This window comes from Acinetobacter sp. GD03645, from assembly GCF_029845285.1.
In the GTDB taxonomy this organism is placed as follows: domain Bacteria; phylum Pseudomonadota; class Gammaproteobacteria; order Pseudomonadales; family Moraxellaceae; genus Acinetobacter; species Acinetobacter corruptisaponis.
On record NZ_JAOCLL010000018.1, the window covers coordinates 1 to 54,558 of the forward strand.

Sequence of the window (54,558 nt, forward strand, 5' to 3'; positions counted from 1 at the left end):
ATGAGTAATTATCCCGAATTGTCCTGGATTGCCGAGGCACGCAAACATATTGGCTTAAGAGAAAATACAAGCAAATTTGCGCATTCACCAACTATCTTAAGCTGGTTAAAAGCCTTAGGTGCCTGGTGGATGGATGATGAAACACCTTGGTGTGGCACTTTTGTTGCCCATTGTCTGCAAACGGCTGGAATTAAATTTCCAAAAGACTGGTACAGAGCATTAGCATATTTAAAGGGTGGCAATAGGCTCTTAAAACCCGCTTATGGCTGTATTGCAGTCAAAACCAGACAAGGCGGTGGACATGTTTGCTTTATTGTTGGTAAAGATAAAGCAACAGGAAAGCTTGTCTGTTTAGGTGGGAATCAGTCAAATATGGTTTGTTATGCTTTATACAACGAAAGCGATTTTGAAGCTTTTATGTGGTATGGACAGACTTCAAATCCAGCACAGCATCGTTATGACTTGCCGATTTTAAGTAATATAAAAGCAACTTGTGTGACTGAAGCATAATTGCAAACGCTCACTATCATCATTGATAGTGAGTATTTTCATCTACGCCTTTCTACCATAATTTATAAGTTTGTTTTATATTAATTTCTCATAACAAAATAAATAGGTTAATAAAATGACAACAGATGCAGATATTACCACTTGGTCAGGCCGTACTCAGGAAAGTAAGAATAAAGATTTTATAAATGTTGCTGATTATGGAGCCATTGGTGATGGCGTGTTGCATCCTCTATCAGAAAAATATAGTAATTTAGCTGCTGCGCAGATTGATTATCCTCAAGCAACTTCTTTGACAGATTCCATTGATTGGGCTGCATTTCAAAAGGCATTTAAAAATGATGTCAATGTCTATGCAAATCATGGTTTATTTATATTAAATAAACCATTGGTAGTGGGGAAACAATTACGAAGATTCATAGGGACAGGTCATGGGGCTTGGGATACTATTTTCCATAACCGTAAAAAAACATGGGATGGAACGAATTTAATTTTTACAGACTTGGCTAAACTAAATACCATTAAGGGAATTACCTCTCAAAACAAGTTTGGTGGCAGTCGCCCAGACAATGATGATCCAACCAAGATTTATAATTTAACTTCATTTATGCAAAAAGACGGTACAAATACCGCTAAACCATTCTCTGCTGCGATAAGCTTTGAATGGGCAGAGAACTCAGGTACTAATGCCCAAATTCTGGAAAGCTTTAGGTTGGTTCCTGCGAATGGTGAGAATTTTATTTCTGAATATGATAAACCAACAGATTCTCTAGGAGCAGATATTGATATTGGTATTTATCGGTTAAATACTGAATATAATCAGATTCGTAACTTCCAAGTAGTGGGTTATTGGCGTATTGCTGCTGTTGCAGATGTCCAAACTGGACAGGGTGTTGCAGGACGTGGTGAACGTAATACATTAGAAAATGGAACATTACAGGGCTTTTGTGGCTTACTGGAACGAGCTTCAGACCTACAACCAATCACGGCATATACGTCCAACTCTTTTACTATTCCATATTTTGATGAATGGTATTTTAACCCCACAGGTTCTTGTCAGTTAGGGGTGTTATCAGGTTACTACAACTGGACAGGTATAAATGTCAACCAATCAGTCGGTACAATTACATTTACTGGTGTGACACCTGAAATTACAACTAATATTATAGGTTTTCAATTTCGCTCTTTTTTTCGTGGGACTGGTAAGGCAGGAACACGTTATATTAATTTAATGGTACATGGCTTAAATCATAAGTCAGGCAAGACAGGAAAACAGTTAGGCTTCAGCGAGTTTACAAGGGCGCATGAGGTTAGCGGATGGCCTATTAGAGGTGTTGAATATTTTACTTTTAAGTCACAGATGGTGAGTAACGAGCCTCTAAGTGCTTTCTACGGAAACATGGCAGATGCACAATTTTATGGTTCACAGCACGAAAGTGGGAAAGTTCTTGCAACTCCATATACATCACAGCAAACATGGGCAGAATATCCCTGTTTTGATACTCGTGCAATTCGTATGTATTCATGGATTGCTAATGACAAGTCTATGTTTACTCCCCGCTCAAGTTACGATGATCAAGAGCTTTTCAGCATGTCTGACTTGTCTGGATATTTTAAAATCAATTTACCTGCTACTATGTCAACCCAAATAATCAAAAATAACTCGCAATCGATCTATTACTATAACAGTACGGCTGTATTGGGAGGCTGGAATACTTTAGGTAATTTTGAGATAAAACAAAACGTTGTATTTACTGATAATAGTAGCAAATTAATATTTACTGGTAATGCATACTTACAGGCCAATAGCACGAATAGCCTAACAATTTATGGTGGTTCAGGAACAGTTGCACCAGGTAGAGGAACAAATATCCAATCGTTAGGTTCATCGGCAGAATCTTGGCTTTCTGTTTATTCTAAAAAGTATATGCATACTTCACAAGTTGGAATTTTGTTTGGAGAGGGTGATCCAAATGGACAAATTTCTGCGTCAGTTGGAAGCATGTATTTACGGACGGACGGTGGTGCGGGAACAACATTGTATGTGAAAGAGACTGGAGTGGGGAGTATGGGGTGGGTGGCAAAATAGTTGAAATAGAAAAGCCTCTAGAGGCTTTTCTTGTTACCAAGATATTTGTATAAATTTCCCTGAAAGCTACCTTAAAAATAGATTGATAGAAAAATATGCTTTTAGAGCGATCAATCAGCGCTTCTTTCGTGGTTGCCTCTGTATTTCAATTGCTTCAGGTTGTAGGAACTCATCATAGCCAGAATCCTGATTAAGATCACTTCCCACCTCTTGGCTCACATCATCGTATGAATTCTGGTTAAACTCATCGTATAAGCATCTTGGCTAAAGTCATCAGATGGATGGGAAGTCTTGGTTCTCAATTGGTGCAGATTTATTACTTATAACCATGTCTCTTGATTAAGTTACAAAATCAAATGACCATAGTTTTTAAATGAGTTTGAGCTAAGTCCATTACCTCAAATAAAACCCAAGACATAAGATCAATACCCCAGGCAGCATACATAAAAAGCCCATCGCTTTAGCTTCTTGAGTATTTCTGATGTGTCTATGAAATATATGAGGACCAAAGATCATTCCGAAAATAGCCAAAATGAATCCAATAATTATTAAAAATGCTGACATCGCTTTTTTACTCGTTAAGATGCTTTCATATTAAAATTAGTTTTTTTATAGTCAATAATTCATCCCACCTAAAAAGATTTTTACTCAATTTATCCCAACTCACTCATAGATCGCTCACTATGTTCTATTACTCACAATCTAACTCTTTGGAATCTCTTTATCTTTCGGCTTTCTCACATCTTTGACAAATCGTTCTTCCATAGCGCCGTATTTCTTAAAATTCTTACGAGCTTGATACAGTGAAAGTACGTTTGCACCACCACCGTAGTTATGATCCTCTGCCTGTACAGGATCATCCTCCCAGAAACACACAGGACAGATGTCATAATCGCCGTTTGATGGCTCATCTCTTGTTAAATAGCCACAGCATAAGCATGGATAAGGCATTTTATTTCTCCAATATTTTTTCCACTTGCTGATTCATCACTTTGATTTGTTTTGCCTCATATATCTTTGCATTCTTATTTTCATCAGTTATCAAACATAGGGACTTTAAGCACATAGTGGTAAGGAATAACTTTTCTTTTATTGTTACACCATCAACTTCTACTTGGGGATAGATACCTAAATCACCATTAGGTTGATCACGACCAACATAACTTTGGGTCAAGATGAATCTTTCCTTTGCGACTTCTTTTCCTCTATTTATGAGGTCCTGACCGACTTGAAGGCCTTTAATCATCGCTAGAAGAAGTACAAGCAATATGGAGTAGTGCACGAAAAAAGAAAAATCGAAATCAAAGTTTTGTGAAGTTGACTTAGACTCATCATCTTCAAAGATACTTTTTTTAATTTGTGGTTGAGTTAAATTTAATTTGGTAAGTAATCCAGTTGTTGTAACTTCAACTTCTTTATCTTTCTTATAAATAAGCTTGCCACACATTATGAAAAATTGGGCAATTTTTTGCCATATAAGTTTAAGAATACTAGGAGTTCTTTTTCTTAAAAATTCTTTTGTTTTAACTCTAATATTTAACTTTCTCAGTGGACTGCTCCCAGTATCCTAGACATCGAAGTAGTCTCATTTTGAAACTGCCTCAAATGCTTCTGGGCTCATTCCGTCGAGATGCGAATGGCGCCTAATCCGATTGTAAAACATCTCGATGTAATCAAACACATCTGCACGCGCCATTTCTCGAGTTTTATAGATTCTCTTTTTAATTCTTTCCTTCTTTAAGCTGCTAAAAAAGGATTCTGCAACAGCATTGTCCCAACAGTTTCCTCTGCGACTCATACTGGGAATCAAGTTATGCTTTTGACAGAATTTATGCCAGTCTCCGCTGCTGTATTGTGAGCCTTGGTCTGAATGTATGATCACAGGTTCATTGGGTCTGCGTCGCCATACTGCCATAAGAAGTGCATCCAAAACGATATCCTTAGCAAGCGTAGGTTTCATTGACCAACCGATGACTTTCCTTGAATATAAATCGAGAACCACAGCCAGATATAACCAGCCTTGCCATGTGCGGATGTAAGTAATATCAGTCACCCAAGAGGTGTCTGGAGTATTTACGACAAACTGTCGATTTAAATGGTTGGGTGGCACAATCTGAGGACGGCCTCGACCATAGCTTTTATGTTTCTTATACCCTCGTACAGCTGTAATACCATTGTTTTTCATGATCTTCAGTACACGATTAGGACCACAGCCTTCACCTAATTCTTTAAGGTCTAAAGTAATTCGTCGGTAACCATAGATACCATAGCTAGCATCATAAGAAGAACGTATGAGCTGTAATAAACGCTTGTCTTCAAGGGTTCTACTTGATTCAGGTTCATGTAGCCAAGCGTAATAGCCAGCGCGAGCGATCTTTAATACCCGACACATCGTTTTAATCTTAAATTGATGGCTGTATTCAAGGATGAATTGATACTTCACTCGGGCAGGCTTGCAAAGTACCTTGCGGCCTTTTTTAAGATATCTCGTTCCTCTTCAGTCTGTTTAAGCTGACTTTTAAGGCGTAGGATTTCTTTCTTTGCTTCAAGCAGTTCATGTTCATCATGATTGTTGTGTAATGGATGTACAGCTTTAAGCCATTTATAAATACTGTGTTGTGATACACCTAAACGTTCTGCCACATCACTGACAGAATATCCACGTTCAGTAATCAATTTAACAGCTTCATCTTTAAATTCTGGGGTATAGCGTTGTCCACTCATAATGTTCTCTCCTATGCAAAAAGAATAGACGATATTTGTCTAGGAGAGTGGTGGCAGTCCACAGATAGTTAACCAAGTAATAAAGACTTAGAGAATAAATAATGATTAATAAATTAACTGTTAGCCCAATACCTCGAACAATCCAATAAAGCCATTGTTTCTTAGAAATAGAAGAGATATAAGAAAAAATAATTAATATAGCAACAAGAGGACACCATGCTTTATAACCTGTAAGCATGCCTTGAATAACGGTACTGGCCACTGGAATATCAAATGCATCTAGATTATGGTGATAAAAACTTAGATAGCCGATGTAATAGCAATATCCACACCAATATAGGAACATTGTAAAGATTGAAGTCAAAACAGCCCAATCAAAATTTATATTAATCTTCATAAAAATTATTTCTTTTTCGGACAATTCTTGCCACTTCCACCTGGTAAGCAATCACATGCTTTGCCATCTCCATCGCGGTCTAAGCTTTTCCATCCTGTTCGACCAGATTTTTTACGCTGTTCATACCAAGCTTGAGCTTCTTTTTGAGTTCCAAAGTCTGCACATTTCTTTGCATAGCTTTGAGAAGAAAGCAATCCTATTAAAATAAAAATTATATATTTCATAAATTTGTTTTGAGTGTAAATTTAAATAGATTGTAACAGCGGCTTATAAAATACTGCAAATCCCAAAAATTAAAAGAAGTTTTTAATTTAGTGTCATTTTTTACTATTAGTTGACAAATTAGGAGAATAGTCCGAAATTTTGGTTGACAAATCATCGTATTAGTCCTAAAAGGTGAAAAGAACAAATATGATTATGCTTTATTTCATTTGAGCAAGGATTTGCTGGATAATATAAGCGGGTAAACTATGAAGACTCAAAATGTCTAAAGTGAATAGAAAGGGTAAATTAGCCCAACAAAGTCTTGATCTATATGATCCATCAGTTCAGCAAGAACAGGGTGGCGATCTTGATTTTGTCTTGAAAATTCACGATGGTCATTTACAAGATTTAGAAATTTCTAGTGTTGCCAACTTACTTTCTGCCTTAGGTCAAATTGTAGGTATTAAACAAGCCAGTTTTAAAACCATTAAAGAAGGTTCTACTACGATTGCAGTTACTGTTCCGAATAACCTTAAAGCAACTGCGATCCTAAACTTAACCAAAGATACATCATCAATAAGTTTCATGCCATTGAGAATGTCAGTTTACAAATATGGATTGATGACTTTAGAGCAAAAAGTGCGCCGAATTGTTTTGCTTACGATGACCCGATAGCTGAGTGGCTTATAGCGCAATGAATATTCAAGAAAGAATTATATAATTTTAGTAGTAAATGAGACCAAGATCATGATTTTTTTAAAAAACTCTAACTTTATTGGAGTACATTCCAGACATGGAATCTCAAAACTCAATTTTGAAAAGAGGATGACGGTTCTAACAGGGTTTAATGGCGCTGGTAAATCTACAATTCTAAGTGGAATTTTTTTAACATTAGAGAATATTGGGCAAAGAGTACAACGTCCATTATTTTCTGCAAAAAAAGACTGGGGGATAGAATTAAATTTAGTTGATGATAGTTTTTATGATGAATATAAGAACAAAATTAATGGTATAAATTTAGCTGATACAAATTTAAAAATTAATGTTAAAAACTTGATAACGAAACCTTATCTTATAGAGGCTGTTCAAGCGGTATCTAAAAAAGTGGATGGTAAGGAAAAACTAGATCTTTATAGTTACTATAATTTTATAGAAAAAGAATTTGAAAAAGAAAGTGAAAATTTAAATATAACATCAAAGACTTTTCAACGTATTGAAAATTTTACAAATATTTATTCTGTTAGTCTTGAACCTGAAAAGAGTTTATTATATAGCATAGATAAATTTTTGAATTTATATACTAAAGATTTACAGAGTAATGGAGATAAGGTAACGGTTGCATTTTATAAGGATGAACAAATTTTTTATTCTAAATTTCTAGAAAATGGTAATGATTTAAGTGGTCTAGATGTTTTTTCTCAGAAAAATAATTTAGATAAATCTATATTTCTTCTTTTATCTGATTTTAGGGGGAGGGTTTTATCAAGTGATAAAATTTTATCTAAAAGTATTGCTGAGGAATTTGAATATAATAAAAGTAAGATATTAGACTATTCAAATGATGAGCTTAATGTTTTTTTTAAAGATTTAATTTCTAAAAAAAGATTTTCTATAGAAGCTCTTAATTTTGTCGATAAACTTAATTTGTTTTTTAAACAAGTTAATAAAACAGCATATTTGGAAGAAGATGGGCTAATTTCCTTTAAGGAGATAATTAAAAACAAAAAAGGAAATATTGAAAGGGTTGTCAAATGGTTTGATTGTTCAAAAGGAGAAAAAACCCTTATATGTTTGTTACTAATGGTTTTCTTATATAGAGATAAAAATACTATATATTTATTTGATGAACCTGATTTAGCTATGCATATAGAGTGGCAAAGAATTCTATTGCCTACTTTATTAGAAATTGCACCTAAATCACAATTTATAATATCAACACATTCTCCAGCATTAATACCTAAAGATGTCTCTCAGGTTGGGTTTATTAATGTTTCAAAGTTAAAAGAGAAAGTGGAGTATGAAAGTGAGTGATATTGCATTTGAAGAAAAAAGTGAATATTACGAAAATTTTGATTATTTTACAGATAATAAGGTTGTAAGAGTTTTGCTTGAAAATATTGTTGATGCTAGCTTATGGGGTGATGCTTTTCCTGACATTGAAAACGTGAAATTCGAATTTGCTACGGCAATTGATTTAGCTGATGAGTTAAATATTGTTGCGGCAGAGGGATGTAAGCAATTAGATAAAATTGGGCATTATCATTTAGGAAAGCATTTAATTATTTGTAAAGATAGTGATTATAAATATCTAGCTTTTCTAATGAAGAAAATTTTAAATCGAACAGTGGAAGATTATTTTTCCTCTACTTACATTTTTGAAACAAATGTTCACTCTAAAGAAAACTTAGAGTATTACTACGACTTTATAGCAGAACATTTTGCAAGAAAATTGTATATTCACCCAAGCAAATTGATCGATGAGGCACCTTGGTTAAATATGTTCTATAAGTCTTTTTCAGAAATACTTTATAAACCATTAATTAAAGCTGTGTATCATGATTGTGTTCTAAAAGAGAGCCTAGGTAAGCAGGATGCGTTAAATGAGCTATACAATAGTCTTCAATTAATGAACACAATCTCTACTCGTAATCTTGATGATTATGATATTAAATTTTTTAAAACTGTTGAATGGAATACATTTAAACAAAAAATGAATTCTTTTGAAGCTAAATTAGATTTACACTTCAAAAGTAATTCTAAATTAGTAGATATTGAAAAGATTTTATTAGAACTTCATGTTTATGGTATAAATTCTGAAAATATCTATCTTTTTTTTAAGGGGCATAATATTGAAAAATTATTTTTCCAGCAATTAAAAAACTATCTGATTAAATTATATGAAAAATTTAAACAAGATCAAATTTCTAGACTTTCTGGTCAAGCTGCTGAAGACAAACGTAAGCAATTGAGGAAGGAAAAGATAGACTTTAATATAAAATATGATAAGAGAGATCTAAATAGAATCGATCTATTTAAGTCTACAATTATAAAAATAAATAGTTTATATACAGCGTAAAAGCACCTCACGGTGCTTTTTAATCCCTAAAACTTTCAGTGTCCACACCAACTATTTAAAAATTCTAAAATCCCCCAAACAATACAACACCTTACCCCGAAATTCCACCCCACAACACCCCCAAGTTGAGGTATAGTTTAGGGCTGAGTTAGAGTTAAATTTGCTGGTTGGGGTGTTCTAATGGGGATTTTTGATGAAATCATGGCCAAAGAGAAAGACTATATTCAAATTATTGAAATAGTAGAAAAAATTGCTGAGATAGAGGGTTCTATATATAAGGCATTAATGACTTTAATGCACTTTAGAATTGATGAAAAAATACCTTGCTATCAGAAAAATGATTATTTTGAATTTGTTGATATCGATAATGATAATGTGAGTACTTTTAGTGCAAATGAGCTTCTATGGCATTTATTTCAAGAGTATATGAAAAATGGTGGCATTAATACAGAAATTAAAAAATTGTTAGATAGTGAGAAAGAAGAATTTAAAGAGTATTTTTGGCTAAAATCAGATTTATATGATCTTGAATTAATTAAAAAGTTAGGGGTATTAGAAGATTTTTCGGATAATCAAGATTTACTCGAAACTATTTCTTTTGATGATTTTGTAAAAGAAAGTGATGAAAATTTAAAGAAAATAGATGTACTTTATCCAACTATTAATTATGCAGAACCTCATTTACGCTCATTATATCTAGCAACTTTATTTTCTGAGATTGAAGCAGCTTGCCTTATATCTGGAGATGATCCTATAAAGATGAAAGCCTTAATTGATAGTGGTGATTTAAACTACAATTGGCATTATTCAGTCCATGCTCAAGTAGTTAAAACTATAGAACGAGCAATTTTGTCTAAAGGGCTGCAACTCGAGCATAATCTTATTACTCGCCAATCATTACAGCAGTTTCTTTTAAGTAACGGGCAGACTATTCAAGGATTTAATACTGATATTGCTTTGGGACTATTAGATCAAACAAGATACGGCAATCTAACAATAGGACATGCTTCACCTGAACACTATCAACAAAAAAATAAAGAACTATCAGAAAAAATTGAACAGTTGGAAAAAGCCTATCAGGAATTGAAATCCATACAATCTATTAACAGATCTAATTTAGATATCCCTGATGACTTAAAAGGATTGGAGTTAAAAAATCAATTAGCAAAAGATAGAAATGGTATGGCAAGAATTATTGCCAAACATCTTTGGTCACTTCCTGAACATCAACAAACACTACCAAAAGATATGGTTAAACACGTAACAGGAAGAATGGAGCATTTCTGTAAAGAAGATGAGATACCTAAAGACATTACAAGTATGAAAAAAATTATTGCCTTAGTTGTACCTGAACACTTAAAAAATAAAAAAGGTAGACCACCAAAGAAATCAATAACTTAAAATATAGTGAACATAGAATAAATATGGCGAACATAACATGCTAAATATGTTTAACATCAGTTGATCATATTTTTTTATATAAAAAACAATTCCATACTAACCCCATACTAATTTCGTATTGGGGTAAAGTATGAAAATTGATTATGGATTCTCATCCGTATTGCTCATAAGAAGTTCTAAGCCATTTTGTGATTTTAATAAATCATCTCTTTTGACAATCATAAAACCTAATCCATCCAATGCAAGACTATTAGCTAGGGCTGACATCAATTCCCCTGGAGAAGTGTCTTTCAATGAAGCTCTACTAAAAGACTCTTCTAATCTAGCCACCACATCAGCATTAATGGATCTACCTAAATTTGAAGCAGATTCAGTGATTTTATCTTTCAGCTCTTGAGGAAGGCGTACTTTTAACTGTGGGTCTTCTCTGCTCATAATGGGAAACCATAATAAATTAATCTTATTTTATAGATCACGTTGGTATTGACAATAGAACCACCGTGGTTTAAATTTAATTCAAATGAACCACCGTGGTTCTAAATTGGAGTAACAATGAAAAAAGTCAAAACAGTAGACGTAAAAGTTCGCCTCAACATTGAGCTACATCAAAAGTTAAAAGCGAAAGCACAGCTTGAAGAACGCTCAATGAATTATCTAATCAATAAAGCAGTTGAGTTGCTGGTAAACCAAAGTAAAGGGGTAAAACCATGAATGCATTAGTAAAACCATCAATACAAGTTGCAGATGTGCAAACGGCTGTAATTGAGTACCAGTCTGTTCCTGTGCTACTTAGCGAACAATTAGCAGCTTTCTATGGTTCAGATGTTAAAAATATCCAAAACAACTTTCTAAGAAATACTGGTCGTTTTGTTGAGGGTAAACACTATTTCAAATTGGAAGGTGCTGAATTAAAAGAGTTTAAGAACTTACCATCTTTAAGAGGGTTAGTTGATAAACGAGTTCCACATCTTACTTTGTGGACGGAAAAAGGTGCAGCACGACATGCAAAAATGCTTGAGACAGAGCAAGCTTGGAATGTGTTTGAGCAATTAGAAGAATGTTATTTTTCAGTCAAAGATAAAATTCAACCGCTCAATCCAGTAAATTTAAGCCGTTTACAATTAATTGAAATGGCGATGCAAGCTGAACAAGAGCGTTTGGAACTTGAACACAAAGTCGAAGTCATGCAGCCAACGATTGAAGCCTTTGATCGTATCGCCAAAGCAGACGGTAGTTTTTGCCTACGTGACACAGCAAATAACCTACAGATGCGTCAAAGTGATCTAATCAAATGGCTCCAGTTAAACGGCTGGATTTACAAACGTCCTGGTAATGCTGCATGGCATGGTTATAGCGATAAGCTACAGGCTGGTTATTTGGAACATAAAACCGAAGTGATTACTCGCCCTGATGGTTCAGAAAAAATTACAGAGCAGGTGAGAGTAACATCAAAAGGTTTAACTAAACTTTCTAAATTATTAGGAAACAACAATGATTAATTCAGGCAATAAAAAAGCCCTCGACTTTGGACGGAAAAGGGCTTTTGGATTGCTAACACAGGAGTATTAACTATGACTAGTATGGTACAAACAGAAGATAATATCAACTTTGAGGCTTTATTTAGCTTTGAGGTTATTAAACAGCACAATGACCAGAACCTGACTATCATGCGCCGTATTGCTTTAACACCCTTAACCCGTAGTTACGAGCAGCTTGTAAACTCGACCATGGAAAGTGAGCAAGGAGGCGAGGCTTTTTTGCAGGTTTTCCAGATTGCCAATGAATATATCCAGTATTTAAAAGACACTCTGGAATTGGCAGAGGTATCAGTAAATCGCCTTGCTATTGTTGGTCAAACTTGCCTACAACAAATGGAGAATGAGTAATGAACACAGCCGTCCATGATCATATCCTTGTTTCCCAAAGCCATCTAAAACAGATGATTGAGCTAATTCGTATGGCAAGTGATGTTACTGAGCAGCTTGATGTGATGTGTAAAATCATTGAAGAAAAAGCTGACCAATACAGTGATATTAAGTGTCTGGCGCATGTGGCCCGATGTCATGCTGAAAACTGGGCAAACCTGTTTGATGTTGATCGGGAGTCGTTTGAGGATCAATATTTTCCGAAAAATTAATGTTAAGGAGCCTTGCGAAAGCAGGGCTTTTAAATAACTTTCAAAGAAGAAAATATCTTTCTTTTATGGTTTGAAAAATTTTACAATTTAATTTTACGCTAAATTCTGCATCATAAAAATATTTATACTATGTATATTTTTGATTTTTAAATAATTTTAATAATATTCAAACCATTGCAGCATTATACTTTTCTTCTAATTCTAAAGTTACTGATTTAACTTTTAGGGTAGGATGGCAGAAAATTGATCTTGATAGATGGGAAAAGCATATCTCTAAAAATGAGACATTTGTCCAGCCTAAAGGTAGGGGTTATTGGGGGAGCAATCAGTTTGGTCGCTGTAAATGGATGGAGTGACACACACCATTGCAAATCAACTATGGCGCACCATATGCGCTAGGGGAGCAAACAAATCAACCACAAACTCCAGAATATCGGAATGAAACAAGTAGTGGTATTCAGTCATCGGTGTTTGCGGAATATTATGGTCCCAAGGTGGGAGGTGATGATTTTGACCACGATGAAAAGCTTAATGGAATTGGGACAGGTATAACCCTTACCGCGCTGGATACTTTTAATACTACGCTAGGGGTTAATTTTCAGAAAAATTCAGAGTAGAAAAGTACAGAAATAAATGTGAAAGGCGGCTATAAATTCTATAATCAGAACAATACCTATGCAAATGCCACATTGGGTGTCGGTTACGCATGGTTCAAGGCAGATGATTATGATGTCAAGCTGCGTTACCTGACTTTACCTGTAGAATTTGAATTGGGGCATTATTTCCAGAAAGACATAGCAGGTTATATCGGGCTTGGTTATAAATGGTTATATATTGAAAACATGAAAGATGTATGCACAGGCTACTTCTGTTCCACAGAGGCTTCCGATGCCCTGGATATGGATGGCATCACTTATAAAGCTGGTGTTAGATATAATTTCTAGAAGTATTGTGAATTTTAATTTTAAAAGCTCATCTTATAGATGGGCTTTTTTCTTAACCTTAAGATAGATGCTAGGAACATGGTTCGGCTTAATAATCTAGCTGGTCTTATTATTTTTTGACTGATTGAATACCAGTAGTTCCTCATTCACTTCTAATAATGGTTCACCACTGTGAAGCCATTTACTGATCGTATCCAGAATATTTTCAGGATTTTTTCTATATTTTCGAATGACGCATTCCCAAATGTTACATACTCTCCAACCTTGATCCAGTAGAAGCTGTAAAGCCTTAGCATCATTTATTTGATTCTTGCATATTTTATTTTCCCAAAATTCAGTACGGGTAGTTGGTATCCTGAATAACTTGCAACCTGTGTGACCATGCCAGAAACAGCCATGAATAAAAATGACTGCCTTATATTTGGGTAATACGATATCTGGTTTTCCTGGCAGGTCTTTGCGGTGGATTCTGAAACGGAAACCTGCCGCATGCAGCAGACGACGAACCATGAGTTCAGGTTGAGTATCACGGCTTTTAATTTTTGACATTATTCTGCTACGGGTGGCACTATCCACATTATCGACCATTTAACAGCTCTTTTTAAAACCATTTAATAATCAAATTAACACCATATATTGTGTAAAGCAGTTAATGGATGTTATTTCTTATGTCATCACTGTGATGTTGTTTTAATAAACCTGATAATCTGGTAATGATGAGAAATCTTGACTGATGTAGAAAGCTAAGAATTATTGGCCGATATATTTTTATAACCTTAAACTTTACATAAAATATGTTTAACTCATTTGGTCTTAAACAAAAATTACTGAATCAAACAGTTAAAAAAAGAATAGCTTTTAATATTAGACATGAATGTTGATATTAGAGAATCACGAAATGACAAATAATCTTGAATATGAACACAACAACTTTACACAAGTTCCTAACCTGACTGTGGAAAGCCTCATCATTGACCGTTTTAGTCCTCAGTATTGGCGGATTGATGGTCCACAAACGATGTCTTTTGCCATTACAACCTATGGAAATGGCTTTGAGGCATGTTTTCGGTCACGTACCACAACAGACCTTGCGGGTATTAGCTGGGATTCCTATGATTCCAAAGACCACAAATATTTGGCCTATGAGACCAAGTATGACTACACAGGTGTGATCTGGGATTTTGATATTGAATTGTCAGCTTCCATGCCAGTCCTAAATAACGAGACTCTGACACCCACCTTAACAGTTCAATATCATGATAATGGTGAAGACAAGGTTGCTTATATTGTATTGTTTAATTATACCAACCAACCAGCCTCAAGATCAGCACATATCCATATTGATTGGGATAGCGTGAAAGCAGGATTTTCCGCAACAGAGCATTTTCCTGTAACCAATATTCATCGAATTTTCTTTTCAGGATTTACCACCAGCTACACAGGTTCTGCAACAGTTCCATTGGCACAAGCCGAGGATGGCTATATTCGTATCACCAATTCCACTATCACAGGGCCAAACGCAACACTCACCTTAAATCGGGTGGCTGTACCGCAGCATCCTTATGGTATCTGTACGAGCTATGACGACCATTATGACCTGAATCCCCAGCGTCTGGTGGATAATATGCAGGCCCTAGGCTATCACGGATTGATCAACCACTACTGTGGTATGTCCAAATATCCTGAAATATCATGGCGAAATGATCTGCATAAATGGCAGATTCCAGATGCCCTTGTGACAGGTGAAGATGTAGTGAATCCCTGTACCCGTAAATGGCATGAGCATTTTGCACAGGCACTACATCATGCAGATATGCAGCCCGTATTTGGCGTTAGCTTTGAAATGTATTCTCTAGGTGCAAACGAGTTTTGGGCGCAAAGGGACTGGAACAGCAATTTGGGTCGTACAGGCTATGAACCCCCAAGCTATTTCTTTAGTCTGTGTGACCAGAACGCGCTGGCATACCTGCATAAAGCATTTGTTGAGTTCGCCGATACCATGGTGGTTGGTGGCTGTGAGGTGAATATGCAGATTGGTGAGCCGTGGTGGTGGTATAATCAGGGTACAAATCTGCCTTGTGTTTATGATTTTCCCACCAAGCTGGCATTTAATGCGGATACAGGTTTATATGCACCAGATTTAGGAACCATCTATGACGCCATGAATAAGGTGGGAACACCTTATGATGAGTTTAAAATCTGGCTAAGAAACAGGCTGGGACAAACCTGTCGGGAGATCAGAACGGTGCTTAAGGCAAAATATCCTGATGCAAAGATCTGCCCATTGATCTTTTTCCCCACCATCCGAACACAGATCGAGACGCTTGCCAGCTATATCAATTATCCAAGTGAACATTATTCATATCCAAATTTTGACTATATGATGACTGAAGCCTATGACTGGCTTTTAGAGGCTAGGTTGGATCTGGCTCATCAGGCTGTTGCAGAAATCTCCACTCAGGAGCTGAACTATCCCGCAGACAAGGTGGCATATTTATCTGGATTTGTACCAGACTCATCCATTGCGCATCTTTATGGTTTTGATCCCAACAAACCTTATCGCACACCTATTTGGCAGCGTATTTTTGGTGATCTGAAAAATAATGATTCGCTGGGGCTGATGAAACAGTTGATCTGGGCATATCCGCAGGTGATGCAGGACTCAGTCACGATAGATATGGCACAGGCTCCAGATGGATTCTTTATGGAAAATACATTACATTTCCCAATTACTGACAATACGCCGTATCCACCAGAGATTTATCTATAGGGGAAAGAGGCTGAAAAAATTCGCTTTCACTGATTTTTCAGTATAGATTGCTTATCTGGGTTATATTGGATACAACGCTTTAAAGTGCAGTGTTATGAAAAACAAAATTTTATTTCTCAGCTTTCTTTTGTTCTTGTTGACTGGTTGTAACAAGCAGCCAGAAGTGAAAAATGAGAAAGCCCAAGAGAGTTTTGAAGCCGCGGATAACAAGATTTCCGAGTATCTAGATATTCTGGACAATCCTGACTCTCCAAAAGAGGAGCAGACACAGGTGCTGTGTAAGGACTATCCAAAACTGTATGAATCTAAATATGTACCCGCCTTGTTAAAGCTTGCACCGAAAGACTATACCAAGGAAAAACTAATGGCTGACCTAAAGGTCTCAACTGACTATTATGCGGATAAGCTGGGTATTAGCTGTAAGTAAGCCAGATAAAAATTGAAAAAAATAAAGCCCCAAATGGGGCTTTTCTTTGCGATAAATTTAGTATATTTAGATAATAATGAGAAATTATGTACATATTTAAGGATAAATATGAGTGAAAAACATGAATTAAAAGAAAGCACAACCAATACCTTTATAGGATGGGCGGTCATCATCTTAAGCTTTATTGCAGGAAGTGTGTTTATTTTAATTTTTGGTCAGGTAGAAAGCCAAAATGACAGTTATGACACTGTGTATGTGTGGTCTGGTGTTATGGTCGCGATTGGATTGGGAATAATATTGAACGGCTTGCTATTTGGTTATTTGATCTTAAAAGTCAGTAGCATTTTGCAATACCATGAACAAAGAAGCATAACAAATATTGCAGAATAGGTGCCATAGCCATACAAACAACAGGATATTCAGGTAATTCCAGCATGCTTAAATATTCCTAAACAGAGGGATGTTTTTATGTGGATTTTCATCATTACGATCATTGTTGGTATTGTCATCACCCTGTTGGCCAAAAAAAATCAACATAATCAAACCTTGTCCACCTCTGCATCCGAGAATGAATCCTTTGCTGATAATGTGCTGTATACGTTTGAAATTGTGGGTGAACAGGCCTATCAGGAAAACCTAAGAAAGATTGCTGGAGTAAAAAATAAACAATCTAAATTTATCGAGGTGATGGCAAGGGTATTTTCTGAACCATTGAACCAGTTTGACAAACATGCGATCAAGGTTGAAATTAATGGCTTAACTGTGGGGTATCTAAGCAAGGAGGATGCAAGGCAACTTGCTGGCAAGATAATTGATACAAATGTTGCTGCGGTTATCAATGGTGGCTGGCTTGATGAAGAAGATGAGGGGCGTTACGGTGTAAAGCTTGCAATCCAAAGTTTGGACGATTTGCAAGGTAACCTATAATGATTTTTTGCATTTTCAAACTTCAGTAGCCATATTTTATATTTAACGAAATAAAACACTTTTTACTTTTCATAACTCAATGTTGCTGTTTCATATCAGCTTAACTAAATAGATTATTTATTAATCATTTTTTGTTATTTAGTTGGAGCATAAAATGGACTCAATCAGCTTTTCCGAATCTGCCAAAGCCTGTATTTCCTGTTCGTTGACCTGTACAGCATGTGCAGACTTATGTCTCAGGGAAAATGATATCGACATGATGCGCGAATGTATCAAGAGATGTATTGAATGTTCAGAGATTTGTGCCTTATGTGCCAGGGCTAACCAGAGAAAATCATCTTTCAGTATGGAACTCTGTACGTTATGTGCAAAAATATGTGATGCCTGTGGTAAGGAATGTGCCCGACATCAAGCTGAGCATTGCCAGCAGTGTGCGCAGGCATGTCGTCAATGTGCAATTGAATGTCGAAAAATGGCCGCCTAAATATTTTAACCAGAGATATTAAAAACCGAATACATCGGTTAAAACAGGCGTATACTGAAAGACAACACCAGAACCAAACAGGACTAAAAGATGCTTGTTAAATTTGCAATTCGATTCATGGCTGTTTTGTTTTCAGTATTGGCTTTAGCCGCAATTGTTATTCACTTTTTCTTTTCGAGTGCCTTAACGACTGACTTATGGATTATTGTTGTTCCTGTTATTCTTGGTATCCCGATTCTGACCGCGGTGGTCGTTGCAAAAGATGAGGAACTTAGTGTTCATTGAATTGAGAATAAATCTTAATTTTACTTATTCATACTCAGTTCTATAATCTCATCATCGAAAGTAGATTCAATGTTTTGAGCTTTAAATAAAGCCTCCCATAAGGGGAGGCTTATTGATTTGGAAATGGGGTGAACGTTTCTCAGCCCTCATTCAGACTTGTAAGAGAAGTTGGATTTGCAGCCCCAGTATTCAGGTTTTGAAAGTCATGACCTGATGGTGCCTGATAAATTCTCAATCCAAACTCAGGAATAATCGCAATCAAGTGATCAAAAATATCAGATTGAATTGCTTCATAAGATGCCCATGCCGTTGTATTTGCAAATGCATAGATTTCCAAAGGTAAACCCTCACTGATCGGCTGCAACTGACGGACCAATAATGTCTGGTTTTGGGCAATACCCTGATGCTGTTTCAGATAAAACTCAACATATGCCCTGAATGTGCCGAGATTGGTTAAACGTCTTTGGTTGTAGCGGGACTGATTACTCAGGTGTTTGTTGAAATCCTCAATTTCAGATTGTTTGGCATCCAGATACTGATCCAATAACAAGAACTCTTTTAACTTTTGCTGCTCCTCATCACTCATAAAATGTACGCTGCTTTGATCAAGAAAAAGTGAACGCTTGATGCGACGGCAACCTGCATTACTCATACCACGCCAGTTTCTAAAGGTATCCGTCACCAGTTTATTGGTTGGAATGGTGGTAAATGTCTTATCAAAGTTCTGTACGGTCACGGTATGTAATGACATATCAATGACATCACCATCCGCATTTAAAGAGGGCATTTCAATCCAGTCACCAATCCGCACCATGTCATAAGAGGCGATCTGTACACTCGCCACCAAGGATAAAATGGTGTTCTGGAACACCAGCATCAGTACTGCCGCCATGGCCCCAAAGCCAGCGAGCAAGGTGAATACATCTTTTTTAAGGAAAGTACCCAGAATCATCAGACCACACACAACGAACAAAATAAGCTTAATCAACTGTAGATAACCCTTGATCGGCTTGTTCCGTGATTTTGGATTACGTTGATAAATCAGGTTAAAAATATTCAGGGCTTCACTGATGGTCAGTGCAATGGTGAGGAAAATGAATGCCTGGGCACCCATCTGAATAAACATGATCACTTTGGGTGAAAGATGAGGAATGGTGGTAATTCCATTCATAACCACAATGGCAGGCACAACATTGGCAAACCTGCGAATGATACTGTGCTGCGCAAAGATGGACTGATTGGTTGATTTTAGTTTGGTGACTAAATAGCGGATACCTCGAACAATCACTCTCTTGGCAATAAAGTTCGCTAATGCAGCAAAGAGAATGAGAACAATCAAGGCAAGCAGGGTTTCTAGCCAAGGGTAGTGGCTTAGTTCACTTCGAATATCGGCTATAAAATTTAAATAATCCAAACCTAAACACCTTAAAATTCTTGAAGTGGAATTTTAAGGTGTTAAATGCCGCTATGATAATTTGGTCACAGTTTATATACGATTCTTAAGAAATTTTAACATTTGTTAAAAATAAATTACCACATCAGGTCATCTGGAATCACATAGGCTGCGTATGGGTCTTCCTCATCCGTTGTTTGATCATTGGTCTGTGCATTATTATTTACAATGATAAAACCCTGCATTTTCTGGTCAATTTTCTCAGCCAATGCTTTAGGAAGATAGGCATAACTCTCCTGATCCTTTGCAATCACAAGCGAACCTGAAACCAGCGCATTATAAACCTGCTGTGAGATATAGACTTTCTTGATCTTACTGTCATCAATAAACTGGTAGACCGCATCACCGTCAGTTTGATTAACCTTATGTTGTTTAATCATCTGGATAATAGATGCCTTAAGGGCTTTTTCTTCCAATACACGCTGTTTTTCCAGATTGAGTGCCTGGTCTTTTGCCAGTTTCTCCTGATTGACACGGTCAATTTCCGCTTTTAATGCCGCATCATCATTCTGTCCCGTGCGCTGTTCATGCTGGGCTTGCTTGGTCAGTTTCTTTGCTTTTTTATTGTCAACTAAACCTGCTTTTAATAATTGCGCTTGCAGTGCATTTTTAACCATAATTCAATCCAGATTCGGGTGAGATGAAGAACGAAAATAAACGATCCAATACGTCATACTCATGACAAGGCTTAAACCTGCGGGTATGAGAAAGGTTTGTAATTTTAAATAAGGATAAAGCAAACTGGCAATCAGTCCACCCATTAAAAAACCAATAAAGATCAATAAATGTAAGGAAATACGGCGATTTTCAACTTTTAATCCACGGACCTTATATCCGAGTGTCAGGCCAATATCGGTTAAGACACCAGATAAATGCGTGGTACGGATAATTGCACCTTTATAATGGCTAACCATCGCATTCTGCATGCCCATTGCGACACATGCCCACAGCAGTCCATAACGTGGGAAAAACGGCAGCAGTAGCCAGGTCAGAAACAGGAAAATGGCAACCAAGCTAAGGGGAACGCCATAATGCCTGCCAAAGGTCACATGGCCATTGCCAAGAATCAGGCCGCTGTAAAAAGACCCAATCACAAAACAGAGGATGACAAGGCTTAGATAGATAAAATGCTCAGGCTGCCAGTCAAGCAGACTCATTGCAAGCATGCTGACATTGCCTGTCATATGTGAAACAGATTGGTGCAGAACCGTGAATAAACCCAGAACGTTCACCATCCCTGCATTTAATGCCAATAGGAAAGCACCAAATTGAATCCAGTTAGGTAAACGTTGTAAGGGCATAGCAAACTCAGGCTACTAATTTTGGCGGTTTCGGAAATCTACAGCAGCAGTAAACAAAACATCGGTTGATGAGTTCAGCGCGGTTTCAGTTGAGTCCTGCAACACACTAATAATCATACCAATTGCAACGACTTGCATCGCAACTTCTGATGATATACCAAATAAGCTACATGCAACAGGGATCAGTAACAGAGAACCCCCCGCAACACCTGAGGCGCCACATGCAGAGACTGCTGCAACAATAGATAAAATCAGCATCATGCTTAAATCAACATGGATACCCAGTGTATTTACGGCGGCGAGTGTGAGTACGGTAATGGTGACGGCTGCACCCGCCATATTGATGGTTGCGCCAAGTGGAATGGATACACTGGCAGTGGCTTCATTGATGCCCAAACGTTCAGCAAGATCCAGATTGACAGGAATATTGGCGGCTGAGCTACGGGTAAAGAATGCAGTAATCCCACTTTCTTTTAGGCATTTAAACACCAGTGGATAGGGATTTTCTTTCATGGTAATGGCAACAAGGATTGGATTGATGACCAATGCCACAAAGGCCATAGTTCCTATCAGAACCATCAACAAATGTGCATAGCTGGACAGGGTTGCCAAGCCTGCATCGGCAAAGGTGACTGCCACTAAGCCAAAAATACCCACAGGAGCAAAACCAATAACGGTATGGATAATTTTATTGACTGCATCAGCAACATCGGTCAAGACTTGCTTGGTTGAATCTGAACTATGGCGGAGGGCCAGTCCCAGACCAATTGCCCATGCCAGAATACCAATAAAGTTCGCTTCGCTAATGGCCTGAACTGGATTTGCAATAAAGCTTAAAAGCAGGTTTTTTAAAATATCGGTAAGGCTTCCAGGTGCCTGCAAGGTTGTCTCGGTTGCCAAATGCAGGAATAACTGGCTTGGAAATACGATGCTCGCAATTACGGCACTGAATGCGGCAAGCAACATCCCAACCACATACAGCACCAGTACAGGTTTTAAATTTGCGTTTTGTCCCACTTGGAAATTTGCGATTGAGGCAAGAACCAGAACAAACACTAAAATCGGTGCAACTGACTTTAATGCTTTAATAAACAATTCACCTAATAAACTTAGGTAGGGTGTAAAGCCAGGGAACAGCAATGCCACGCCAACCCCTAGAAAAATAGCGATAATAATTTTGCTGACTAAACTTAAGCGAGACAATACATTCAACATATAAAGGCCTTATAAACCAGTACACGGTTTAAGGTTAAACAAGCGCGGTATTCTATACCCAAGAACCGTGAATAATAAATTTTTTTTTTGCAACCTAATTACGCTAAAAATACTGTAAAAAATAACGCAATGTTTTTAAAAGTCTTTTATAGAAACCTAGCATATCTTTTTGTATGAAAAAAGACCCGAAATATAGACTATTTGTTCAGGATTTCAGGTGAAAGCGTTTGTACTGCCTGATAGTGGGATAAAAATATTTTTCCACTTAACATATTGATTAACCTAGATGAATTCAGCCGATCCATGACTGGGCTCTTTACTTCAGATAAATGTAGCTGAATTCCCAGTTGCAATAATTCCCCATTAAGGTCTTCCAGCATTTCCACGGCACTCAGGTCAATATTGCTGATGCTGGAACAGTTAATCACCACATGCTGTATCTGTGGATTATGGCTGAGTTCCGTGATGATATAGCCCTTTAGCATATGCGCATTGAGAAAGTTAAGGTTCTCATCAATACGGAAAGATGCGATGGTTTCTGCGGTAAGCACATCATAGCGGGATACATTCCTAAAATGCTGTGTTCCTTCAACCAGACCAATCACGGCAATATGTGGACGGCTAATCCGCCATAATAAAAGAATAAATGTAAGGATGATTCCAATCACAAGGCCTGTCGAAATATCAACACAGGTGACACCAAAGAATGTGGCCCACATGGCCAGGCCATCGGCTTTGGAATATTTCCAGGTTTCAAAAAAGGGTAGGAATGTGACCAGTTTCCAGATGGAAACAAAAATGGTGGCAGCCAAAATGGTCAAAGGCAGGTTTTGAAAAAAACTGGTGAAATAAAGGCTGACTGCAATCATCAATAATGAAGACATGACCCCAGACATAGGCGTTTTTGCACCTGCATCACTATTGACAACCGTACGGGACAAGCTTCCTGAAACCGCAAATCCTGTATTTATCCCTGCCGCAATATTGGCCAAACCTAGAGCGATCAGCTCCTGATTGCTATTGAGGTCATCACGCTTTTGCAATGCGGTGGCCTGCGCAATCGCCAGTGACTCAACAAAACTAATCATGGCAATCATAAATGCGCTGGGAAGCAGTTTCTGAACCAGATCAAAATTCCATGTCGGAAAATGGAAACTGGGTAGACCTGTCGGAATGATCCCAACAGTTTTCAGCCCATGTTGATCCAGACTGAATACATACACAACAATAATTGAGCTTAAAACCAATAACAGGGGAGTGGTCTTATTTAAGAAATCTGATCTCACCCATTTAGGTAGAAAAACCAGTATGGCGATTGCAGCCAAACTCACGCCCACACTTAGCAAACTGATTTGATGGTAGTTATTGACCAAACTTCCAACAAATTCTGGAATATTGTTGGTCTGTAATGGAATGTCGAGCAGAAACTTAAATTGTCCCAAAGCGATTAACAATGCAGATGCAATAATAAAGCTTTTGATAACGGGATGGCTAATGAGCTGGATCAGGAAGCCAAAACGGAACAGGCCTAAAATCAGTGAAATAATTCCGACCAGAATCGCCAGTAGACAGGCAGCCTCAATATAGGCGGTAGAGCCAATGGCAAAAAGAGGTTGAAGCGCTGAAAAAACCATCATTGAGATGATGGCAACAGGACCAATCGACAGTGTGGTGCTACTGCCTGTAAAGGCATAGATGATCATGGGTAGAATACTGGCATAGATACCCATCACTGGTGGAAGCCCTGCAAGCATGGCATAGGCCATTCCTTGGGGAACCAACATTGCAAGTACAATTAACGCAGCAACTACATCAGCCTTAAAGTGTGTAGGGTGATAAGTCTTTAGCCATTTCAGTGCAGGAAAGATGGACATATTCAGGTTGAACCGTTTTATGCATAAACAATTTATATTATATATAAATATATATTATTCATAAAAAAAGCTAAAGCGATTCAGTACCAATTGCTTATTTAAGCGAAAGGTTTATATATTTGGACAATAATTTTCGTATAGGGTCTTTAAAACAACTTGAAGCTTGGGATCACTAATTGAGTAAAAAATCTGTTTGCCTTCACGACGTGTCGTAACAACCTTACTTTTTCTGAGCATCATTAACTGTTGGGAAAGTGTCGGTTGGAAGATCTGGGTAAGCACTTCAATCTGGGAAACATTCAGTTCCTGCTTGGCCAAGTGGCACAAGATGATTAAACGATCCGTATTTGCCAGAGACTTCAGCACATTTACAATTGAGTCGGCAGACTCTCTCATTGCCTCGATCTCAAGATCCTTTTGCATATTACTCTCACGACATTACAACCGAACTTAGTATAAGGTGAGTAAATCAAAAAATTGAAGTAAAACTGAATAATTGCAATGGTTTTTAATGAAAATATATATAAGTAAAAGTGATATATTGTCTTGTTTTTGCAGATTGCACTATTTTTTATTAAAAAAACGAGGAATATATCACTTTCCATTTTATTTCATCTATTTTTAAAACATTGGGATAACTTTACAGAATGTGAGTAAACTCTATTATTTAATTTTACTAAACAATAGAATATGAATTTGTGGAATGATAAAGGTTAAAACACCAAAATATTTTCTAAAATCATGATTATATTTTGCTGTTTATCCTTGGTACAACAGAAAGGAAAAAAAGTAGGGGAGAATGCTTCAATTTTGGCAAAAAGAATAAATATAAAAAAAATTTAAAAAGTGATTGCGCTTTAGAGAAAAGCATATATAATTAGAGTTAAGACAGAACGATCTGTCTGCATAAAAAGGAACTGGAAAGTACGTTATGTACAACAGCCAGAGGGTAATAATTTTATTATTCTTTATAACTCAGACGCAAGCGTGAGCCAGAAAAATAATTATAAATCACGCTTTATTTTTTCTTATCCATTCTCAGTTTGTTACTTCAAATTAGTTTATCTTCCCCATTTCTGCTTTCAGAAATGAAGAAGATTCGTTTACTCAGGCAAGTTCTTTTTCAAAATTGATTAAATGCTCAACACGTGACCAGTATTCATCTATTTGCACTGAGTCCTTATTGACGTGTGCCTGAATGGTCATGCCATCCAGAATACTGACAATCAGCGTGGCAAGGTGGGTAGGGTTGGGAATGTCGAGATTAGACAACAGGTTCTGGACCAATGCTGTCAACCAGACTTTATATTGTGTCGCTGGCTTTAATGTAGACGGATAGATCTTAATTACTTCTTCCACTGCTTTCTGGAACATGCAACCATTAAAGTCATCAGTATGAAACCATGAATCGTACCATTTAAAAATCGCCCTGATTTGCGCTAAATGATCGGCTGGATCACATTTGGCCAAGGCTGTATTTAATGATGCCTGGAGGTCTGTATTACGCTGAAGTAGACATTCTTCAATAAGTTTTTCCTTGGATGGAAAATATTTATAAAAAGTCATCTTGGCTACGCCAGACTCACTGATGATTCGATCAACCCCGACCGAGTTATAACTATGCGAGTTAAAAAGTCTTAGTGCAGTGGTAATAATATCTTCTTTTTTTGACATACAAAGCCTCAAATTTGCTCATTGTCATTAGAGCATTGTTTGCATCCCGTTATGCAATTTTGGCAGCGATTTTACATGGTATTTTAAAAATATCATAGGGAAAAATAACATTATTTATTTAACTGGTTTTCTGGTTTTAATTTACTAAATATATGTTAAAAATAAAAACATGAATCTATAGGATTAATTAAAATAATAAATTTATATACTGTTGTAAATAAATGAAGTTGGCGCTTAGAATGGCTTTGATTTCTGAATCACTTCTGACATAAAAATGAAATATTGAAGAAAAATAATAATATAATTTTATTTATTGATAATTATTTTCATTTATGTGTCCGATATTGATAAATACTAAAAAGTCAGTTTTTAGAACTACCTAACTAACTGACTTTTAAAGTCTTATAAAATATTTTAACCTATTTGTCAGGCAGCCCTGCGATCAGGCTGGAAAAGTTTTGGTAAAGTGTTGATTTTTGAGTAGGGGTATAGACAGAACGTTTAATTACACCTTTATCTGTTTCAATGGATAAGTCAACATTGTTTGCATTTTTAAATTCATAAAGAAATAAACTTGGAATTACAAAAACATTTGATGAACGTTTTGGAATTAAACGATTAATATATTTTTGTTCAGTTTTTTCACTCGTACCATAGTTAAAAGATTTGCCATCAATCCAGAACGTTATCCCCTTCATGTCGTAATATTCATAGGTACTATTTAATACAACATCCAGCTTTAATTTATCTTTTTGCTGTTTGTCCCACTCCACAACCACATTGGGGCACAGTTCATTTGACTTACAGTTTAAAGAACCTGCGGTGGCAAGGTGATCTATAACGCCTGAGGTTGTAGCGTTGTTTTGCATACTGCTACAACCATTCATCATTACACAGAGACTAAGCAAACAGAGTGTTTTTTTCATATTTAATTCCCAGTTTTATAAAAAATTTTAATGATTAATGATGCTGTGCTGGACCAAGAAATTCAAATGGCTTTGTTATTTTAAATTGATCTGTCGCATCACCTGCAAAACTATTTTGCTGGTCTTTTCCAAGATCAAGCTTACGTGTCACACCATTCTTAAAATTGATTTTCTTTAAGTCAACCCAGAAAACATTGGGTGAAACCGCAGATTCAAAAAAATACAGTTGCTGCTTATGGTCAGCTACGGTTCTCCAGCGTGTGGAGGAAATATTGGGTTCCTCCGCAGTATTTAATCCATAAGGGACTGATGCATTTCGTATCACACTAAAAACAGAAGCAATCGCTTCCTTGGCGTTGTCATTTTTTGGTATTGCATTGATATAGAAAGAGGCACGTGCAAAACGGTCAGCGGCTCTATTGGTTCCAGGCAACATAACGGTTCCGCCAATCTGTTGCCAATAGCTGTTAAGGGCAAGCTGTTGGTCAAAAGTTGGGGAATTGGTCATGACCTGATATTTTTTATCATGGTGGATGACTTGTTTGCCATTAATATATTCAATGATTGCGCTATCGCCTGTTTTATCTGAAAGTGATAAATGTAAGGTCGCTAAACGTTGCTCACCTGGAACGCTATCTGTAATCAGATCAAAAGGTTCTTTTTCCAGTGCACTGACCGCTTCTGAAACAGTAGAGAAATTATCGAGGGCGTATTGTGCCCAGGCGGAAATACTGAGCTGTGGTTTATTGGATTGTTTGGTATCAGGATATTGGGATTCCACCAGCCATAGCACGTTTGCGACCAGACCTGCCTCATTCATTCCGTCAGTGGTAGAGATGTCATAGCCAGTGGCGATGACGCTACCATATTTGGCTTTCCATTTCAGCGATTTCGGTCCAGCATTGCTATCTCGGTTGACGCCACTTGGCATGATCCAGAGATTGGTCCCAACATCCACTTTCCAGTCCATGGAGCGGGCAGTAATAGTATGATCATTGTTGCCTAGATATACTGCGCGTGTACATGCCTGAACCGTTTGAAAAAATATCGTAGATGCAATGAATGAACAAAATAATGTTTTTTTGAACATTAAAATTCTCCGTTGTCATAAAAAATAGTTATAAAAGTGATCATGTTTTAATTTGTATATAAATGAGTTTATAAAATTTATTTTTTAATTCAAGGATTAAAATGTAGCCCTTTATAGAAAAACAGGTTTTGGGGGGGATGTTGGATTAATGAGGGCCTTTGATATTTTCCAGGCCCTCATTTTTAGTGAGTCATTGAATAGCTGTGATTTTCCAGTTTAATTGGGAGGTAACAGCATTAAAATGGCATCATTCAGCAAATGGGCAATATCTTCCAATATTTCAGTATCATTCAACTGTTTATCAAATATCAGGCTTTCACCATTAGCCAGTTGCTGTAATCGTTTCTCAAACGCTTTAGAAACATAAACAGGTTCGCCATTTGCCCAAAACTCTAATGATCCATTTTGCTGTCTGTAAAGTAGTTTCATCGCTGGTTCAAGCATCAGTGCATAGCCTGTATCCACGATTTCAATCAGGTCATTTGCCTCAATTTCTTCTGGTTCAGGAATATTGTCTGGATATTTGACTTCGCTCATATATGCCATAATCGCTGCATCAAATTCGGGTGCTTGATGGAGATAGTCTAATAACTGGCTTTTTAAATAGCTAAATTCTGTCTCGTTGATTTCACCAATTGCTGTTGTCTGTTGGCGGGGAATATCCAGCAATGGATTTTTCAGTAAGGTGTTTTCCGCAAACTGGTCACTGATTCGATCCATCATTTCCGCAAGGTTTGGCATACGGAAACCAAACGAAAAGGTCAGGCATTCATCTTCCGCAACACCGTAATGGGAAAGTCCAGGTGGTACATAAAGTAAATCGCCTGGCGCAAGAACTTCATCAAAATGAACATCCATTTCAGGCAATAATTTTAAGGGTTGATCTGCCACAAACTCGGTTGATTCATCACACATCTGACCCAACTGCCAGCGGCGATGACCATGTCCTTGCACCAGAAAAACATCATAAAAGTCAAAATGTTTGCCAACTGATCCGCCTTTGGGTGCATAGGACACCATAATGTCATCACGTCGCCATTGTGGAATAAAAGGAAACTTTTTCCATAGCTCTGCAATATCAAAAGAATAATGATCTATCGCCTGAACCAGCAGTGTCCATAAGTTTGGCAGTTTTTGAAAATCACTTTTGCTTAAGGGGGAGGATTTAACATGCCATTCATTTGGATTCTTGTTTTTTTGACGAATTAAACGTGCGCTGACATGCTCTTCTAGCGCCAGTTCCCTAACATCATCAGGTTCAATCAACCCAACAATTTCGGGCATTGCATTACGTACCAGCAGTGGTTTTTTTTGCCAGTATTCAGTTAAAAATTGTTCTGCGGTAATACCGCCGAATACCGTTAAAGGTTGTGACATGATGATGAAGCCGAAAATAAATCAATAACGTGTATTGTCCCTTGAGTTGAAAGGCGGTGCAAGCCTTGTATCACAGCCAATAAACCCTAATTTTGATCAATCAGTTCGGGATTCATTCACAGCTTCTTAAAAACACAGTATGCTAAAGCGGCTATAAGGAGTATCCATGTATCAAGTATTGGCAAGAAAATACCGTCCACGTAATTTCAATGAGTTAGTGGGGCAGAATCATGTTTCCCGTGCGTTGACCAGCGCATTGGAGCGTGGACGACTGCATCATGCTTATTTATTTACAGGGACACGTGGTGTGGGTAAAACCACAATTGCCCGTATTTTAGCCAAATGCCTGAACTGTGAAACGGGTGTAACCTCAACGCCGTGTGAAGTTTGTGCGACTTGTAAGGCAGTGAATGAAGGACGTTTCATTGATTTAATCGAGATTGATGCTGCGTCACGTACCAAGGTTGAAGATACCCGTGAGTTACTGGACAATGTCCCTTATGCACCAACCCAGGGTCGCTTCAAAGTCTACCTGATTGACGAAGTGCACATGCTTTCAACGCATTCATTTAATGCCTTGTTAAAAACGCTGGAAGAACCACCAGAGCATGTAAAGTTCTTGTTTGCAACCACCGATCCACAGAAATTGCCCATTACAGTGATTTCCCGTTGTTTGCAGTTTACCCTGCGTCCTTTGGCTGTTGATGAGATTACCACGCATCTAACCGCAATTTTAAATAAAGAACATATTGAAGCTGATCAGGATGCGATCTGGCAAATTGCTGAATCGGCACAGGGTTCATTACGTGATGCACTATCCTTAACGGATCAGGCCATTGCCTATGGTCAGGGAGCTGTACATCATCAAGATGTCAAAGACATGCTTGGCTTGATTGACCGAACCATTATTTATGAGCTGATTCTTGCCATTCACCACAATCAGCAAGCGCATGTCAGCCAGTTGTTGTTGCAGTTTAGGCAACAGGCTTTAGATGTTTCTCTGGTTCTGGATCAGTTGGTTTCAACCTTGCATGAGTTGGCATTGCTACAATATTTGCCTGATCTTGCCTTGAAATACAGTGAAGAAATCAATCGAAAAATTCTGCAATTGTCTAAACTGATTTCTGCTCAGGATTTGCAGCTTTACTATCAGATTGCATGTAAGGGAAGATCTGATCTGCAACTTGCAGTCACGCAAGAGCAAGGTTTTGAAATGTGCGTATTGCGTTTGCTCGCATTTAGACCGTTATCGACTGGTGAAGTTACTATTGTCGCTACAAGTCCACAAAATATTACTGTTTCTCATGCACAAGTCGTTTCAACTGAGCCAAGTCCAGCAGAAACTCAGCAATTGCAACAAGTTTCTATTGTTGAAGAACAGCTTGTCGTTCAGCAAGAAATCGTTAGTGTTGAACCTGAACCTGAACCTGAACCTGAACCTGAACCTGAACCTGAACCTATTATTCAGGATGAGAATGTTATGGTTTTTGATGCCGCGGATGGGCAACTGATTGGGTTGGATGTTTCAACTACCCAGCAAAATGCTCATTTCACAGAATCAGATGAGGTATTGATCTTTCCCGTAGAAGAACAAACTGAAGTTACACAAATCATCAATCAAGCACCTGAGCTAAACGTTAAGGCTGAACCTGAATTATTTGAAGAAACATTTATTGCTACGAAACAGCAAATTGAAAACCAATTTGCCATGCCTGTGGTTGATGTAGTTCAACAGGTTGAAACGATGCATTTGGCAGACCAAGCCAATCTCATGCCTCAAGATATTCTTAAACTTCGTGAACAGGTTTTGGAGGGTGAGTGGAATTTGGATAAATGGGAATATTGGTTTAGAAATAGTGAACTTTCGCCAGCTGTTCAGGAGTTGGCACAGCATGGCATTATGCAGGGGCATATTAATGGTTCATCTGTGTTTCATATTCCGCAGAAATATGAGGGCATGTTGTCACAATTAAGACAGGCATTGGAGGATGCACTTAAGTCAGAGTGGCCGAATACGCAGTTTAATGTGCAATATCAAGATATTGATTCGATAACACCTTTTACCATGCAGGTCATGCGTAAGGAAAAGGCGTTTCATCGGGCTGTTGAGTTGTTACAGCAGGAACCTACCATTAAAAGTTTAATTGAAACCTTTGATGGTGAGTTGCAGAATATTCAACTGAAGCTCTAATCAGTTGGAATAAAAGGGCTGATCTTTTAGTCCACTAATAAGTATTCAGTCAGTACGTCGCGCATAGTTTGTGGAATCGCGGTACTTTTCCGAGTTTCCCGATCTACAAACACATGCACAAAATGTCCTTGAGCCGCTGCTTGTGGTTGACCTTGTTTAAAAATTGCCAGCTCATAACGCAGTGAAGAGTTGCCAATCTTTCCAATGGCTACACCAACTTCAACCATTTCAGGAAAGGAGAGTTCCTGTAAGAAACTACAGGCTGAATCCACCACCAAACCAATGATCTCACTGTTGTGAATGTTAAATCCCGTTTTTTGGATCAGTAACGAATTGGCCGCGGTATCAAAGTAACTGTAGTAAGTGACATTATTGACATGGCCGTAAATGTCATTATCCGCCCATCGGGTCTGGATATTAAAAAAGAACTTAAACTGTTCGCGTGTTTTTAAAGTGGGTCTATTCATGCATAAATCGCCTGATAAATCTGTAAAGCATCTTGTTCGGTCATTTCTCTTGGATTGTTTTGCAACAGTCGGGTTTGCAGCATAGCATCCTTAGCCAACTGCGGTAATTTTGCCTCGGCAATATCCAGATCCTTTAGTTTTAGCGTTAGACCACTTTGATCCAGATGGTTTTGCATATGGTCAATGAATAAATCACACAGGCCATCGGTACAGCCTGTGCTGTGAGGGTCTAATAACTGCATTAACTCTGCATAGTGTTGTTTAGCTTTCGGCGCATTGAATTTTAGCACTTCAACCAGCACCAGTGCATTGGTATGCCCATGGGACAGATGGAAATGTCCACCGAGTGGATAGGCCAAGGCATGAACCGCACCGACAGGTGCATTGGCAAAAGCCTGACCTGCCAACATTGAACCGACCAGCATATTTTGCCGAGCTTCTAAGTCCGCACCATTTTTTAATACCTTGGCAAGGTTATGGTTGAGCAGTTGCAAGGCATTTTTTGCCAGCATATCGGCATAAAAGTTCTTCTTGATATTGGAGGTATAGGCTTCAATCGCATGTACCATCGCATCAATACCCGTTGCCGCCGTGATATGGGCGGGTAAACCTTGTGTGAATGTTGCATCCAGAATGGCAACGTCAGCATACAGGATAGGAGAGACCACCCCCATCTTGGTGGTTGCGCCAGTAGTGACAATTGAAATTGGGGTGACTTCTGAGCCTGTTCCAGCCGTTGTTGGAATCAGAATAAGGGGTAAACGAGGTGCCTTGGCCTGATTAACCCCATAAATTTCACCGAGATTTTGTTGTTGTTGGGGATGTGCAAGCAGGGCAATGATTTTGGCAACATCCATGGAACTACCGCCGCCAAAACCGATGATGATATCAATTTTTTCCTGTTTGGCGAAATCAACCGCTTCTAAAACAATATGTTCGGGTGGGTCAGCCTGAATATCGGAATAGATAATATACTCAAGTCCGATTTGATTAAAAATTTCCAGAATGGGTAAATGAAGCAGGTGCTGGATCATCCCTGCATCGGTCACCAAAAGTGCTTTTTGATAATCATGTTGTGACAAGATGGTTTTAAGTTCCTGTATTGAACCTAAACCTGCAATAATGTTGGGAACGGTCTGGAACTGAAACTGGTTCATACATACATCCTTATTTCTATCTTTGACAAATCATTGTCCATACCTGACCTATGTCGCAATCCTAGACAAAATGCCAACAAATTCTAATAAATACAACATTTTTATATAAGGCAACTATAGGTTTCACTGCCCAAATAAATTACCATAAGATGCTCTAAAAAGTGTAGTTTTGAGGTGATTATGCCATCCCCAATACCGTACAAGGTATTATGTGTCTGTTTAGGAAATATATGCCGTTCACCCACAGCGGAAGCAATTCTCAGACATTATTGTGATGCGCATGGTTTAAATGTATGGGTTGATTCGGCGGGTACGAGCAATTATCACCCAAACAAGGCACCCGATGCCCGAAGCCAGAAACATGCGCTACAGCGTGGCTATGATTTATCGGGCTTACGTGCCAGACAAATTCGTCTTGAGGATTTTATTGAGTTTGATCTGATTCTGGCGATGGATCATGAGAATTTTGATGATATTCAGTCACTCCTGTCGAAAGCGGTACGCCAGTTTGGTGCTGAACAGATTCGTGCCAAAATTGCATTGATGAGTGAGCATGATCCTCATTTTAACCAGCAGGCAGTTCCTGATCCCTACTATGGTGGGGCGGATGGCTTTGATCGTGTCCTGAATCAATGTGAATCAAGCAGTCAGGCATGGGTCGATATTCTTAAAAAGCAAATGCAGGCAGGGCAATAGGATTTCATTCAACATGCATGTACAACAACAGGTTCAACTCAAAAGTTTAAACACGCTCAATTTAAATGCCACTGTTTCGCATTATGTCCAGATCAATCAGCCTAATGATGTGGTTGAGGCATTGGCATTTGCTGAACAGCAGCAGCTCAATGTCATGATTTTATCGGGTGGAAGCAACCTGTTGTTGCCACAGCGCATTCAGGCACTGGCAATTCATTTAAATATTCAGGGCATTGAAGTCGTTGCTGAGGATGACCAAACCATCACAGTTAAAGTAGGTGCGGGACAGGTCTGGCATGATTTTGTTTTATACAGCACCCAGCAGAACTGGTTCGGTCTGCAAAATCTGGCTCTAATCCCAGGCTTGGTTGGGGCATCACCTGTTCAGAATATTGGTGCCTATGGTGTTGAGGTGGGTGAGTTTATTGAGTCGGTACAGGTGTATGACCGTGAACTGAAATGCTTTGACTCCATTTTAGTTCAGGATTGTCATTTTGCTTACCGTCATAGTATTTTTAAAAACTTTCCTGATCGTTACATCATCATTAGTGTAACCTTTAAGCTGTTAAAACATGCCAGTTTAAAACTGAGTTATGGGGATTTAAAGCAGGCGGTTGGAGATGAACAAACGGCTGAGAACCTGCAAAATCAGGTGATACAGATTCGTCAAAGTAAATTGCCTGATCCCAAAGCGTTTCCGAATGTGGGCAGTTTCTTTAAAAATCCCGTTCTGACTCATGCTGAATTTGAAAAACTTTCTCAACACTTTCCCAACATTCCGCATTATCCCCAAGCCAACGACAATGTTAAGGTGGCTGCTGGATGGTTGATTGATCAGGCGGGCTGGAAAGGCAGGCAACAGGGCTGTGTTGGCATGTTCCATAAACAGGCACTGGTTTTGGTCAATTATGCCGATGCAACGCTGGAAGATGTGAAAAATACCTATAGCGCTGTACAAAATGATGTAAAACAAAAGTTTAGTATTCAGCTTGAACCTGAACCTGTGTTATATAGTGAGCAAGGTTTGATTCAGCGCCATACTACATAAGGAGTGATATGGCTCAAGTACATTGGATGGTCAGTTTAGTGCGGATAGTCACCATACTATTTGTGCTATTGGGCTGCTTTGTGCTTTTTTTATATTCTCCGTTTTACTCACAGCTTGTGGTGAAAGGGCTAAATTATTTTGTACCTGTTGATGTCAATGAGGTGGCCGCTGAAAGCCAGAAGGCAGCGGCTTTAAGTGAGCATGAGAATCTGGAACCTGGTTCCAACTTATGGATTGCGCGTCAGGCTTATTTAAAACTGATGGAAAAAACTTTTCAGTCAGAAAAACCTGAAGATTTAAGGTTGATACAGGCACGCTATAAATTGCTGCAACAAACCATTATTGATGAACAGGAAAAAGAAGAGCAAAAAGAGAAGAAAAACAACATTCCATTGTTAAATCAAAAAGCAGAGCAGGATCAGGACAGTTCAGCAGTTGTGATCAGTTCTCCCACAGATTTCTTACAAGGCAATACACCTGATAATCAGGCGCTCATGGGCAAGTATCTGGCATTTTTAGAAACCTACCCTGTTGCATTGCCTGTGAATGAAGATGAAAAGGATGAGACCAATAAAGATCTGGTCGAGTTGAAAAAAAATAAGGATGGGGATATTGAGCCTAAAAATACCTCACAGCCTTATGCGATTGTTGTGCTCGGTGGCGGATTGACCCTTGCTGAAAATGGTAAAGATATTGTGGTGAACAACTACACACGCTTACGTCTGGAAAAGACCTTGAGTGTGGAGAAAAAGTATAACCTGCCGATTGTGTTAAGTGGTGTGGAAGCACCTTATATGCAGGCATGGTTAAAGAAGCGTGGGATTGAGGCAAAGCTGCTTGAGAATAGAAGCATGAATACCTGTGAAAATTCCAGATTCAGCTCTTTGCTGTTGCAAAAGAAAGGCGGTGCGCCCACCGTGATCCTGATTACTGATGAGTATCATATGCCACGGACACGCCGTTTATTTGCCTTGAATGGTATTGAAACCGTTCCTGTGTTTGCACCCATGCCAACCAGCTTAACCCGTTGGCGACCTAGTCAACAAAATTATGACCATAGTCGCCGTGCCAATTATGAAATGCTTGCCACGGTTCGTGATATGTTATTTGGCTCTAGTGATTGTCGGGAGATACCATAATGTCCAATATTCCTTTTTTAAATCCGACAATACTCAAACAACTGGATTTACCTGTTCCGAATCGTGAAACCACACCACAGGTTTTGGAGCCACTGGATTTATCAACCACAACTAAACCCTCTAAACCTTTACAGGCCTATCGTAAGCTTTATGGCTTACACTTGCTTGACTGTGAGCATTGGCAGGGTTATGTGGAAATGCCGTTGTTCCGTTTGCATGTGCAGGTATTTCAGCCAAGACAACAAAAGATTCAGGGGACAGTCTGCCTGCTGCATGGCTATTTGGAACACAGTGGAATCTATCAGCCGATTATCCAGGAAATCCTGGATCAGGGATTTAGTGTGATTACCTATGATCTTCCTGGGCACGGACTAAGTAATGGTTCACCTGCCAGTATCCAGAATTTTGACCATTACCAACAGGTTTTACATGCAGTATATGAAGCGGTTCATGGGGCCAAACAGTTGCCTAGACCGTGGTTAGGCATTGGTCAAAGTACAGGTGGTGCAATCTGGATGCATCATTTACTGGAGTTTGCAGAACGTCGTGAAGATCCAATTGTTGATCGGGTTCTGTTATTGTCACCGTTGATTCGTCCCGCTAAAACCGCCTGGTGGCACAATTCAGTTGGCCTAGGTATTATTCGTCGCATTAAAACCCAAGTGCCACGACATTTTCGCCGTAATAACCATAACCCTGAATTTTTGCGTTTTGTGCGTTTAAAAGATCCATTACAACCCCGTATGATGGGCATGGACTGGATTTTGGCCATGTCAAAATGGATGCTGGAAATGGAACAGCGTCCAGCCTGTCGTATTCCAGTTTGGTTGGCGCAAGGTGCACTCGATCAAACAGTCGATTGGCGCTATAACATTGAATATATTCGCCGTAAGTTTAGGTTGCAGACTTTGTTGATGCTGGAAGAGGGTTCACATCAATTGATCAATGAACGTGCTGATATACGTGCTGCACTGACAGGTTTGATTCCTGCTTTTTTACATGCGAAGCCAAATCACCACTATTACTAGTGGTGATTTCTTATTTAAATTTTGTATTAAAACTGATCCGCATCCGCCAGTTTCCACATTCGATAATAAAAGTTTTCATCATCATCTAAATTATTTTGCAGTAATTCATTTTCCTTGAGGAAAAAATGAATCTGGGCATAATTTTTAATTTCACGATCATTCAAACGCTGGGCCAAATGATGCGCCTTAATATCTGAGGGATGACGTAAACCTGCGGCGGCGATCATTTCAGAAAGCGCATGCAGTGTATTTTTATGAAAATTAAAAACACGTTCCGCCTTGCTGGGTACATCAATGGCTTTTTGTCGGTCTTTATCCTGTGTGGCAACTCCAACAGGGCATTGATTGGTATGACAACTTTGTGCCTGAATACAACCTACAGCGAACATAAACCCCCGTGCGGAATTGACCCAGTCTGCACCAAGTGCAAATGTACTGGCAATGTCAAACGCGCTGATAATCTTTCCACTGGCGCCGATCTTGACCTGACCGCGTAATCCTGCACCTACCAGCGTGTTATGTACAAAACGTAAGCCCTCTCTTAAAGGTGTACCAATGTAATCGCTAAATTCAATTGGTGCAGCGCCAGTTCCACCTTCAGAACCATCGACCACCACAAAGTCAGGAGTGATCCCAGTTGCGAGCATAGCCTTGACGATACTCATAAATTGCCAAGGCTGCCCAATACATAATTTGAAGCCAACAGGTTTGCCACCAGACAGGTCCCTCAGTTTTTGAATGAAATGCATCATTTCAATAGGGGTGTTAAAGCTTGGGTGACGAGAGGGAGAAATACAGTCGTGGTCTCTGGAAACGCCACGGATACGGGCAATCTCCTCAGAGATTTTATGTTTGGGTAAAATGCCACCATGACCTGGCTTGGCACCTTGTGAAAGCTTAAGCTCGATCATTTTAATTTTTGGGTTTTGGGCCTGTAGGGTAAATTTCTCAGGATGAAATAATCCCTCAGGTGTACGACAACCAAAATAGCCACTGGCAATCTGCCAGACAATATCGCCGCCATTTTCCAGATGGTAAGGGCTTAAACTACCTTCACCTGTATCGTGGTAAAAGTTGCCCAGTTGGGCACCCTTGTTTAAAGCCCGAATCGCATTGGCACTTAGGCTGCCAAAGCTCATGGCCGAGATATTCATAATTGAGGCGCTATAAGGCTGGCTGCATTGCGCATTGCCAATCAGAACACGAAAAGTGGATGGATCGGCAGGTGGGCAGGGTGCCATTGAATGTACAATAAAACGGTAGTTGGGTTGGTAGACATCAATGATTGAACCAAAGGGCTTATCTGCATTTTCATTTTTTGCACGTTGATAAACCAGGCTGCGTTGCATTCTGGAAAAGGGCAATGCATCCTGATCAGCTTCAATAAAATACTGGCGGATTTCGGGGCGAACATCTTCAAAAATAAAACGGAAATGTCCCAGAATTGGATAGTTTCTTAAAATCGCATGCTTTTTCTGGAGCAGGTCATATAAGCCAACCACACTGAGCAGGCTTGCCACGAGCCAAAGCCCATTCAATAAAGTGTCGGAAATAAAATAATAAATGCTATGCGGGGTATAAATGACCTTGAACCAGCTAATGGTCAGCGTGATCAGGATACAAAGGAACCAAACCGAATGTCTTGAAAAGAAAGTATTAAGTAATTTATGTCTTATAGCTTGTGCAGGGCTAGCCATAGGCAGGAGATTCCTATAATTCAGCAATCCACAAACCATGCCAAGAACCGTCTTTAACCACAAGTAATGAATTGTTAGACTTGAGAATTATTCTCTTAAATCAGCTAAAATTCAGTTCAACCTATCTGGATAAATTTTCCGATTTTTTTCAATATACATTTGCTGATAAGGCCCTTAAATTGTTGCAATCCCTGAATATCCAGACACGCTTGGGTGGTTTCTACCTGTTCTATAATACCACTGTGGATTTGTTGAATTTTATAATTTTATAAATAACAATTAGTTATTTTGTTTTTTGATAGGATTTTATTAAATAAAAGATGCACCTGTAGACTATTTGTAGACTGTTGAGAAACATGGTTAAATCTAAGTTCGCTAAAACTTTTCTAAACCACCTTATATGGTGGTAAACGGATTTAAACATGAAACTCAACAAATCTAATGTTGATGCTATTCCATTGGTGGAAAAAGGTCAAAAAATATATCGTGATTCTGAACTTATTGGGTTCGCAGTCAGAGTTACCAATAAAAGCAAAACTTATATAGTTGAGCGCAGGCATGAGGGGGAATTATTTAGGGTCACAATAGGAAAGACAACTGATCTACCTGCAACAAATGCACGAGCCAAAGCGCAGATGATCTTGGCGAAGATTTCAAACAATGAGTATGAAAAACCAACTAAGTTAAAAAAAATTAACAATCCATTAGATATAACGGTTAATGAAGCTCTCCAGATTTATTTGGATAGGAATGACTTTAAGCCAAAGACCATACGGCAATACAAGAAATATTTTGATCTTTACCTTGGGTGGGGTAATAGAAAGCTTTTTGAAATAACTAAGCAAGAAGTATTGGATAGATTTATTGAGGTCTCTAATATCAGTGAATCATCAGCGAATGGCTCCGTATCGTTGTTGGGGACACTATGGAAATATATCCATGTGCTTTACTCAACCGATGAGGATCCAATACTTAAATCAAACCCTGTAGATATTATTTCCGTTACTAAAGGATGGAATCGCATCAAAAGTAGACAGAGGCACTTACATAAAGATGTGATCCATAAGTATTATCAGGCTGTAATCAACTATCAGGACGAACTTAATTTAGAAAATACTGCACGCTCAAATACTCATCGAGATATGGTTCTGATGTGTATGTATACGGGTTGCCGTAGGCAAGAAGCATGTAAATTGAAATGGGAAGATGTAAATTTCAAAACGGGTAGTTTGACTTTTCGTGATACAAAAAATGGTACTGATCATCATTTCCCAATTGGCGATCATTTAATTAGTGTATTAAAAGAAAGATGGTTATTAAGAGAAAATGATTGGGTTTTCCCTGCGACCAAGATGCCTACGTCTTGGAACATGCATGCAACTAAGGTGGATACTCTAATAAATAGAGTGGGAGAGCAAGTCGGATATTATGTATCAATGCACGATTTTCGTAGAACGTTTGCAACCATTTGCAATCTATTGAGATTTAATATTTATGTCACAAAACGACTTCTTAACCATACAGCCCGCCCAAGGATTGATGTTACTGGTGGATATGTTCAAATACCTAATGAAGAGTTACGTGCATCTATGAATATGATAGAGGCAGTTTATCAAGGGAAAATTGATTGTTTTAATTACCAGTCTGTATGGGATGAGCGTCTAAAAGAAATAAAGGCGGGGTAACCGCCTTATACTGTGGCAAGCTGTGCAGTATTTAGCACGGTCTTGCTTTTTTCATATTGCAAGACATCTTTCTTTTTATATGAAACACGTCTACCAATTTTATAGAAAGGCATGGTTGATTGATCACAGCGCATTCTAGCAAGAGTCCAGGGTGAGCAATCTAAATATAGAGCAACAACTTCTTGGGGAAAATTTTGTTCGTCATTAGCCCGAATAAATCTATCCAAGTGTTCTTGCTGCTCAGCATCAGTAAGATTTCTAAGGTCTTTTAGCATCTTCACCCCTCCGCATCCGCTTTTGATAAATCAACACCCCATGTCAGACCCGACATTAACACAGCACCCAGCGCATCTTGAAATGTACGACCTGCATTACTCGCTTCGATAAATATTTCTATTGCCTGCCGATTGATAACCTCTTTTTGCTGACTTGGCAGGCCCCTTGAATCAAGACTGCCTTTCCCATTCATTCTAAAAACAAGAGGGTGTAGCACCGTTGGCGCTTTATTCTTTTTCATTTCCGCCCCTTGCTGCTTCTACCATTGCTTTACAATGTGCTGCTGCCTTTTCAGCTTCTTCTTGTGTATCGTAAAACTCATAATAGCCAACATCATTATTAGGCTCGTCCCAAGTAATCGCAGCAAAAAGAGGGGTGGTTTTCCAATAATATTGACGCTCAACCTCTACAGCTTCTCCAATATCAATATCAGCTAAGAAATCTGCATCTGTTAAATACATGCCCTCACTTTCATCAAGATAACAAGCCTCAAGTTCTGATTTTGGCACCATAACATAATCAACACCAAGCAACTTTTCTTGAAGCTCTTGATTGATTTGCTGTTGCTCTCTTAATGCCGCATTTGTGCCAGATAAAGCAGTTTTGAGTTCTCTAATTTGATTATGTAAGTCTTTTTGAATCTCGATCTGATCATTAATGAATTTACTGTTCATTGCCATTCTCCTTTGCTACTGCTTCAAAAAATGAATGTGCCTCAATCAAAGCTTTGCTTTCATTTATAACTGCCTCTACTTCATCTTTAGTACCAACAAAGAATTTTCGTTGACCGTTTTGATACACCCAAGCTCCAAATTTGGTAATAGATGGCAAGTGAATCGTATGATGCTCATTGATTTCCATAACTTCATCATCTTGAATATGCTGAGCAATAAAAGATAAATCATCCTCTTTTGTAGCGAAGTTTTCTGGTTCCTCAGCATCTTGCCACCAAGTCTCAATCTGATCTTTCTGCGCCACCACACACCCGTCGAGTTTTTTAGCTTCGTGGGCTTTGGCTGCTTGCCATGTACACCAGCTTGAATTAATTTCATTTAGGGCTTCACTATATTCCTCACCCCATTCAATTAGCTCATAAACATTTTCCAATTCGTTATATTGAATATTCGGCAAATATTTGAAATCCACACCTTGTGAAAGCAGGTGTTTTTCATGAGCAATTTTTTCTTTCTGAATATCCATCACGCATTCGCCCCAGTTAGTTTTTCGATTTTTTCAGCAAGAAGGTTTGCATCGACAACAATGTAATCCTCATGATCATGTCTTGCTTTAAATGACCATACCGCCACCCATGATTGCAATTCATTACCAACGCTTGTTATCTCCATAACCGCTTGGGCTTTGGCTTGAGCCAGAGCTTCACCCTGATTTAAAAGCATCTCATCAAGGGTATCTATTCGAACTTCCATGCGAGCTATGGCTGCTTGCCATGCTTCCCAAGCAAAGTTCATTGTTTCAGGAGCATCGCTAGGGCAAAAATCCTCATTAGGCCAATACGAATTTGTTTCTTCGTTGTAATAAACAAATTCACTTTTGATTGCCAATTCAGCCAATGGTAATCTTTCAAACGCCAATCTTTCTTTCTGCAAATCCATCACGCCACCTCACATTCACGTTTAGATCTAGCAAAAATGGCGTATGCATCATCTTCACTAAAGCCAATATCAATTAAGAAAAATCCATGAGGGGCAATTGGATCCCATTTAGTGATATCACAGTCGTCCATCATTGATTCCCAATCATCACTTGATACGCTAGATTCCATCCATAGAGTAACCGTCTCAATGTTGAAATGTCGCTTTAATTCAGCCCATTCTTCATTGGTAAAAAAATCGGCTTCACTTTCTAAAGAATTTAAATAATTTAAAAATTCAGGGTGAATCCAAGAGCCTGTTTCATCTCTAACAACTTCGACAGGATTTAATTGTTTAATTTCCATCACACCACCTCAACTTGCTAAAGGGTTTTGTTGTAAAAGATTGAAAATCTTGTCGTAAAAAGAAGGGTGAGTTTCAAACACTTCATTTCCAATACGCACAAAAGTCAAATCACTAAGCTGCACGATAATCGCACCATCAAAAATCATGGCTTTGGTTTTGTTACCCTCAAAAACAGAAGCGCTTGCTTGTGGATTTGCTTCAAGAAACTCTAAAAACTTTTCACCAACTTCCATTACGCCACCTCCAGTTTGCTTCTTTAAACTTCGCATTAATAATGAGGTCGTCAATCTCACCGATCCCAACGTTTTCAAAGATGTGTGTCATCTTGCTCCCGAACACAGTTAGTGTTCGGGTAATGGTTGAATAAGAGAATTTCATGTGCTGACCTCATCATTGGCCGCAGTTGCTTGTTCAAGCTCAAATCTACGCTTTTTCACATAAGCCATGAGGCGTGGCTGAATATCAGGATGACGTGTAGAGACATCAATCTCTAAAGCATCAAGCGTTGTGAGATCAGGTGCATTTTGAATCTGAACCATTAATGATGGTGGTTCTTTTAATTCAACTTCATTTGAATCCTGAATTTGGCAAAGTCTTTTGGAGATTTCTGAAAGCAATGGAGCACGTTGTTCTATAGTCCAATGGTGTGTTTTTTCAACAACACTGTTTGCCTCCTCTGGTGATTCTGCGTGAATAACAACAGCCATTAGGTCAGCATATTCAATTTCATATTGAGATTTATCGCCAACATCTAAGTAGGGTTTGTCATTATGGAAGCGGGTCCATTCACGATTTTTTGAGTTCTTGTCTGCTGTATCATCATCCAGCTTCTGGGCATGATTGACAGCCGCAGAGGCTATGGCATCAAAATTGGTAGTTGGTTTTTCTGAAGCCGTAGCAAGCTCTTTTCGCTTCTGTTCAAGTATGCGACCGTATGTTTGAACTTTATCATCAGACATTTTGCTTTTATGCTTTTCAAAGCTGACTTCAAGTTTATCCAGCTGTTCAGTAGTGCTGACAGCAAGCAAATGATTTATCAAAACATCGTCAGTAACCAGTGCAGATGATGTCTTTTTTTCAACATCATTTGATGTTGAAGATTGGGCACTGACAGGGCCAATAATGTCATCAATAGATGAATCATCGCTTGTGGCTTGGTTAATCTGCTGATCAACTTCAATAGGTTTAGCGGATTTTGACTTGTTACTACGTTTTTTAGGCAGCCCAACTTCAATAACAGCAATATCACAAGTTGGGAAACCAACAGCTTTGCAAAATGCATTGTATTGAAGCTTGGCATTTTCACTGTCACGCTGGGCAAAACCACCCATGACACTTTCAATCATTCCGTCAACTTCACGGTTAAACTTTTGGTGATAAACAACCCCGTGAGATTGCATTACAAAGATATCTTGACCATCTTGGATCTCATCCATGCTCAATGGTTTGGCAAACCTGATGCCAGCCAGTTCGATCATTTCAAGTTGAATGCAAAACTCATGATCAGGCAGGCCAAACACCGTGGCAGGGAATTGGTCTAAAGATTCAAACTCACCCAGAATATGGCGGCAAAGAATAGTCTTGCCAGCTTGCAAAGCGCTAAAAGCCTGTTGTGCAGTTAAAATATTACTCATGCCTTAATTCCTTGTTTTGCCAAATTATCAATTTCTTGTTGAACTGCCTTAAACCGACCAACTTCAATTTGCATGAGAGAGTCAATGCCGAAATATTCACAGATGGTTTTTACATCAAGCCCGCGCTCATCAATGAAAGCCTGTAATTGGTCACGCTGGGTGTCTGAAATGCCGTTGAACTCAGGAGGACTGATCCATTTGTTTTTGTCTTTATCGTATGTACACTTGAGCGCTTTGGCACGTTGTAGCATTGCCTGACGCATGTTCTGGTAATACATATGATCCTTAACCAGAGACTCAGTTAATTCGTTTAAATCCCCAGCATGTTCAGCTTCATTACAGCTTTGTTTCCAGTTCTCAAAATCCTCAAATGCTTTGGCAGATGCTAATTGAGCAGGGGTAAGGGTATTGATGTGTGCCTTAGCCTGAGAAATAAGGTCGGCTAAAAATGTAGGGCTAACCTTTAGATCAGGAACCCAAACTTCACCAGTATCGCCACCTAGTGCACCTGCATTTTTAGCGTGATGGGTGTCAGTAGGGTTGAAGCTGATTACACGTGCTGATTTTCCCTCTTGGGTTCTGACAGTGGTCAAATAACCCATGACATCCGCAATACGATAAAGCTCATTTCGGTTTTTACCGCCAAGGTCTGGGCGGTGAATGGTTTGATCACCATTTTCGCTTTCAATCGCGTGGGCAATGAAAACAACATCCTTGCCCATAGCAATAAGCATATGGACATAACTTTTAAAGATGTTATTTGCTGAACCTTGGGCCTTTAATTTTAATGTGCCGTCTTTCTGGCGATTTTCAGAAATACCCAGTAGGTGAGATTTAATGCACTCAAGCATTGCGCCCACTGTATCAATCACAACGGTATTGAAAGGTGCCAAGTCTTGAGGCGTAAGGTTTGCAATGTCTGTCCATTTCTGAACAGGGATAACCGCACCACGACGCAATTCACCAGTACGATGTGCACCTTTGTCGAAGTCGAATGAAACCGCCTTGTCAGCAGTAAAGCCCATTGAGGTTTTACCAAGACCAGGATCAGCGTAGATGTAAGTAATGATTGCATTAACCTGCAACGGCTGATCAGAAGTAATAATATTGATAGCCATGATTACAACCCCTTATTCGATTTAGCGTTGTTGTAAGCCATACGTTGATTCTTGCTATATGGCGTACGTTGGAAGCAGTCTTTTGAGTACATTGCTTCACGCTCTTTTTTGCGTTGATCACCAACTTCTTGCTGTAGATTACGAAGAATCCACGGTTTAGCTTTCAAATAATCAGGTTCAACAGGCGTACCGCCGTTTTCTGATTCAATACGAATATCAGTAAAGGTGTAGTTGGTTGAAAAGGTTTGAGGACCTAAGCGAACGTGGTAGCGTCCAGCATCATCACGAGTAATGAACTCGCGGAATGGGGTAGTGAAGCGTTTCTTTTCCATTAGACTAACTCCACTAATTTATTTTTTTCGATATATGCTGCAAGCTGAGCATTGATATTGCGATGATCATCAAAATTGGTGAAATCGCGGTATTGGTTGCCATCACCATCAGTAATTTGACCAACTTCCAAGTCAATGATTTCGATAGCTACAAATTCAGAACCTACAATTCCGTTGTAGTCAGGATGTTTGTCAAACACGAATTTAACTGGAACGCGGAAACCATCGAGATTAATGATTGCTTCACCAGTTATGTCTGAAGTTAGACGCAGAGTCATAATGCCGTAGGCACTTGGCTTAATATCTGGTGTAAAAGTTGGGGGAGTTGGTTTGGCCAACTTGGAGCCTAAGGCTGCACCGCCAAACACCAAGCCCGATGCTACTGCCCATGTCGTCAACACAACTTTGCCTAACTGGAAAGCTGGGTTGTGATTAATTGTTTTTTGTTCCATAATGAACTCCTTGGTAGGAAAAGCACATCAGCAGTTAAGAGGGTTGATGTGCTTTTTTATTTTTAGATGCCTGTTTCTAAAACTTTGCCAGTGCAGTCAGTGCAGCGAGTGCAGTCAGTGCAGCGAGTGCAGTCAGTGCAGCGAGTGCAGTCAGTGCAGCGAGTGCAGTCAGTGCAGTCAGTGCAGTCAGTGCAGTCAGTGCAGTACATACAGTTGTTATTGCTTGCAGCCTGCTTTTCAGCTTGTTCTTTTTCTAATTCTTCATCATAAAAATTACAACCAGCATCAACCCAAACACCATCATCGGCTTTTGCAACTTCGCCGTGTTGTAATGTGTATGCACGAGCTTCAAACCATTTCCGTAAATATTCAGTTCTGCCGTAGAAGAATTTTGCAAAGTCAGGAAGTAGCTCTCGACCAACATCTTCTGCTGTTGAAGAATTTGTTTCTTGTGTAGTTAAAACTTGCGCCCATCCTGCGATGCAGTGAGATGTTCCACAGTGACTATGCCAAGATGACATATTGAAATGTTCTGGGTTTGCCAGGATCTTTTCACGGATTTGGTCAAGTAGAGCAATCTGTTGTTCAAGTGTTGGTTTTTGAACTTCGATTACTGGTTCGTTGTCTAGTTGTGTCATAATTACCTCATACGACTTTGTGTTGTTGTGGAAAGCCCTGTTTGATGTGAGAGTCGGCGGGGCTTTTTGCTGTGTATGAGTTAAATATACCTGTGAGGTAAATTATTGTAAATACCTGTTGGGTAAAATTTAGAAAAATAATTTTTACTTTTAAGGTAAAATATTTTTAAATAGACAAAAGAAAACCGCCAATGGTGGCGGTTGAATGGAGTTTATTGAGATGATTGCGATTACAGACAAAGGGGAGTTAATCCCAATTAAGAAAGGTCAGGCATTTACATGTGTTGGATTTTTAGGTGTGATTGTGACAAATCCAGAAGATTTGGCTAATGATGAAATGGGGCTTATTGGTTCTCGATTCTCTTACCCAGATTCTGAACAGCTTCATTCCTTGATCCTGCAAGTTTTACATAAATATCGGACTCATAGGTTTTGGCGGGGGAAATTATTTAAACTTTTTCAGAAAATGCCATTAGTTCGAAAGAGCACCCCTTTATCCGATAAATCATTTTCTATACAAGCTATCAATGCTGATGCTCTCAGAGAGATGCTACTTAAAATTCCCTTGGAAAACCTTACGCAGACAGGCAAGGCATCCAGAGAGAAAGGTATTACTTCCAGTAGAAATTTCACTAAAGAATAATTATTTCTTTTTCTTCACAAGCTCTGCCACAGCAACTACATTGTGGTCAACATTACCAATTGTTGACTCAATGTTTTTTAATCTTTTCTCTAAGTCATTAAGCCTATCACCAATATTGTAGTAGTCCATAACACCGATAGGAACTCCGCATGATGAGCACTGCACAAATGTTAATTTAAAATTTGAATTTCTAATCCGATCTTGCTCAACCAATTCAAATGTAGAAGAGCCACAACTACCACACTTTGATCTTGCCATAATTTCTCTCCACCCGATCTGTTGTCATCACTGTGTCGGGTTCACAGTATTTAATTTTATAATTATCAAGCGCCATACTTTTCTAATAACTCATCAATCCAGCCTTGCGCCTGATCCAAATTGCTTATATCTGCCAGTTTTAGGTTGGTGCCCTCGGCTTCGTTAAAACCCTCAATAATGGCTTCAAAGATATTTGCCTCATTAATGACCTCGCGCGCCATTTCTGCGGCATCATAGCTTTGCTTAGCCTTTTTAAGTGATGCTATTTGTTTATCAATACCATCACCTATTTTACCAAGCGCTAGTTTAAATTCTTGTTTGTTAATAGATAAGGCAGTTTTGGTTTTGTTGAGTGTAGCGATCATGATTTTATTCCTAGGTTTACAGTTAAAATATTGTGTACCTACCCACGACCTTGCCAACCAGTCTGCAATTACAATCAATTGGTATGATTTGCTTGTGCCAGTTGGGATTGATTGGGCGCAAATAATAGTCACCATCCTCGACTACTAGCTCTTTAAATGTTGCCTCGCTATCACCATCACACGCCATAACTACCAGATCACCAGTATTTAGCTCATCGAGCTGGAATGTTGGATTAACATAGATGCGATCTTCTGGTTTAAAAGTAGGTTCCATTGATGCACCTTTCACAATTAAACCAAAACCGTATTGCCCAGCCCTTGGATTGTAAGGAATCCATTCAATCACATGCGACATATCGGCCGAGACAACAGGGGTAAAGTCACCAGCTTGCACCCAAGAGATAACAGGTGTTTGTTTGCTGGCAGGCAAGCCATCATGAATGATAGGCGGTATATAATGATCAGGTAGGCTTTTTGATAGGTTGTCTTGCGATTGATCCAAAAAACCCTTGGGTTTATTAAAGGCCTGCTCTATTTTTTCTGCTGTTTCATCACCTATGTTTTTAGTTGGATTTTTCCCAATATATTGACTAAGCAAGTTATAGGACATCTGAATTTTTTCAGCAAACTCAGTACGATCCAAACCTGAGTCTTCCATAAGTTTTCTAGCATTACTCAGCCTTATCTCATGAATTGTTTGTAATTGAGTCACAATCAAATCTACCTATACAACATTAATTAATAATTTACCTATGGGGTAGAAAAAATAAATACCCTGTCAGGTTGTTTTTTATTTACCTTACAGGTATATTTATATTTAATTTACCTGAAAGGTGTACTTATGCTTACGCTTTATGAATTTTGGCGTGGACTAGAGAAAAGTGAACGTATCCAATTTTGCGAAACAGCAAGCATTTCTTATAGATACATGGAATCTCATCTAATCCACGGTCGAAAAAAACCAAGCATGGAAACCATTCAGAAGATGGTTGATGCCAGCAATAAAAAACTAACCCATGAGGGATTGTTTAATTTCTTTTTGGGTAAAACCTCAGAACAACAGGTGACAGTATGAGTTTGGATAAAAAATCTACGCATGTGCGTTTATCTCCCGAAATCCATGAACGAGCAAAAGTTCTGGCTGAAATTAAAGGTAAAGACCTAGCTCAATACCTTGCGTTTCTTCTTGAGAAAGAAATCGTAGGTGAGTGGCATGTCCTTAATTTACAAGCAAAATCATTTGAGCGCTTGGGATTAGGGGCTTTAGTAAGGGAAATCTCAACTGAGGTTAGCTTCTCGGAGGGATTTGACGGGATTTACGGGGATTCAAGCAAAGAAAAAGCCTGATTTCGTGGATCAGGCTTTTAGGCATTCATAACTATAGGAAATGAACATGACAAATATACCAAACCAAGCAACGGCCAGCAATAACGATTTTGTGACAGGTGATTATGTGGTTCTCACATCACCTGGCACTGAAGATGTGTTGTTAGAGATCATCGACCACAAATATACACCTGACATGTACAGGGTAAAAATTCTGGCCACAGGTTTATGTGGACCAATTTTCAAAGACGAAATCCGCCACGCCACTGCTGCTGAAATCGAAGCGGGTCATCGGATTGACCAATTTAGCAATCTAGGAAACTCAGGGAAAACCGATTCATTGGGCGATGACACTCACGTCGAAAAGAAACAGCAAGTTGAGTTGCTGCAAACAGAAGTGGCTCGATTGAATCATAAATGCGAGATGCAGGCTACAGAGATGCTGGCAATGCAGGCAGAGATTGATTTGTTGAGAGATGCAAAGGCAACGGAGCAGGCGATTGAGCGAGAAATTAATAGCACTGTTTGCCTGGTTGAGGGTATGCATTTATGAGCAATTTAGCATACAAGCAGCCCCAGCAAGGCCAAGTTGTTCAATTTCCGAAAAAAGAGCGACAAGCTATGTCGGATTCATTAAGCAAAGGCTTCATTATGAAAAGCCGACTCTATCACTATGAAGTCGAGCCTTTTCTTACTGATGCCGCTAAAAATGTGTATTCCGCAATTATGGGGTACACCAACGGTTTTAATAAGCCCTCTGATCATATTTCACATCGTCAATTGCAGGGTGGGAAATTAAAAGGCTCAAGCAAACTTTCATCAGCCACAGTGTCATCTGGTTTGAAAGAATTAATCTGGTTTGGCGTTATTTCTGTTGTTGAAAAAAACAATAAGATTGGCAACAAATACCAGATCAATGAGGTCTCTTTGGTTGAGTATTTTGAGAAATTCAGCGCTTTAGAAATCAAAGCACTGCGCATTAGTAATGAAAGCGCTTTAATTAGTGAAGCGCTTCAATTAGTGAAGCAGTCCGCTTTAGTAAGTAAAGCGCAAGGTGCTTTAGTAAGTAGTGCATCAATAGAGTTTCTTTTTATAGATTCTTTTAGAAATATATTAAATAACTCGCTTCGCTCAAACAGACCACTTGAAAATCATTTTTTTGTTTTTCAGGGAGAGAAAAAACAAGCCGTTCTTGAGCAGCAAAAAATCGAAGCTGAGGAAAAGGCGAAAGCCGAAAAAGAACGCAAGGATAAAACTCGCAAGCTGTCGTATGACGAAGTGATCAATCTCACAAAAACCGTTTTTGTAAATCTCTGTGATTTCAGTCTTTGGGAACAGTACGTTTCTCAACGTTCGACTACATCAAAAACCAAACTTACCAAAAATGCCCTAAATGCGATTTATGAAGATTTCAAAGCATGGGGTGTTGATGGGTCAAATCAATCACTAAAAGCATCAATCGCTGGTAGCTATCAGGGATTATTTGCACCTAAAAATCATGTGCCAGTACAAAAAACACAGTCTTCAACTCGCTGGAGTGAAATCCAAGAGTTGATTGAAAAAGAGGAGCAAGGCAATGACAGCTATGGTTTCTAACGAACAACAATCAGTTCAGCCTGTGAACTCTGCTCAACTAGTAGGGATTTTTAAGGCAATTGCACCACGATCTTTTGAGAAAACTTTTGATGGCATGCCTACCGATGCAATCAATCATGCAATGAAAATCTGTATTGATGGGTTAAATCGAGATCAGATCAATGTGGGTTTGGCACAGGTGCGTGACAATGGTTTTTGCCCTGATCTGGCAATGTTCCGCAAATGGTGTCTTGGTATCAAGGGATTTGGTACTGAACAACAACGGGCAGTTGATTCATTTAAGAAAAAGCATGCAGCACTGGCAAACATTATCAAATGGCGATCAGACAAAGATACAAAGATCACCAATGCTGAAAAAGAGGCATATGACCGTTGTTATGAGAGTTTCGTAAATCTTGATTATGCCTCCAACTTTGAGCGTGCTTCTTACAATGTCTATGAGGCATTCAAGGAAAACTATGTTGATGTTGTTAATGAGTTTGCGGAGCAGGGAGTTGTCCAAGGCGAATGGATTAGACCTGTGGCGATTGCCTGCCAAAACTTTAAGCGTGAGGAATGGAATGATAGTCAGTCTGAGAAATCTGAGACTGAAAAGGTTCAGGCGCAAGAATATATCAACAAGTTGAAAGAGCTTCTTAAGCGTCCTCCACATGTTGATGAAGTGGGAGGTGCGGTGTGAGAATTTTTAACGGATTCGCTGGCCTAGGTGGTAATAGCCTGCATTGGAATAACTGTGAAGTCATTGCAGTTGAAGAGAATAAAGAGATTGCGGATGTATATCAAAAGCTGCATCCAGATCACTTGGTTATTGTTGGAGATGCATACCAATACTTTAAAGAAAATCATGAGAGTTTTGACTTTGCTTGGTTCTCTCCGCCATGCCAGAAACATAGTCGCATGATGAAAGCGACTCGCCATAAAGTAGCTGATTATCCTGATTTTCGTTTGTACGAATTAATCACATTTTTACAGCATTTCTTTCGTGGTGATTGGGTTGTTGAGAACGTTGTTCCGTATTACGAGCCCCTAATTCAGCCGACTAAGAGAATAGGCCGTCATTTGTTTTGGTCAAACTTTGAAATCAATGCAGAAGAAGTGAAACAACCAAAAGGCTTTATCACTAAATCCAACCTGCAAGGCAAGCAAGAAATGATGGATTGGCTTGGTATGCAGTTTGATGAAGTTATTTATTACAAGGGAAATCATTGTCCAGTCCAAGTTTTAAGAAATTGTGTTCATCCAAATTTAGGAAAGCAAATCTTAGATAGTTGGCAAGGAAAGAAAGCAGAGCAGCAAGACTTATTCGGAGAGGCGGTATGAACGAATCAATGAATCTGAAAATAAAGAGGGAAGCTGTCGGGCATAGTATTGATATTTTGCTTTATGCAGTGAGAGCAACTAGTCCATTTAAAATATCTGAGTTGAGAAAAGATGTGGTTGAGTCAACGAAGACTAAGACTTACAGCATAATCTTGATTTTAATAAGTTTTGGTTATATCGAAAAGGTTTCGTGCTGCACGTACCAAGCAACTGATTTTGCTAAGGAAATGTTTGGTGTGGGCGTTACTAAGAATGACGGGGAGTAAGGGCGATGAAATTTGGGAAACAAGTGCAAATTACAGAACTTCTTAAGCAAAAAATTATCACCGAGACTACATATCAGAATGAACGAATTGTGAAAGAAGAGGGTTATTTATCAGAATTGGCTTGTAATCACAAGTGTTCGTGTAGAGATGTGCTGACTTTGGGTGATGTGTTTGAGCGAGAGTGGATCAAGACTACTTCATCTGTAAATGATGAAATGCAATTTCTTAATGGTCTCGGAACTTATGACAACTTTTGCTACAACACAGTAATCATCACTTCACAGAAGATTAAAAACAGACTTGGTCAAATGAAAGTGATTCATGAATTGGATATTTCTGCTGGGCCACATGGTGAGCACGGGAAGTTGATTAAATTCCCTGAGGCTACGCACATTTTAGAAGTTAAGAAAAAGGCGGCGGAAGTCATTATCAATGCTTATAAACATGGCGATTGGTACTTTCACTTACGAGATGCTAGCAATGGAGAGGGGTGCAGCAAATGTGCTGTAACCGAAAAGATTTTGGAGCAAAGCCAATGAACGCAATGCATAACTTTAAAATTGGTCAGTGTGTCTATGTTCCAGTAGCTAAAGCTTACTACTACATCAATGGCATCAAACAAGACTGCTATACGGAAATGTTTGGCAGTGAAGCTTGCTCTTTATATTTGAACAAGAATCCGAACACAGCAACAAGGTCAAAAGGCACTATAAAACTATCTTCTAGAAGTGTGGAGATCGTATGAACGCAATCCAATTTATTCAGAAGAACGGCATTGAGAAAGCAAGGGAAGTTGTTGAGGGTGCGCCTGAGCATTCACTTTGCTACGACTTAGAACAGCAAAAGCATGTGGCTTATGAAGATACATCAATTGCAATGTGTTTCCTAAAGAACCGTTTTATTGATCTTTCAGAACTCAAGCGCCTCGTTGAGAGCGTTGATTTAATCAAAGGTGTGCAAGGAATTGAAGAAGCTAGAAGCATATTGCAGAACATTGTCGATAACCACGCAAGCAATAAGTACGCAATGAACTTTGAGAAGCCAGCTTTAGAACAAGCCATCGCAGACTGGGAGTGTATTTATGAAGCTAACTAAAGCTCAGCGAGCAGAACTTAAAATGAAGTTTGGTGGAAAGTGCTCATATTGCGGTGAAGAGCTTGGGGAGCGTTGGCATGCTGATCATTTTAAGCCTGTTGTTCGTGACTTTAAATTTGTTAAGTGCCCAAAAACTGGCTATTTAAAAACACAATCGACAGGTGAGTTGCATAAGCCAGAAAACGATCACATCGACAATATGATGCCAAGTTGTATTCGCTGCAATTTAAATAAATCATCAATGTCGCTTGAAAACTGGCGCAGAGTGCTAAGCGACTACATTAATGGCCTGAACAATCATGGCAAATATGCAATGTATCAGCATGCTAAGCGTTTTGGACTAATTGTTGAGACACAAAAACCGATAGTTTTTCATTTTGAGACATATAAGGCGGGTGAGCATGTTTAAGGTCGGGGATAAGGTTTTAACAATAGACCCGTGGTTTGGTAACGCCTTGCTGATAATTGATGATTTTAGAGAATGCGAGGGAACATATTATGCGATTTTCTCAGATGGCGGGTTCTTTCGAGTCAATGCTTTGAGGACAGCCACTAGAAATGAAATTACAGCAGGTTATCGCGCTGGATCAAAAGAATTTGATTTGTACTGGTATGGGCAAAGTGAAGCTGATGCTATCAAAGAGTATGAGGGATACCAGGAGGATTTGATCCAAGGTGGTGAATCTCAATGACATCAATGAGCGTCGAACAATACCGCCGTGAAATTCTTAAACAAGGTGACAAGCCTAAGGCTGTTAAACGCAACAAGTTTAACGCCCAGAAAGTTGAATGTGATGGCATGACTTTCGATAGCAAGAAAGAACACAGGCGGTATATCGAGCTGAAAGCAATGCAGCAGAGGGGTGAAATTTTTGGCTTAGAACATCACAC

General features: G+C 38.8%; 69 protein-coding genes and 1 pseudogene (1 of these 70 only partly in view). 36 read left to right on the forward strand and 34 right to left on the reverse strand.

Annotation, left to right across the window (positions count from 1 at the left end; genetic code table 11):
* Window positions 1–510: TIGR02594 family protein (locus tag N5J47_RS13935; protein WP_279960568.1), on the forward strand; the 510-nt coding region annotated here is incomplete at its 5' end.
* 115 nt (window positions 511–625) lie between these two features.
* A complete protein-coding gene (locus N5J47_RS13940; RefSeq protein ID WP_279960567.1) occupies window positions 626–2,596 on the forward strand; it encodes a hypothetical protein in 1,971 nt (656 codons plus the stop codon).
* Window positions 2,597–3,298: 702 nt separating this feature from the next.
* Here N5J47_RS13940 and N5J47_RS13945 read toward each other — a convergent pair.
* The 4 genes from N5J47_RS13945 to N5J47_RS13960 form a co-directional block, all read right to left on the reverse strand.
* Complete coding sequence (locus tag N5J47_RS13945) at window positions 3,299–3,547, reverse strand: CPCC family cysteine-rich protein (protein WP_279960566.1); 249 nt, start codon at window positions 3,545–3,547, stop codon at window positions 3,299–3,301.
* Window position 3,548: 1 nt separating this feature from the next.
* On the reverse strand, window positions 3,549–4,043 hold the full coding sequence (locus tag N5J47_RS13950; RefSeq protein WP_279960564.1) for a hypothetical protein: 495 nt from the start codon (window positions 4,041–4,043) through the stop codon (window positions 3,549–3,551).
* A gap of 138 nt (window positions 4,044–4,181) precedes the next feature.
* Window positions 4,182–5,320 (reverse strand): IS3 family transposase gene (locus N5J47_RS13955; RefSeq protein ID WP_279960563.1). Its coding sequence is split into 2 segments (ribosomal slippage): window positions 4,182–5,062 and window positions 5,062–5,320, totalling 1,140 coding nucleotides; the frame shifts between segments, so codons are not numbered across the junction.
* A gap of 402 nt (window positions 5,321–5,722) precedes the next feature.
* A complete protein-coding gene (locus N5J47_RS13960; protein ID WP_279960562.1) occupies window positions 5,723–5,941 on the reverse strand; it encodes an excalibur calcium-binding domain-containing protein in 219 nt (72 codons plus the stop codon).
* 259 nt (window positions 5,942–6,200) lie between these two features.
* On the opposite strand from N5J47_RS13960, the gene N5J47_RS13965 reads away from it, so the two are divergent.
* The 4 genes from N5J47_RS13965 to N5J47_RS13980 all read left to right on the forward strand — a co-directional run bounded on the left by N5J47_RS13965 (window position 6,201) and on the right by N5J47_RS13980 (window position 10,398).
* Window positions 6,201–6,596: a hypothetical protein gene (locus N5J47_RS13965; protein WP_279960561.1), complete on the forward strand. Its 396-nt coding sequence runs from the start codon at window positions 6,201–6,203 to the stop codon at window positions 6,594–6,596.
* Window positions 6,597–6,668: 72 nt separating this feature from the next.
* Window positions 6,669–7,952 carry an AAA family ATPase gene (locus tag N5J47_RS13970; RefSeq protein ID WP_279960560.1) on the forward strand — a complete coding sequence of 428 codons (1,284 nt, stop codon included), beginning with the start codon at window positions 6,669–6,671 and terminating at the stop codon, window positions 7,950–7,952.
* Window positions 7,945–8,997 carry a hypothetical protein gene (locus N5J47_RS13975; RefSeq protein ID WP_279960559.1) on the forward strand — a complete coding sequence of 351 codons (1,053 nt, stop codon included), beginning with the start codon at window positions 7,945–7,947 and terminating at the stop codon, window positions 8,995–8,997. The genes N5J47_RS13970 and N5J47_RS13975 overlap by 8 nt, the downstream gene beginning before the upstream one ends.
* A gap of 180 nt (window positions 8,998–9,177) precedes the next feature.
* Window positions 9,178–10,398, forward strand: a complete 1,221-nt coding sequence (locus N5J47_RS13980; RefSeq protein ID WP_279960558.1) for a hypothetical protein — start codon at window positions 9,178–9,180, stop codon at window positions 10,396–10,398.
* 141 nt (window positions 10,399–10,539) lie between these two features.
* On the opposite strand, the gene N5J47_RS13985 is transcribed toward N5J47_RS13980, so the two are convergent.
* Complete coding sequence (locus tag N5J47_RS13985; protein WP_279960556.1) at window positions 10,540–10,833, reverse strand: Arc family DNA-binding protein; 294 nt, start codon at window positions 10,831–10,833, stop codon at window positions 10,540–10,542.
* A 117-nt stretch (window positions 10,834–10,950) separates the two neighbouring features.
* On the opposite strand from N5J47_RS13985, the gene N5J47_RS13990 reads away from it, so the two are divergent.
* The 5 genes and pseudogenes from N5J47_RS13990 (at window position 10,951) to N5J47_RS14010 (ending at window position 13,479) form a co-directional block, all read left to right on the forward strand.
* Complete coding sequence (locus N5J47_RS13990; protein ID WP_279960555.1) at window positions 10,951–11,109, forward strand: toxin-antitoxin system HicB family antitoxin; 159 nt, start codon at window positions 10,951–10,953, stop codon at window positions 11,107–11,109.
* Window positions 11,106–11,897: a phage antirepressor KilAC domain-containing protein gene (locus N5J47_RS13995; RefSeq protein ID WP_279960554.1), complete on the forward strand. Its 792-nt coding sequence runs from the start codon at window positions 11,106–11,108 to the stop codon at window positions 11,895–11,897. The genes N5J47_RS13990 and N5J47_RS13995 overlap by 4 nt, the downstream gene beginning before the upstream one ends.
* A gap of 72 nt (window positions 11,898–11,969) precedes the next feature.
* On the forward strand, window positions 11,970–12,284 hold the full coding sequence (locus N5J47_RS14000) for a hypothetical protein (protein WP_279960553.1): 315 nt from the start codon (window positions 11,970–11,972) through the stop codon (window positions 12,282–12,284).
* Window positions 12,284–12,535 (forward strand): hypothetical protein, encoded by a 252-nt coding sequence (locus N5J47_RS14005; protein ID WP_279960552.1) that lies wholly within the window; start codon window positions 12,284–12,286, stop codon window positions 12,533–12,535. Before N5J47_RS14000 ends, N5J47_RS14005 begins: the two co-directional genes overlap by 1 nt.
* Window positions 12,536–12,823: 288 nt before the next feature.
* A pseudogene (locus N5J47_RS14010) lies at window positions 12,824–13,479 on the forward strand (hypothetical protein).
* Between the two features lie 96 nt (window positions 13,480–13,575).
* Here the strand turns inward: N5J47_RS14010 and vsr are convergent.
* A complete protein-coding gene (gene vsr / locus N5J47_RS14015) occupies window positions 13,576–14,067 on the reverse strand; it encodes a DNA mismatch endonuclease Vsr (protein WP_279960551.1) in 492 nt (163 codons plus the stop codon).
* A gap of 310 nt (window positions 14,068–14,377) precedes the next feature.
* Here vsr and N5J47_RS14020 point away from each other — a divergent pair, with 310 nt between their 5' ends.
* From N5J47_RS14020 to N5J47_RS14045, 6 genes are all read left to right on the forward strand, one after another.
* Complete coding sequence (locus tag N5J47_RS14020) at window positions 14,378–16,249, forward strand: phage capsid protein (protein ID WP_279960550.1); 1,872 nt, start codon at window positions 14,378–14,380, stop codon at window positions 16,247–16,249.
* A gap of 94 nt (window positions 16,250–16,343) precedes the next feature.
* Entirely contained in the window at window positions 16,344–16,676 is a 333-nt protein-coding gene (locus N5J47_RS14025; protein ID WP_279960549.1) for a hypothetical protein, read from the forward strand.
* 108 nt (window positions 16,677–16,784) lie between these two features.
* Window positions 16,785–17,066, forward strand: a complete 282-nt coding sequence (locus tag N5J47_RS14030; protein WP_267979516.1) for a hypothetical protein — start codon at window positions 16,785–16,787, stop codon at window positions 17,064–17,066.
* 78 nt (window positions 17,067–17,144) lie between these two features.
* Window positions 17,145–17,603 (forward strand): hypothetical protein, encoded by a 459-nt coding sequence (locus tag N5J47_RS14035; RefSeq protein ID WP_279960548.1) that lies wholly within the window; start codon window positions 17,145–17,147, stop codon window positions 17,601–17,603.
* 154 nt (window positions 17,604–17,757) lie between these two features.
* The gene (locus N5J47_RS14040) at window positions 17,758–18,087 is read left to right on the forward strand and encodes a four-helix bundle copper-binding protein (protein ID WP_279960547.1); all 330 of its coding nucleotides are present in this window, start codon (window positions 17,758–17,760) and stop codon (window positions 18,085–18,087) included.
* 90 nt (window positions 18,088–18,177) lie between these two features.
* Complete coding sequence (locus tag N5J47_RS14045; RefSeq protein ID WP_267979513.1) at window positions 18,178–18,372, forward strand: hypothetical protein; 195 nt, start codon at window positions 18,178–18,180, stop codon at window positions 18,370–18,372.
* A gap of 139 nt (window positions 18,373–18,511) precedes the next feature.
* On the opposite strand, the gene N5J47_RS14050 is transcribed toward N5J47_RS14045, so the two are convergent.
* The 10 genes from N5J47_RS14050 to N5J47_RS14095 all read right to left on the reverse strand — a co-directional run bounded on the left by N5J47_RS14050 (window position 18,512) and on the right by N5J47_RS14095 (window position 29,282).
* Window positions 18,512–19,786 (reverse strand): mechanosensitive ion channel domain-containing protein, encoded by a 1,275-nt coding sequence (locus N5J47_RS14050; protein WP_279960546.1) that lies wholly within the window; start codon window positions 19,784–19,786, stop codon window positions 18,512–18,514.
* Window positions 19,787–19,902: 116 nt separating this feature from the next.
* On the reverse strand, window positions 19,903–20,442 hold the full coding sequence (locus N5J47_RS14055; protein ID WP_267979511.1) for a DUF2058 domain-containing protein: 540 nt from the start codon (window positions 20,440–20,442) through the stop codon (window positions 19,903–19,905).
* A 3-nt stretch (window positions 20,443–20,445) separates the two neighbouring features.
* Window positions 20,446–21,126, reverse strand: coding sequence for a YoaK family protein (locus N5J47_RS14060; protein ID WP_279960545.1), 681 nt, complete (start codon window positions 21,124–21,126; stop codon window positions 20,446–20,448).
* A gap of 15 nt (window positions 21,127–21,141) precedes the next feature.
* Window positions 21,142–22,341 carry a serine/threonine transporter SstT gene (sstT, locus tag N5J47_RS14065; RefSeq protein ID WP_279960544.1) on the reverse strand — a complete coding sequence of 400 codons (1,200 nt, stop codon included), beginning with the start codon at window positions 22,339–22,341 and terminating at the stop codon, window positions 21,142–21,144.
* A 197-nt stretch (window positions 22,342–22,538) separates the two neighbouring features.
* Window positions 22,539–24,236: a sulfate permease gene (gene sulP / locus N5J47_RS14070; RefSeq protein WP_279960569.1), complete on the reverse strand. Its 1,698-nt coding sequence runs from the start codon at window positions 24,234–24,236 to the stop codon at window positions 22,539–22,541.
* A gap of 90 nt (window positions 24,237–24,326) precedes the next feature.
* Window positions 24,327–24,638, reverse strand: coding sequence for a metalloregulator ArsR/SmtB family transcription factor (locus N5J47_RS14075; protein WP_267979508.1), 312 nt, complete (start codon window positions 24,636–24,638; stop codon window positions 24,327–24,329).
* A 684-nt stretch (window positions 24,639–25,322) separates the two neighbouring features.
* Window positions 25,323–25,889: a TetR/AcrR family transcriptional regulator gene (locus N5J47_RS14080; RefSeq protein ID WP_279960543.1), complete on the reverse strand. Its 567-nt coding sequence runs from the start codon at window positions 25,887–25,889 to the stop codon at window positions 25,323–25,325.
* Window positions 25,890–26,308: 419 nt separating this feature from the next.
* A complete protein-coding gene (locus N5J47_RS14085; protein ID WP_279960542.1) occupies window positions 26,309–26,815 on the reverse strand; it encodes a hypothetical protein in 507 nt (168 codons plus the stop codon).
* A gap of 34 nt (window positions 26,816–26,849) precedes the next feature.
* On the reverse strand, window positions 26,850–27,905 hold the full coding sequence (locus tag N5J47_RS14090) for a linear amide C-N hydrolase (RefSeq protein ID WP_279960541.1): 1,056 nt from the start codon (window positions 27,903–27,905) through the stop codon (window positions 26,850–26,852).
* A 216-nt stretch (window positions 27,906–28,121) separates the two neighbouring features.
* Window positions 28,122–29,282, reverse strand: coding sequence for a cupin domain-containing protein (locus N5J47_RS14095; RefSeq protein WP_279960540.1), 1,161 nt, complete (start codon window positions 29,280–29,282; stop codon window positions 28,122–28,124).
* Window positions 29,283–29,448: 166 nt separating this feature from the next.
* On the opposite strand from N5J47_RS14095, the gene dnaX reads away from it, so the two are divergent.
* Complete coding sequence (dnaX, locus tag N5J47_RS14100; protein ID WP_279960539.1) at window positions 29,449–31,473, forward strand: DNA polymerase III subunit gamma/tau; 2,025 nt, start codon at window positions 29,449–29,451, stop codon at window positions 31,471–31,473.
* A 26-nt stretch (window positions 31,474–31,499) separates the two neighbouring features.
* Here dnaX and N5J47_RS14105 read toward each other — a convergent pair whose 3' ends face one another.
* Window positions 31,500–31,940 (reverse strand): thioesterase family protein, encoded by a 441-nt coding sequence (locus N5J47_RS14105; RefSeq protein WP_279960538.1) that lies wholly within the window; start codon window positions 31,938–31,940, stop codon window positions 31,500–31,502.
* Window positions 31,937–33,097 carry an iron-containing alcohol dehydrogenase gene (locus N5J47_RS14110; protein ID WP_279960537.1) on the reverse strand — a complete coding sequence of 387 codons (1,161 nt, stop codon included), beginning with the start codon at window positions 33,095–33,097 and terminating at the stop codon, window positions 31,937–31,939. Before N5J47_RS14110 ends, N5J47_RS14105 begins: the two co-directional genes overlap by 4 nt.
* A gap of 180 nt (window positions 33,098–33,277) precedes the next feature.
* On the opposite strand from N5J47_RS14110, the gene N5J47_RS14115 reads away from it, so the two are divergent.
* From N5J47_RS14115 to N5J47_RS14130, 4 genes are read left to right on the forward strand one after another with little or no spacing between them, the layout of a single operon-like run.
* A complete protein-coding gene (locus tag N5J47_RS14115) occupies window positions 33,278–33,793 on the forward strand; it encodes a low molecular weight phosphotyrosine protein phosphatase (RefSeq protein WP_279960536.1) in 516 nt (171 codons plus the stop codon).
* Window positions 33,794–33,806: 13 nt separating this feature from the next.
* Window positions 33,807–34,841 carry a UDP-N-acetylmuramate dehydrogenase gene (murB, locus tag N5J47_RS14120; protein WP_279960535.1) on the forward strand — a complete coding sequence of 345 codons (1,035 nt, stop codon included), beginning with the start codon at window positions 33,807–33,809 and terminating at the stop codon, window positions 34,839–34,841.
* A gap of 8 nt (window positions 34,842–34,849) precedes the next feature.
* Complete coding sequence (locus N5J47_RS14125; RefSeq protein WP_279960534.1) at window positions 34,850–35,980, forward strand: YdcF family protein; 1,131 nt, start codon at window positions 34,850–34,852, stop codon at window positions 35,978–35,980.
* The gene (locus N5J47_RS14130; RefSeq protein ID WP_279960533.1) at window positions 35,980–37,008 is read left to right on the forward strand and encodes an alpha/beta hydrolase; all 1,029 of its coding nucleotides are present in this window, start codon (window positions 35,980–35,982) and stop codon (window positions 37,006–37,008) included. Before N5J47_RS14125 ends, N5J47_RS14130 begins: the two co-directional genes overlap by 1 nt.
* Before the next feature lie 26 nt (window positions 37,009–37,034).
* Here N5J47_RS14130 and N5J47_RS14135 read toward each other — a convergent pair whose 3' ends face one another.
* Complete coding sequence (locus N5J47_RS14135; protein ID WP_279960532.1) at window positions 37,035–38,705, reverse strand: FMN-binding glutamate synthase family protein; 1,671 nt, start codon at window positions 38,703–38,705, stop codon at window positions 37,035–37,037.
* 422 nt (window positions 38,706–39,127) lie between these two features.
* Between N5J47_RS14135 and N5J47_RS14140 the strand changes: the two genes are divergently transcribed.
* Complete coding sequence (locus N5J47_RS14140) at window positions 39,128–40,390, forward strand: tyrosine-type recombinase/integrase (protein ID WP_279960531.1); 1,263 nt, start codon at window positions 39,128–39,130, stop codon at window positions 40,388–40,390.
* Window positions 40,391–40,395: 5 nt separating this feature from the next.
* On the opposite strand, the gene N5J47_RS14145 is transcribed toward N5J47_RS14140, so the two are convergent.
* From N5J47_RS14145 to N5J47_RS14200, 12 genes are all read right to left on the reverse strand, one after another.
* Complete coding sequence (locus N5J47_RS14145) at window positions 40,396–40,665, reverse strand: DNA-binding protein (RefSeq protein ID WP_279960530.1); 270 nt, start codon at window positions 40,663–40,665, stop codon at window positions 40,396–40,398.
* A gap of 2 nt (window positions 40,666–40,667) precedes the next feature.
* A complete protein-coding gene (locus N5J47_RS14150) occupies window positions 40,668–40,907 on the reverse strand; it encodes a hypothetical protein (RefSeq protein WP_279960529.1) in 240 nt (79 codons plus the stop codon).
* A complete protein-coding gene (locus N5J47_RS14155; protein ID WP_279960528.1) occupies window positions 40,894–41,340 on the reverse strand; it encodes a hypothetical protein in 447 nt (148 codons plus the stop codon). The genes N5J47_RS14150 and N5J47_RS14155 overlap by 14 nt, the downstream gene beginning before the upstream one ends.
* A complete protein-coding gene (locus tag N5J47_RS14160) occupies window positions 41,330–41,866 on the reverse strand; it encodes a hypothetical protein (RefSeq protein ID WP_279960527.1) in 537 nt (178 codons plus the stop codon). The genes N5J47_RS14155 and N5J47_RS14160 overlap by 11 nt, the downstream gene beginning before the upstream one ends.
* Window positions 41,866–42,279: a hypothetical protein gene (locus N5J47_RS14165; protein ID WP_279960526.1), complete on the reverse strand. Its 414-nt coding sequence runs from the start codon at window positions 42,277–42,279 to the stop codon at window positions 41,866–41,868. Before N5J47_RS14165 ends, N5J47_RS14160 begins: the two co-directional genes overlap by 1 nt.
* Complete coding sequence (locus tag N5J47_RS14170; protein ID WP_279960525.1) at window positions 42,279–42,623, reverse strand: hypothetical protein; 345 nt, start codon at window positions 42,621–42,623, stop codon at window positions 42,279–42,281. The genes N5J47_RS14165 and N5J47_RS14170 overlap by 1 nt, the downstream gene beginning before the upstream one ends.
* Window positions 42,624–42,632: 9 nt before the next feature.
* Entirely contained in the window at window positions 42,633–42,857 is a 225-nt protein-coding gene (locus N5J47_RS14175) for a hypothetical protein (RefSeq protein WP_279960524.1), read from the reverse strand.
* A gap of 141 nt (window positions 42,858–42,998) precedes the next feature.
* Window positions 42,999–44,258: a hypothetical protein gene (locus tag N5J47_RS14180; RefSeq protein WP_279960523.1), complete on the reverse strand. Its 1,260-nt coding sequence runs from the start codon at window positions 44,256–44,258 to the stop codon at window positions 42,999–43,001.
* Window positions 44,255–45,376: an ATP-binding protein gene (locus N5J47_RS14185; protein ID WP_279960522.1), complete on the reverse strand. Its 1,122-nt coding sequence runs from the start codon at window positions 45,374–45,376 to the stop codon at window positions 44,255–44,257. Before N5J47_RS14185 ends, N5J47_RS14180 begins: the two co-directional genes overlap by 4 nt.
* A gap of 2 nt (window positions 45,377–45,378) precedes the next feature.
* Entirely contained in the window at window positions 45,379–45,708 is a 330-nt protein-coding gene (locus N5J47_RS14190) for a hypothetical protein (protein WP_279960521.1), read from the reverse strand.
* Window positions 45,708–46,160: a hypothetical protein gene (locus N5J47_RS14195; RefSeq protein WP_279960520.1), complete on the reverse strand. Its 453-nt coding sequence runs from the start codon at window positions 46,158–46,160 to the stop codon at window positions 45,708–45,710. The genes N5J47_RS14190 and N5J47_RS14195 overlap by 1 nt, the downstream gene beginning before the upstream one ends.
* A gap of 62 nt (window positions 46,161–46,222) precedes the next feature.
* Window positions 46,223–46,798: a hypothetical protein gene (locus tag N5J47_RS14200; protein ID WP_279960519.1), complete on the reverse strand. Its 576-nt coding sequence runs from the start codon at window positions 46,796–46,798 to the stop codon at window positions 46,223–46,225.
* Window positions 46,799–47,018: 220 nt separating this feature from the next.
* On the opposite strand from N5J47_RS14200, the gene N5J47_RS14205 reads away from it, so the two are divergent.
* Entirely contained in the window at window positions 47,019–47,441 is a 423-nt protein-coding gene (locus tag N5J47_RS14205) for a hypothetical protein (RefSeq protein WP_279960518.1), read from the forward strand.
* Here the strand turns inward: N5J47_RS14205 and N5J47_RS14210 are convergent, their stop codons facing one another.
* From N5J47_RS14210 to N5J47_RS14220, 3 genes are all read right to left on the reverse strand, one after another.
* Window positions 47,442–47,699, reverse strand: a complete 258-nt coding sequence (locus N5J47_RS14210; protein ID WP_279960517.1) for a hypothetical protein — start codon at window positions 47,697–47,699, stop codon at window positions 47,442–47,444.
* Window positions 47,700–47,764: 65 nt separating this feature from the next.
* Window positions 47,765–48,064, reverse strand: coding sequence for a hypothetical protein (locus tag N5J47_RS14215; protein ID WP_279960516.1), 300 nt, complete (start codon window positions 48,062–48,064; stop codon window positions 47,765–47,767).
* A 22-nt stretch (window positions 48,065–48,086) separates the two neighbouring features.
* The gene (locus tag N5J47_RS14220; protein ID WP_279960515.1) at window positions 48,087–48,776 is read right to left on the reverse strand and encodes a LexA family transcriptional regulator; all 690 of its coding nucleotides are present in this window, start codon (window positions 48,774–48,776) and stop codon (window positions 48,087–48,089) included.
* Between the two features lie 129 nt (window positions 48,777–48,905).
* Here N5J47_RS14220 and N5J47_RS14225 point away from each other — a divergent pair, with 129 nt between their 5' ends.
* The 12 genes from N5J47_RS14225 to N5J47_RS14280 form a co-directional block, all read left to right on the forward strand.
* Window positions 48,906–49,139, forward strand: a complete 234-nt coding sequence (locus N5J47_RS14225; RefSeq protein WP_087546697.1) for a transcriptional regulator — start codon at window positions 48,906–48,908, stop codon at window positions 49,137–49,139.
* Window positions 49,136–49,411: a hypothetical protein gene (locus tag N5J47_RS14230; protein ID WP_087546698.1), complete on the forward strand. Its 276-nt coding sequence runs from the start codon at window positions 49,136–49,138 to the stop codon at window positions 49,409–49,411. The genes N5J47_RS14225 and N5J47_RS14230 overlap by 4 nt, the downstream gene beginning before the upstream one ends.
* A 46-nt stretch (window positions 49,412–49,457) precedes the next feature.
* A complete protein-coding gene (locus tag N5J47_RS14235; RefSeq protein ID WP_279960514.1) occupies window positions 49,458–49,943 on the forward strand; it encodes a hypothetical protein in 486 nt (161 codons plus the stop codon).
* Window positions 49,940–50,986 (forward strand): hypothetical protein, encoded by a 1,047-nt coding sequence (locus N5J47_RS14240; RefSeq protein ID WP_279960513.1) that lies wholly within the window; start codon window positions 49,940–49,942, stop codon window positions 50,984–50,986. The genes N5J47_RS14235 and N5J47_RS14240 overlap by 4 nt, the downstream gene beginning before the upstream one ends.
* On the forward strand, window positions 50,967–51,665 hold the full coding sequence (locus N5J47_RS14245) for a hypothetical protein (protein ID WP_279960512.1): 699 nt from the start codon (window positions 50,967–50,969) through the stop codon (window positions 51,663–51,665). The genes N5J47_RS14240 and N5J47_RS14245 overlap by 20 nt, the downstream gene beginning before the upstream one ends.
* Window positions 51,662–52,306 carry a DNA cytosine methyltransferase gene (locus N5J47_RS14250; RefSeq protein WP_279960510.1) on the forward strand — a complete coding sequence of 215 codons (645 nt, stop codon included), beginning with the start codon at window positions 51,662–51,664 and terminating at the stop codon, window positions 52,304–52,306. The genes N5J47_RS14245 and N5J47_RS14250 overlap by 4 nt, the downstream gene beginning before the upstream one ends.
* Entirely contained in the window at window positions 52,303–52,572 is a 270-nt protein-coding gene (locus N5J47_RS14255) for a hypothetical protein (protein WP_279960509.1), read from the forward strand. The genes N5J47_RS14250 and N5J47_RS14255 overlap by 4 nt, the downstream gene beginning before the upstream one ends.
* Window positions 52,573–52,577: 5 nt before the next feature.
* A complete protein-coding gene (locus N5J47_RS14260; RefSeq protein WP_279960508.1) occupies window positions 52,578–53,111 on the forward strand; it encodes a hypothetical protein in 534 nt (177 codons plus the stop codon).
* A 202-nt stretch (window positions 53,112–53,313) separates the two neighbouring features.
* Window positions 53,314–53,667, forward strand: coding sequence for a hypothetical protein (locus N5J47_RS14265; protein ID WP_279960507.1), 354 nt, complete (start codon window positions 53,314–53,316; stop codon window positions 53,665–53,667).
* Entirely contained in the window at window positions 53,654–54,076 is a 423-nt protein-coding gene (locus tag N5J47_RS14270; RefSeq protein WP_279960506.1) for an HNH endonuclease, read from the forward strand. The genes N5J47_RS14265 and N5J47_RS14270 overlap by 14 nt, the downstream gene beginning before the upstream one ends.
* Entirely contained in the window at window positions 54,069–54,359 is a 291-nt protein-coding gene (locus N5J47_RS14275) for a hypothetical protein (RefSeq protein ID WP_279960505.1), read from the forward strand. Before N5J47_RS14270 ends, N5J47_RS14275 begins: the two co-directional genes overlap by 8 nt.
* Window positions 54,356–54,558: the start of a DUF1064 domain-containing protein gene (locus N5J47_RS14280; protein WP_279960504.1), read on the forward strand. It continues 211 nt past the right edge of the window; only the first 203 of its 414 coding nucleotides appear in the window; it begins with the start codon at window positions 54,356–54,358; the stop codon falls past the right edge of the window. Before N5J47_RS14275 ends, N5J47_RS14280 begins: the two co-directional genes overlap by 4 nt.

What these genes read in the sequence shown, in the direction of transcription:
- N5J47_RS13940 (WP_279960567.1), top strand. Translation starts at nt 626, where the DNA reads ATGACAACAGATGCAGATATTACCACTTGGTCAGGCCGTACTCAGGAA.
- N5J47_RS13945 (WP_279960566.1), bottom strand. Translation starts at nt 3,547, where the DNA reads ATGCCTTATCCATGCTTATGCTGTGGCTATTTAACAAGAGATGAGCCA.
- N5J47_RS13950 (WP_279960564.1), bottom strand. Translation starts at nt 4,043, where the DNA reads ATGTGTGGCAAGCTTATTTATAAGAAAGATAAAGAAGTTGAAGTTACA.
- N5J47_RS13960 (WP_279960562.1), bottom strand. Translation starts at nt 5,941, where the DNA reads ATGAAATATATAATTTTTATTTTAATAGGATTGCTTTCTTCTCAAAGC.
- N5J47_RS13965 (WP_279960561.1), top strand. Translation starts at nt 6,201, where the DNA reads ATGTCTAAAGTGAATAGAAAGGGTAAATTAGCCCAACAAAGTCTTGAT.
- N5J47_RS13970 (WP_279960560.1), top strand. Translation starts at nt 6,669, where the DNA reads ATGATTTTTTTAAAAAACTCTAACTTTATTGGAGTACATTCCAGACAT.
- N5J47_RS13980 (WP_279960558.1), top strand. Translation starts at nt 9,178, where the DNA reads ATGGGGATTTTTGATGAAATCATGGCCAAAGAGAAAGACTATATTCAA.
- N5J47_RS13985 (WP_279960556.1), bottom strand. Translation starts at nt 10,833, where the DNA reads ATGAGCAGAGAAGACCCACAGTTAAAAGTACGCCTTCCTCAAGAGCTG.
- N5J47_RS13990 (WP_279960555.1), top strand. Translation starts at nt 10,951, where the DNA reads ATGAAAAAAGTCAAAACAGTAGACGTAAAAGTTCGCCTCAACATTGAG.
- N5J47_RS13995 (WP_279960554.1), top strand. Translation starts at nt 11,106, where the DNA reads ATGAATGCATTAGTAAAACCATCAATACAAGTTGCAGATGTGCAAACG.
- N5J47_RS14000 (WP_279960553.1), top strand. Translation starts at nt 11,970, where the DNA reads ATGACTAGTATGGTACAAACAGAAGATAATATCAACTTTGAGGCTTTA.
- N5J47_RS14005 (WP_279960552.1), top strand. Translation starts at nt 12,284, where the DNA reads ATGAACACAGCCGTCCATGATCATATCCTTGTTTCCCAAAGCCATCTA.
- vsr (WP_279960551.1), bottom strand. Translation starts at nt 14,067, where the DNA reads ATGGTCGATAATGTGGATAGTGCCACCCGTAGCAGAATAATGTCAAAA.
- N5J47_RS14020 (WP_279960550.1), top strand. Translation starts at nt 14,378, where the DNA reads ATGACAAATAATCTTGAATATGAACACAACAACTTTACACAAGTTCCT.
- N5J47_RS14025 (WP_279960549.1), top strand. Translation starts at nt 16,344, where the DNA reads ATGAAAAACAAAATTTTATTTCTCAGCTTTCTTTTGTTCTTGTTGACT.
- N5J47_RS14030 (WP_267979516.1), top strand. Translation starts at nt 16,785, where the DNA reads ATGAGTGAAAAACATGAATTAAAAGAAAGCACAACCAATACCTTTATA.
- N5J47_RS14035 (WP_279960548.1), top strand. Translation starts at nt 17,145, where the DNA reads ATGTGGATTTTCATCATTACGATCATTGTTGGTATTGTCATCACCCTG.
- N5J47_RS14040 (WP_279960547.1), top strand. Translation starts at nt 17,758, where the DNA reads ATGGACTCAATCAGCTTTTCCGAATCTGCCAAAGCCTGTATTTCCTGT.
- N5J47_RS14045 (WP_267979513.1), top strand. Translation starts at nt 18,178, where the DNA reads ATGCTTGTTAAATTTGCAATTCGATTCATGGCTGTTTTGTTTTCAGTA.
- N5J47_RS14055 (WP_267979511.1), bottom strand. Translation starts at nt 20,442, where the DNA reads ATGGTTAAAAATGCACTGCAAGCGCAATTATTAAAAGCAGGTTTAGTT.
- N5J47_RS14060 (WP_279960545.1), bottom strand. Translation starts at nt 21,126, where the DNA reads ATGCCCTTACAACGTTTACCTAACTGGATTCAATTTGGTGCTTTCCTA.
- sstT (WP_279960544.1), bottom strand. Translation starts at nt 22,341, where the DNA reads ATGTTGAATGTATTGTCTCGCTTAAGTTTAGTCAGCAAAATTATTATC.
- N5J47_RS14075 (WP_267979508.1), bottom strand. Translation starts at nt 24,638, where the DNA reads ATGCAAAAGGATCTTGAGATCGAGGCAATGAGAGAGTCTGCCGACTCA.
- N5J47_RS14080 (WP_279960543.1), bottom strand. Translation starts at nt 25,889, where the DNA reads ATGTCAAAAAAAGAAGATATTATTACCACTGCACTAAGACTTTTTAAC.
- N5J47_RS14085 (WP_279960542.1), bottom strand. Translation starts at nt 26,815, where the DNA reads ATGAAAAAAACACTCTGTTTGCTTAGTCTCTGTGTAATGATGAATGGT.
- N5J47_RS14090 (WP_279960541.1), bottom strand. Translation starts at nt 27,905, where the DNA reads ATGTTCAAAAAAACATTATTTTGTTCATTCATTGCATCTACGATATTT.
- N5J47_RS14095 (WP_279960540.1), bottom strand. Translation starts at nt 29,282, where the DNA reads ATGTCACAACCTTTAACGGTATTCGGCGGTATTACCGCAGAACAATTT.
- dnaX (WP_279960539.1), top strand. Translation starts at nt 29,449, where the DNA reads ATGTATCAAGTATTGGCAAGAAAATACCGTCCACGTAATTTCAATGAG.
- N5J47_RS14105 (WP_279960538.1), bottom strand. Translation starts at nt 31,940, where the DNA reads ATGAATAGACCCACTTTAAAAACACGCGAACAGTTTAAGTTCTTTTTT.
- N5J47_RS14110 (WP_279960537.1), bottom strand. Translation starts at nt 33,097, where the DNA reads ATGAACCAGTTTCAGTTCCAGACCGTTCCCAACATTATTGCAGGTTTA.
- N5J47_RS14115 (WP_279960536.1), top strand. Translation starts at nt 33,278, where the DNA reads ATGCCATCCCCAATACCGTACAAGGTATTATGTGTCTGTTTAGGAAAT.
- murB (WP_279960535.1), top strand. Translation starts at nt 33,807, where the DNA reads ATGCATGTACAACAACAGGTTCAACTCAAAAGTTTAAACACGCTCAAT.
- N5J47_RS14125 (WP_279960534.1), top strand. Translation starts at nt 34,850, where the DNA reads ATGGCTCAAGTACATTGGATGGTCAGTTTAGTGCGGATAGTCACCATA.
- N5J47_RS14130 (WP_279960533.1), top strand. Translation starts at nt 35,980, where the DNA reads ATGTCCAATATTCCTTTTTTAAATCCGACAATACTCAAACAACTGGAT.
- N5J47_RS14135 (WP_279960532.1), bottom strand. Translation starts at nt 38,705, where the DNA reads ATGGCTAGCCCTGCACAAGCTATAAGACATAAATTACTTAATACTTTC.
- N5J47_RS14140 (WP_279960531.1), top strand. Translation starts at nt 39,128, where the DNA reads ATGAAACTCAACAAATCTAATGTTGATGCTATTCCATTGGTGGAAAAA.
- N5J47_RS14145 (WP_279960530.1), bottom strand. Translation starts at nt 40,665, where the DNA reads ATGCTAAAAGACCTTAGAAATCTTACTGATGCTGAGCAGCAAGAACAC.
- N5J47_RS14150 (WP_279960529.1), bottom strand. Translation starts at nt 40,907, where the DNA reads ATGAAAAAGAATAAAGCGCCAACGGTGCTACACCCTCTTGTTTTTAGA.
- N5J47_RS14155 (WP_279960528.1), bottom strand. Translation starts at nt 41,340, where the DNA reads ATGAACAGTAAATTCATTAATGATCAGATCGAGATTCAAAAAGACTTA.
- N5J47_RS14160 (WP_279960527.1), bottom strand. Translation starts at nt 41,866, where the DNA reads ATGGATATTCAGAAAGAAAAAATTGCTCATGAAAAACACCTGCTTTCA.
- N5J47_RS14165 (WP_279960526.1), bottom strand. Translation starts at nt 42,279, where the DNA reads ATGGATTTGCAGAAAGAAAGATTGGCGTTTGAAAGATTACCATTGGCT.
- N5J47_RS14170 (WP_279960525.1), bottom strand. Translation starts at nt 42,623, where the DNA reads ATGGAAATTAAACAATTAAATCCTGTCGAAGTTGTTAGAGATGAAACA.
- N5J47_RS14175 (WP_279960524.1), bottom strand. Translation starts at nt 42,857, where the DNA reads ATGGAAGTTGGTGAAAAGTTTTTAGAGTTTCTTGAAGCAAATCCACAA.
- N5J47_RS14180 (WP_279960523.1), bottom strand. Translation starts at nt 44,258, where the DNA reads ATGAGTAATATTTTAACTGCACAACAGGCTTTTAGCGCTTTGCAAGCT.
- N5J47_RS14185 (WP_279960522.1), bottom strand. Translation starts at nt 45,376, where the DNA reads ATGGCTATCAATATTATTACTTCTGATCAGCCGTTGCAGGTTAATGCA.
- N5J47_RS14190 (WP_279960521.1), bottom strand. Translation starts at nt 45,708, where the DNA reads ATGGAAAAGAAACGCTTCACTACCCCATTCCGCGAGTTCATTACTCGT.
- N5J47_RS14195 (WP_279960520.1), bottom strand. Translation starts at nt 46,160, where the DNA reads ATGGAACAAAAAACAATTAATCACAACCCAGCTTTCCAGTTAGGCAAA.
- N5J47_RS14200 (WP_279960519.1), bottom strand. Translation starts at nt 46,798, where the DNA reads ATGACACAACTAGACAACGAACCAGTAATCGAAGTTCAAAAACCAACA.
- N5J47_RS14205 (WP_279960518.1), top strand. Translation starts at nt 47,019, where the DNA reads ATGATTGCGATTACAGACAAAGGGGAGTTAATCCCAATTAAGAAAGGT.
- N5J47_RS14210 (WP_279960517.1), bottom strand. Translation starts at nt 47,699, where the DNA reads ATGGCAAGATCAAAGTGTGGTAGTTGTGGCTCTTCTACATTTGAATTG.
- N5J47_RS14215 (WP_279960516.1), bottom strand. Translation starts at nt 48,064, where the DNA reads ATGATCGCTACACTCAACAAAACCAAAACTGCCTTATCTATTAACAAA.
- N5J47_RS14225 (WP_087546697.1), top strand. Translation starts at nt 48,906, where the DNA reads ATGCTTACGCTTTATGAATTTTGGCGTGGACTAGAGAAAAGTGAACGT.
- N5J47_RS14230 (WP_087546698.1), top strand. Translation starts at nt 49,136, where the DNA reads ATGAGTTTGGATAAAAAATCTACGCATGTGCGTTTATCTCCCGAAATC.
- N5J47_RS14235 (WP_279960514.1), top strand. Translation starts at nt 49,458, where the DNA reads ATGACAAATATACCAAACCAAGCAACGGCCAGCAATAACGATTTTGTG.
- N5J47_RS14240 (WP_279960513.1), top strand. Translation starts at nt 49,940, where the DNA reads ATGAGCAATTTAGCATACAAGCAGCCCCAGCAAGGCCAAGTTGTTCAA.
- N5J47_RS14245 (WP_279960512.1), top strand. Translation starts at nt 50,967, where the DNA reads ATGACAGCTATGGTTTCTAACGAACAACAATCAGTTCAGCCTGTGAAC.
- N5J47_RS14255 (WP_279960509.1), top strand. Translation starts at nt 52,303, where the DNA reads ATGAACGAATCAATGAATCTGAAAATAAAGAGGGAAGCTGTCGGGCAT.
- N5J47_RS14260 (WP_279960508.1), top strand. Translation starts at nt 52,578, where the DNA reads ATGAAATTTGGGAAACAAGTGCAAATTACAGAACTTCTTAAGCAAAAA.
- N5J47_RS14265 (WP_279960507.1), top strand. Translation starts at nt 53,314, where the DNA reads ATGAACGCAATCCAATTTATTCAGAAGAACGGCATTGAGAAAGCAAGG.
- N5J47_RS14270 (WP_279960506.1), top strand. Translation starts at nt 53,654, where the DNA reads ATGAAGCTAACTAAAGCTCAGCGAGCAGAACTTAAAATGAAGTTTGGT.
- N5J47_RS14275 (WP_279960505.1), top strand. Translation starts at nt 54,069, where the DNA reads ATGTTTAAGGTCGGGGATAAGGTTTTAACAATAGACCCGTGGTTTGGT.